This window comes from Jingyaoa shaoxingensis, assembly GCF_014385005.1.
In the GTDB taxonomy this organism is placed as follows: domain Bacteria; phylum Bacillota; class Clostridia; order Lachnospirales; family Lachnospiraceae; genus Marvinbryantia; species Marvinbryantia shaoxingensis.
In genome coordinates this window covers 56,251-113,921 of the sequence record NZ_JACRSZ010000011.1, presented here as the reverse complement: position 1 = coordinate 113,921, position 57,671 = coordinate 56,251, and the positions used below count along the sequence as shown (strand labels likewise).

Here is a 57,671-nt window from a genome sequence, read left to right as displayed (position 1 = left end):
GGCAATGACGACTGATAAAACAAAATTAAAAGAATTAAAATGGTAATACAGAGAGAACCGGAAATTTGTTGATAAGTTTCCGGTTCTTATTTTGATTGCGAGAAAATGTTCTGCAATTTATCAGGTATAGACCTGCGGAATTCTGAAGTTTTTGTGAAAATGTCCGCATTGGTTGAAATTCCCGTATGTTTTAGGTATAATAAACGAAGCTGGAGAGTAAAGTGAACAAAGACTCTGAAGAACAGGGGTTTTAAGTTAAGGAGTATAAGAATGACAAAAAAGAAGTTTTCAGTCCTGATGCTGGCAGGCTTTGTGAGCGCAGGGTGTACTTTAGGTATGCCTGTTTTTGCCGAGCAGATGGAAGGGGAAATGGAATATGGTATCGGAGAACCGAGGTATCCGGACAGTACAGTGCAGGCGGATCAGAATGCAATTTATGAAGATACGACGCAGGTGGATCAGAACATGGTTTATGGAGGCACTGAACAGGAGCCACAGACAGGAACTGATACCTGGGTACCGGATTACACAGAGAGCTATGACAGCAGTACGGAATATGCAGCAGGAACAGAATATAGTGAGCCAATAGAATATTATGACAATACTGAGATAAACAGTGAGGATACAGAGATCAGCTCAGAAACGGAGAGTGAGACAGAGAGAAGATATTACAAGGATGATCCTTATATAGAGATTCGCAAGACTGACAAAGTAAAATTTGCAGAAGACTTCGATATTCTGACGAAGGAAGATGCGGAAGAAGACTTTGCTCTTCTGGATTTTGATGAACTTCCACGAGCTGTCAGCCTGGAAGTGCCGTCAGTACTTCAGTTACCGGAGTTGCCTACAGGATGTGAGTCTGTAGCGCTGACCATGGCATTGGAGTATGAAGGATTCATGTTGTACAAGACGACTATTGCCAGAGAATTCCTGATTTATAATCAGGAGACAGATAACATGGCAATCGGATATATAGGGGATCCGTTCAGTGAAGACGGCGCAGGTTGTTTCGCTCCGGCAATCGCGGCTACGGCAGATAATTTCTTTGAAGATCAGGAAGCTGATTATGTGGCTTATGATATATCTGGAACAGAGATGGAAGAACTGCTCAGCTACGTGCAGGCGGACACACCGGTGGTTCTCTGGACGACTATGTATATGGCAGAACCGGAATTTACGGAAGATACCGCAGAGTATGAAGGGAAAACCTACCGTTGGTATTATCAGGAACACTGTGTGGTACTGTCAGGATATGATCTGGACAATAATACGGTACAGATCAATGATCCGCTGGAAGGCATTGTAACCAGGGACTATGATGAATTTAAGAACATCTATGATAAAATAGGAAAATACGCAGTAGTAGTAAAGAAAACTGCAGAAGAAAAATAGTATGAGGCGCCAGGATGAATATATTATTTTATTTGAAGCCAAAGAATGAGATCGTGTATTTGTATGACGATTTTACTCTTCGCCAGGTTCTGGAGAAGATGGAAAAACACAGATACAGTGCAGTTCCGGTGATCAATCGGAACGGAAATTATGTGGGAACATTGACAGAAGGTGATCTGCTGTGGCATTTAAAAGCTACCGGATTTCAGGAACTGAAGGAGATGGAAGATATTCCCATGACCAAGATCAGACGTTACTGGCATAATGAACCGGTAAATATTGACTGTAAGATCGAGGATCTGATTACCACGTCCATGAACCAGAATTTTGTACCGGTAATCGATGATAAGAAGATTTTTATTGGGATTGTAACCCGAAGAGATATTATTCAGTATTGTTACGATCAGGTGCAAAAAGAGAATTTAACGCGTTAAAGCGATTAAAGTTGACAAACAAAAATATAGTTGGTAGAATATAGAAAGTTTCAATCTGCGAAGATTCTGAGCAGATAGGAAGTTTACACAAAAGGGGTGAAAGAATGAATCAGAGAGTGTTATCCATGCTGGTAGACAATACATCCGGTGTACTGAGCCGTGTTGCAGGGCTTTTCAGTCGCCGCGGTTATAATATTGACAGCCTGACAGTAGGTGTGACTGCAGACCCGAGATATTCCAGAATGACTGTAGTAGTAAATGGAGATGAACAGATTCTGGATCAGATTGAGAAGCAGGTACGTAAGTTAGTAGATGTGGCGGATGTAAAGACTCTGAAGCCAGGAGACAGTGTGAACAGAGAGCTGATCATGGTGAAGTTGCGTGCAGATGCGAAGGACCGTCAGGGTATTAATGCGATCTGCGATATTTTCCGTGCCAAGGTTGTGGATGTGGCGAAGTCATCCATGATTATTGAACTGACAGGAGATCAGGGCAAGTTAACTGCATTTCTTGAACTGATCAGTGACTATGAGATTCTGGAACTGGCCAGAACCGGTATGACAGGACTGTCACGTGGTGCAGATGATGTCAGATATTTATAATTTAAAAGATTGCTAGAGGCGAAAGGTCTTTAACATATTTATGGTACGTGGATCGTATCGGAGAGCATATTTTCTATGGAGGAGAAACATAATGGAAGAAGCAAAGATTTATTATCAGGAAGACTGTAACCTTTCCATGCTGGAAGGAAAGACAATTGCAGTAATCGGTTACGGCAGCCAGGGACATGCACATGCATTAAATGCAAAGGAATCCGGATGCCATGTTATTATCGGTCTTTATGAAGGCAGCAAGTCCTGGGCAAAAGCAGAGGCACAGGGATTTGAAGTTTATACAGCAGCAGAAGCTGCAAAGAAAGCTGATATCATCATGATCCTGATCAACGATGAGAAGCAGGCAGCTCTTTACAAAAAAGATATCGAACCGAACCTGGAAGAGGGCAACATGCTGATGTTCGCTCACGGTTTCAATATTCACTTCGGATGTATCGTACCACCTGCAAATGTAGATGTTACCATGATCGCACCTAAGGGACCTGGACACACAGTAAGAAGCGAATATCAGGCGGGCAAGGGTGTTCCTTGTTTGGTAGCTGTTCATCAGAATGCTACAGGCAAAGCTCTGGAGATCGCACTGGCTTATGCACTGGCAATCGGTGGAGCAAGAGCAGGTGTTCTGGAGACAACATTCAGAACAGAGACTGAGACAGACCTTTTCGGTGAACAGGCCGTTCTCTGCGGTGGTGTATGTGCACTGATGCAGGCTGGTTTTGAGACTCTGGTAGAAGCTGGATATGACCCAAGAAATGCATACTTTGAATGTATCCATGAGATGAAGCTGATCGTAGACCTGATTTACCAGTCCGGATTCGCAGGAATGAGATATTCCATTTCCAATACTGCCGAATATGGTGATTACATCACAGGACCTAAGATCATCACAGAAGATACGAAGAAAGCAATGAAGAAGATCCTGTCTGATATTCAGGATGGTACTTTTGCAAAAGACTTCCTGTTAGATATGTCCAGCGCAGGTTCACAGGTACATTTCAAGGCTATGAGAAAGCTGGCTTCTGAACATCCATCAGAAAAAGTTGGTGCAGAGATCCGCAAACTGTATAGCTGGAATGGCGAAGACAAACTGATTAACAACTAATCAGATATGATGAAGAGAGTGTAGGAATGAGAATCCGGGACAGCATATACAGGTTGTTCCGGATTTTGTGCTGATAGAGACAGATCAGCGCAGAGAGTCTGATATATCAGATGTGAAATGACTCCCACCTCTGCAGGTGGCGAGCAACAAATCAGTATCAGTGGTGGGAGTCAATCCCCCCATCTGATATAGCCTCCGGCAGGATTGCAGAGATGCGCAGAAGAAGTATGTCATGCATTGCATGACGCGCATCTCGCAGCAAGAATGCCGAGGCATTCTTGAATAGAGGAGGAAAGAATCATGGGAATGACGATGACACAGAAGATTCTGGCAGCAGCGGCCGGGCTTCCATCTGTGGAAGCAGGACAGCTGATTGAAGCAGATCTGGATCTGGTGCTGGGAAATGATATCACATCACCGGTAGCGATCCATGAGATGGATAAGTTTACAAAGGAAGGCGTATTTAACAAAGATAAAATTGCATTGGTAATGGATCATTTTATTCCAAATAAAGACATTAAGTCAGCAGAGCATTGCAAATGTGTACGCCAGTTTGCAGCAAAACATGATATTACCAATTATTTTGATGTAGGACAGATGGGTATCGAACATGCACTGCTTCCAGAAAGCGGTCTGACCGTTGCAGGTGATGTAATTATCGGTGCAGACTCACATACATGTACTTATGGTGCCCTGGGAGCTTTTTCCACCGGTGTGGGAAGTACCGATATGGCAGCAGGTATGGCAACTGGAAAAGCATGGTTCAAAGTGCCGTCAGCGATTAAGTTCAATCTGATTGGCAAGCCGTCCAAATGGGTAAGCGGAAAAGATGTGATTCTTCACATTATCGGTATGATTGGAGTAGACGGTGCACTGTACCGTTCTATGGAATTTACTGGAGAAGGTATCAAAAATCTTTCTATGGATGATCGTTTCACTATTGCGAACATGGCAATTGAAGCCGGTGGCAAGAATGGAATCTTCCCTGTAGATGATCTGGCAATTGCTTATATGAAAGAACATTCCAAACGTCCGTACAAGATCTTTGAAGCAGATGAAGATGCAGTATATGATGAAGAATATACTATTGATTTAAGTGAATTGAAGCCTACGATTGCATTCCCGCATCTGCCGGAAAATACAAAAACAATGGATGAGATTACAGAGGATGTAGTCATTGACCAGTCTGTGATCGGTTCCTGTACCAATGGTCGTATCGAAGACCTGAGATGTGCTGCAGAGATCTTAAAAGGCCGTAAGGTGAAAAAAGGAGTGCGTTGTATCGTGATTCCGGCTACCCAGAAGATTTATCTTCAGGCAATGGAAGAGGGGCTGTTGAAGATCTTTATAGAAGCAGGAGCAGTAGTGAGCACACCGACCTGTGGACCATGTCTTGGCGGATATATGGGTATTCTGGCAGAAGGTGAACGTTGTATCTCCACTACTAACCGTAACTTTGTAGGACGTATGGGTCATGTAAAATCAGAAGTATATCTGGCAAGTCCGGCTGTTGCAGCAGCAAGTGCAGTGACAGGTAAGATTTCCACACCGGATGAACTGGGATTATAAGGAGGAGAAAGATGAAAGCACACGGAAAAGTATTCAAATACGGAGACAATGTAGATACTGATGTTATCATTCCGGCAAGATATCTGAATTCCTCAGATCCGGCAGAACTGGCAACCCATTGTATGGAAGATATTGATAAAGAATTTGTCAATAAGGTACACAAGGGAGACATTATTGTAGCAGATAAGAACTTTGGATGCGGTTCTTCCAGAGAACATGCACCGATCGCCATCAAGGCAGCAGGTGTAAGCTGTGTCATTGCAGAGACATTTGCCAGAATTTTCTATCGTAATTCTATCAACATCGGACTGCCGATTATCGAATGTCCTGCAGCGTCAAAAGGAATTGAAGATGGAGATGAAGTAGAGGTAGATTTTGACAGTGGTATGATCTACAACCGTACAAAAGGTACTGAATTCAAGGGACAGGCATTTCCGGAGTTCATGCAGAAGATCATTCAGGCAGAAGGTCTGATCAATTATATCAACAATAAATAGAACAAAAAGAAGAGGGTATACGGTTCATACCGTACGCCCTCTTAACTTTTGATCATATTCAGTAATCGGAGTGTTCTTTTACAGAAAACAGATTACTGTTTTTTCTTTTTGCGAAGTACCAGGATAACGATAATTACAATTGCGGCGCCTGCCAGGATAATAACAAATGGCAGAATCTGTGTCTGGTCACCAGTCTGAGGATTAATCCGGACAGCATCATTCGATCCGTCCGTGGAAGCACCTCCGATGGAGAAGGTAACACTCTTACTGTCAGCAATATCGGTACTCTGCCAGCTTCCGTCTCCGTATACCTGTTTCTGGAAAGTAACTGTAACGGTGTAAGTACCGGTCTTGGAGATGGAGAATGCACCACTGTAATTATCGAGCCATGTACCTGTTGTATTCTGAATAGACCAGGTAGAAGGAATGTAGCGGATATCATTATCAATCGGTGATGTGTTCTCGCTGGCAGCGCCATAGGCACTGAAAGTTAGTCGTGAATTAATATCATAAGTAGCACCTTCAGATAAGTTCTGGATTGCATTGTCTGTCGGATTGCCGACGATATTCAGATCACGTGTTTCACTGTAGTCACAATTATCACGGTGACAGTAACGCTCCTGATAACCGTGTGAAGTATAAGTAGATTCTTCAACAGTTTCCCAGTCATCTCTCAGATCATGTCCCAATGCAGCGCCTTCTGTTGCATTGCAGCGTGTACAGGTCTTTGGTGTTGTGCAGGTGGCTGGCTTCCAGTCATGTCCCAGTGCAGTTCCTTCTAATTCAGCACCGCAGACACTACAGGTGGCGTTCTTGGTACAGGTCTCATTATTGGCAGATACATGATCTGCATAATCACCGATAGTGGCACCACAGTTCTGACAGGTGGCAAGATGTTCACAGGTGGCGGCATCATAGTTGTGAGCCGCTTTTGTCAGAGCCAGATCCAGAGAATAAGTATCGGTTCCATCCGTGAAAGTGATACGCTTCGTAGCACCGTCAGTAAAGTCAGCCTGAGTCAGATCATAGCTCGTATCGTCAGAAAGAACAAATTGAACAGCGAGGTTGTCCAGTTCGGCGTTGCATGGAAGTTGGATGGAGGTAAGAGAAGTTACCTCACCGGCTGTAAAACTGACAGTACTGTTGTCATCAGAAGGATACTGGTAAATGACAGTATCATCATCCGCATTAAGGAAAATAAGTGATCCGGTCAGTGTCTGTTCAGCAGGTTCTTCTGGAGCAGCAGTACCTGAATCCTCTGAATTATCATCTTCAGCTGCGGCATCATCGGAAGTATCGGTATTGCCATCCTGAGCTGTGGCATTATTGGAAGTATCGATATTGCTATCCTGTGAGTCAGCATCATTGGAATCAGCTGCTGTACCATCCTGTGTTGTGATGCCGATGGCAGCGTCACCATTATTATCTTCAGCTACAGTATCATTGGAAGTATCTGATTGATCTTCCTGAGTATCAGTGGTATCTGAACCGTCTATAACGACTGGCTGGGAATCGGAATTCTCTGGCAGAAGAGTAACCGTTCCGTCTTCAGAATTCTTGTATTCTTCCTGATTGTCTGCATCAATAAGTGAATCATTCAGATTGTCAAAGATATTCACATCTTCTGCATCTGAAACAGAACCGTCCAAAGTAGCGTCGGCGGAATCTTCAGCATCAGAATCAGAACCATCCAAAGCGACATCACCGGAGCCTTCAGCATCAGAATCAGAACCATCCAGAGCGACATCACCGGAGCTTTCAGCATCAGAATCAGAACCGTCCAGAGCGACATCACCGGAATCTTCATCGTCTGAATCAGAGTTATCCAGAGCGACGTTAACAGAATCCTGGGCATCTGAGACAAGATCGCTTAGATCGACATCATCGTTGCTTTCCACATTGCCATCTGAGACATCGGCTTCAGATTCTGTCTCGGCTTCACTTTCGCTTTCTGTTTCTTCAGGTACAGCGGCAATCTGTACATCAATGGTAAGATCCTTGACTCCGTCTGCAAGAAGAAGATCATCCAGATCTTCATATTCCATGACGTAAGCTTCATAATCCGGAACAAACGTATACGTACCTTCTGAGGAAGCTTCCGTATATTCTTCATCTGTATCTGAATTTAACTTCCAGATGATGTTCTCCAGGGTCATGGAAGAGATTGCATCACTTCCATCTGATTCCCAATAGCCTTCTACAGTCAGATTCTCAGGAAGTCCAAGGTCTTCCAGAGCTGTTCCCGGTTCAGAAGTCAGATCACCGTATTTTTCTTTTGTCTGGTCATTGGTGAAGTGACCTTCGCTGTCTTTGTCAAAATTGACAAATTTTGTGATATAGAATACAGAAGAACTTTCTTCTGCTTCTGCTTCATCCAATGTCTCTTCGTCGACATATTCGTCATCGGAAAAATCCTCCTCTGCCCATGCAGGAGCAGAAGGGAACATGCTCATAATTAAGGAAAAAGACAGGATTCCTGAAGCACATTTTGCAAGCAGTTGATTATGTTTATGCATAATACCCTCCCCTTTCAAATTAAAATATTACATATATGTTAACACAAATGTAAAAGAAAATCTATAAAAAAAGCCTGAAATGAAAAAATTAAGAAAGTATTAATGGTTGACATTTTTACAGAAAAGTGTTATTTTAAACCTACGTCAAACAGAAAAAGCTATGAAGAGGAATAGTACTATTGTTCTTAGATACAGAAAGCTGCCGGGTGATGCGAGACAGCCGAGAGAATAACAGGAACTCACCTCAGAGCGGCTGCCTGAAAGCCACAGTTCAGCAAAGAAAAGTACAGACAGATGGTGAGTAGACGCAGACGGAGTCCTGACCGTTATCCGGGTAAGATATAAGATCCAGACAGATCCGTATCGATTGAGAGTATGAAGTTATTTCATAAATTAGAGTGGTACCGCGTAGGACAACAAGCAGTCTTTCGTCTCTAGTGACCGTAAGCAGTCACGGGATGAAGGATTTTTTTTATTTCACGGCAGATGTGAAATTCGCAGTAAAAGATGTAAAACAGTGAAAATGGAGGAAAAACACATGAAGGACTTTAAGAAGTATACCAGACAGTATTTTATGCCACCAGTGGAATGTATGGACTGGACAAAGAAGGAGTACATTGATAAGGCTCCGATCTGGTGCAGTGTAGACTTACGTGACGGCAACCAGGCACTGATCGTTCCGATGAATCTGCAGCAGAAGATCGATTTCTTTAAATTGCTGGTAAAGATTGGATTTAAGGAGATCGAAGTTGGTTTCCCTGCAGCATCAGAGACAGAATATCATTTTCTTCGTGCACTGATTGAACAGGATCTGATCCCGGACGATGTAACCATTCAGGTACTGACCCAGGCAAGAGAACATATTATTAAGAAGACATTTGAAGCGCTGGAAGGTGCGAAAAAAGCAGTGGTGCATGTATATAATTCCACATCTCTTTCCCAGAGAGAGCAGGTATTTAAGAAGTCCAAAGAAGAGATCCTTAAGATTGCAGTGGATGGGGCAGCATTACTGAAGAAGCTGGCAGATGAGACTGAAGGTAATTTCTCTTTTGAATACAGTCCTGAGAGCTTTACAGGAACAGAACCGGAATATGCACTGGAAGTAGTCAATGCGGTACTGGATGTATGGCAGCCTACATCGGATAACAAGGTAATCATCAACCTTCCAAGTACGGTACAGCATTCCATGCCACATGTGTATGCGAGCCAGATCGAATACATGAGCAAAAACATGAAGTACCGTGAGAATGTAGTACTTTCCCTTCATCCACACAATGACAGAGGCTCAGGCGTCAGTGACGCAGAGATGGGTATTCTGGCAGGTGCAGACAGAATCGAAGGTACACTGTTTGGAAATGGTGAACGTACCGGTAATGTGGATATTGTAACACTGGCAATGAATATGTATGCACAGGGAGTAGATCCGGAACTGGATTTCACTAATATGCTTGAGATCTGCGAACAGTATGAAAAATACACCGGTATGAAGATTGATATGAGAAGCCCATACAGTGGAGCACTGGTATTTGCCGCATTCTCAGGATCACATCAGGATGCGATTGCCAAGGGTATGAAATACAGAGAAACACATGACTGTGAGCACTGGACAGTACCATATCTGCCAATTGATCCTGCAGATATCGGAAGACATTACGAGGCAGACGTGATCCGTATCAACAGCCAGTCCGGAAAAGGCGGCGTAGGATACATTCTGGAACAGTACTATGGATTAAACCTGCCAGCTAAGATGCGTGAGGCAATGGGATATGCAGCTAAGGCAGCATCTGATGAGAAGGAAAAAGAACTGCTTCCGGATGAGATCTTCGAACTGTTTAAGGTCAAATACGAAGATATTACCACACCGTTCAATATTACAGAGGCACACTTCAAACAGCATAACGGTATCATCGCAGAAGTGATGGTAGAACATGATGGAGAGAAGAAGACAGCAGTTGCTTCCGGTAACGGACGTCTGGATGCAATCAGTAATGCACTGAAGAAACAGTTCCGTCTGGAATACCGTCTGGAGACTTATCAGGAACATGCATTGGAACAGAGCTCCAGTTCAAGAGCGATTGCCTATGTAGGTATCAGAGATGAACAGGATAAGCGTTTCTGGGGGGCAGGTGTAGACCAGGATATTATCAAAGCTTCCTATAATGCACTTGTCACAGCAATCAATAATATGCTGAATCATGTAGAATAATATAAAATAAATGTTACGAAAAAAGGCGTTATCCACACAAAAAAGCGGGATAACGCCTTTTTTGTCACAAAAATGTGAAAAAATATGAAAAATATCAACATAAATATTACAAAAATGTGAATAACTTGTTGACAAAGAAACAGAAATGAAATAAAATATCAAAAGATGGGAGTAACTATCAGAGAAAGGGAGGAAGAACAGCATATGGAAGTAGAAAATATACTTCTGGCGGCTATGTGTCGTATGATTCATCGAACCAGACGTGTATATCGGAAGCACGTTGCTGTTGTCCGCGTGGTATTTCTGGCAGCAATCGTATTTCTGTGCGCTTTGGGGGTTAGCGGGGGAAGCAGAATACTGATTTCGGCAGGGATGGGTAAGACATCCGGGTTGCAGACAGGAATAATAGAAGTTCAGGCCGCAGAGGTGGAAGAAACCGAAGCGACAGAGCAGCTTCAGGCAGGACTGATGGGAGTCGTAAATGGTGCAATTACCATGGACGCATATTCCCAGGCAGCGAGTGAGATAGACACTGCGAGTGCGAATGAAAACATACTGGTGGGTGCCGCAAGAGCGAGCCGTACAGAAAGGAGACGTACCAGTCTTGGTAAAAGTGCACAGTCGGCACAGAATGTGTTTTCTTATGCCAGAGAAGTGGTAAAAAGTCATCAGATGCCGGAGAGTGAGTATTACACGCTGCTGCAGATTGTAGAGGCAGAAGCAACAGGAGAAGACTTGGAAGGAAAAATGCTGATTGCCAATGTTATTATGAACAGAGTGAGGGATACGAGATTCCCAGACACAATAGAAGGCGTTGTATGGCAGCAGATTGATGGCTCTGCACAGTTTCAGCCGACCATTGACGGAAGAATCAATACCGTGGAGATTACACAGTCTACCATTGAAGCAGTGGACAGAGTACTGGCCGGGGAAGATGAATCCCAGGGAGCACTGTACTTTATGGCAAGGAGCGGCTCGGATGCATCCAGTATAGGATGGTTTGAGGAGAATCTGACACCACTGATGGTACATGGTGGACATGAATATTATACTTTATCAGATGATAAGCAGGTATCTTAACAGAAGGGCAGCGTAAGCTGTCCTTCTTGCTGCTATATCAGGTGTGAAATGACTCCCACATCTGTAGATGGCGAGCAATAAATCAGTATCAGTGGTGGGAGTCAATCCCCCATCTGATATAGCCTTCGGCAGGATTGCAGGGTTGCGTGACAAAAAAAGGTGTGCTATACTTGGTAAAAATGTCTGAAACAAGACTTTATCTGGAAGGATACCGGACAGATACGAATAAGAAAAGGAACGGTGGGAAAATGGAAGTATTATATAGAAGCACAAGAAGCACGGAAGGGACAGTGACCGCATCACAGGCAATTTTAAAAGGTCTGGCAGAAGATGGAGGTTTATTTGTACCACAGCAGATTCCGGCACTGGATGTGACAATGGATCAGCTCGCAGGCATGAGTTATCAGGAGACAGCCTATGAAGTAATGAAGCTTTTCTTTGCGGATTTTACAGAAGAAGAACTGAAGAACTGTATTGCAAGAGCCTATGATGATAAGTTTGATACAAAAGAAATTGCTCCTCTGAAGAAGGAAGATGGCGTCTTTTATCTGGAACTGTTTCATGGTGCAACCATCGCATTTAAAGATATGGCACTTTCGATTCTGCCGCACCTTCTTACCACATCAGCAAAAAAGAATCACGTGGAAAATGAGATTGTGATTCTGACTGCTACATCAGGGGATACCGGCAAGGCAGCTCTGGCGGGATTTGCAGATGTTCCGGGAACCAGAATTATTGTATTTTATCCAAAGAATGGTGTCAGTCCGATTCAGGAAAAACAGATGGTGACACAGAAGGGAAAGAATACTTATGTAGTAGGCATCAAGGGCAACTTTGATGACGCACAGACCGGCGTAAAGAAGATGTTTGGAGATAAGGAACTTGCAGCAGAGATGAATCAGGCAGGTTTCCAGTTTTCATCTGCCAATTCTATCAATATCGGTCGTCTGGTTCCGCAGGTAGTTTATTATGTATATGCATATGCAAAGCTTCGTGCAGCAGGGGAACTGGCTGAGAATGAACCGATGAATGTAGTGGTTCCTACCGGTAACTTTGGAAATATTCTGGCAGCATATTATGCAAAGAACATGGGTGTGCCGATTGCCAAACTGATCTGTGCATCCAATGACAATAAAGTATTGTATGATTTCTTCCAGACTGGGGAATATAACAGGAACAGAGATTTTATTCTTACAACCTCACCGTCTATGGATATTCTGATTTCCAGCAACCTGGAGCGTCTGATTTATAAGATCGCAGGGGAAGATGCAGATAAGAACAAGACTCTGATGCAGTCACTGACTACAGAAGGAAAATATGAGATCACACCGGAGATGAAGGAAAAATTAAAAGATTTCGCAGGTGGATTTGCCACAGAAGAAGAAGTAGCAAAAGAGATTGCCAGAATGTATGAGACATGCGGCTATGTGATGGATACTCATACGGCGGTCGCTTCCAGCGTATATCATAAGTATAGTGAAGAGAGCGGTGATCATACCAAGACTGTGATTGCTTCCACAGCAAGTCCTTATAAGTTTACAAGAAGCGTGATGGACGCACTGCACAAAGACAGCGGCAGCATGACAGACTTTGAACTGGTAGATGAACTGTCACGTATTTCCGGAGTGAAGGTACCGGCAGCGATTGAAGAGATCCGTACGGCACCGGTTCTGCATGATACCGTAGTAGAGACTGCGGATATGAAGAAAGCAGTAAAGAAGATTCTTGGGATCAATTAGGAGGGAGAGAACATGGATTCAATGTTTTCACTGATGGATCTGATTATCCTGGGATCAGGTGCATACATTATATACTGTTATTACCTTTTGAAGTTCAAAGGTGAGATCAAAGAAGGCTTACTGCTTCCGAAGGGCACGAATGTAAAAAAGTGTACAGACAAAGCAGCATATATCAAAGAAGTAGAGAATAAAATACTGCTGTATGGAATTGCAGTGCTGATATGCGGTGGATTTGGTGTTCTGGAGACCCAGACAGGATTGCTGGGCAAATGGTATCTTGTAGTTATTGCTGTTTTCCTTGCGGTAACGGTCTGGTTTGCAATGGTTGTGAAAAAGTCCGGAGAAAAATACTGGCCACAGACAACGAAAAAGCTGAAAAAATAATCTGTAAAAAGATTTACTGACTGCACAGTGAATAGTAACGGAAAGAATGATATACCAGATGATCAATGGTTTCGGGACTTGACTTTTGAGCCTCGGAATGCGATAATAATAAAAGATGAATCGTAAAGAGAAGTTGATCATTTGCCTGGGATGTTCGACAACTTCTACTGTTTTGAACCTACATTACTTTAAACGGGATTCTTATATTGCCAATTGGATGTCAGGCCCCCATTTGTCAGGGGAAGGCAGAAGAGCGGTTGCGGTTACCCACCTAGCTTCGCTAGGAGTCAAAAGGTAGGAACCGGCATTTTGGGTATTAAAAAAGGACCTCAGGGTCCTTTTTTCATTTACGCGAGCAACGAAATATATAATGAAATAAGAAGGAGATTGGGGAAGATGGGAATGAAAGTAAGTGATTTTGGCAGACTGTCAGACGGCAGAGAAGCAAAGCTGGTGACCATTGCCAACAAGAACGGCATGTCAATCGAAGTGACTAATTATGGTGCAACGCTGGTAGGTGCAGTAGTGCCGGATAAGAATGGCAGACATGATGATGTGGTTCTTGGTTATGCAGATGTAACTGATTATGCGAAGAATGGTGGATTTCTTGGAGCCTGCATAGGACGGAGCGGCAATCGTATCGGTGGAGCAGCTTTTGAGATCAACGGTGTGACTTATCATCTGGATCAGAATGAGAATAAGAATAATCTGCATAGTGGAAATAACGGATACGATTCTCAGATATGGGATATGAAGACGGATGAAGCAGCATCTTCTGTGACATTTTCCAGACTGAGTCCGGATATGGAACAGGGATATCCTGGTAATTTTGAAGTGTCTGTTACCTATACACTGACAGATGACAATGAAATTAAGATTCATTATGAGGGCAAGTCAGACAAAGATACCATTGCCAATATGACCAATCATTCCTATTTTAATCTGGAAGGACATGATAACGGAAGTATTCTGGATCATACATTACAGCTGGATGCAGATGGTTTCACAGAGATTGATGCAGAAGCGATTCCTACCGGTGTAATCGGATCCGTAGAGGGAACACCGTTTGATTTCCGCACAGCAAAGCGCATCGGACAGGATATTGAGAAAGATAATGAACAACTGAAGATGGGTGGCGGTTATGACCATAACTTTGCATTAAAACCGGACGGAACTGTGAAGAAGATCGCAGAAGTGAAAGCTCCGGTCAGTGGAAGAAAGATGGAAGTATTTACAGACTGTGTGGGCGTACAGTTCTACACAGGTAATTTCATTGAGAACTCCTGGATAGGCAAGGACGGAAAAGCATACCAGAAACGTGGCGGTCTGTGCCTGGAGACCCAGTTCTTCCCAGATGCAATCCATCATGAGAATTTTGTATCTCCGATACTGAAGGCAGGAGATATCTATTCTACTACAACCATCTATAAGTTCAGTGCAGAATAAGCGGCAATCATAAAACTGAAAAAGAAACATAGGATAAAAGAAACGGGTACAGAAAGTATGCCGTTTCTTTTTTTCTGGGAGAAAATGGGGAATATGAAGAAAATCATCATACTGTGTGGACTGCTGCTATTGACATTTTTCTGGGGAATACTGGAACTGAAGTATGGGAGCCATACAGAGAATCGGAAGAAGCTTATTACTGTGTTACAGCAGGAAAATATGGATCAGACGGGAACAGGGATACAGGAGGACACAGAAACACAGAAGGAAAATGTGGTACAGACAGCGCTGGGATCGGAGCGGGAAATCCGTGTACTTTTAAAAAGTGACGGATATGCATCGGAGTACCATACGGATATCTGCCTTACCAGTGACGGAGATTATAAGATCCGAAATGGGGAAAACAGCAGTCTGTGCAGAGCAGGAGAGGAGATTCGAATTACATCCCAGAGTGATCTCTTTGCAAAAGAGGATGTGCTGCAAGTTTCTTCTGATGGAGGCATGTTTTATTTTCCGGAACTGGGGAGGGCGGAAGAAGATATCGGATATGAGGGCAGTTTGGAGATACGAAAGACAGATCAGGGGCTGCTTTTGGTGAATGTGCTGTCGCTGGAAGATTATCTCTGCGGAGTATTGCCAAGTGAGATGTCGGCATCTTTTCCAACGGAAGCATTGAAAGCGCAGGCCATCTGTGCACGGACCTATGCTATACAGCAGCAGGAAAGTGGGCGGGCAAAAGCGTACGGGGCGGATCTGGATGACAGTACGTCCTATCAGGTCTATAACAATCGCTGCCACGGAGAGGAAACCGATCAGGCAGTAAAAGAGACAGCAGGGCTGGTGATGATGCAGGATGGAGTGCTGGCAGATGCCCGTTATTATTCCACATCCTGTGGCCTGGATCTTCATATGGATCTGTCAGAAGATAGCGTATTTGCGGCTTTTCTGCAGGAAGACAAGAAGCGTTCTGTGGAGGCAGAAGAACCCATGTATCGTTGGAAAACCAGCATCCGGCTGTCAGATTTGCAGGCAAAAACAGAATGGAAAAGAATTGAGAGCCTGGAGATTACAGAAAGAGATGACAGAGGTGCGGCAGTCTGTCTGGAAGTGGCAGGACAAAAAAGCACAGGGAGAAAAAGTGTGTGTGAAAAAATAGAAGGAGAATATCAGATCCGCCAGTTTCTGGCACTGGCGGATCCTGTGATTACCCTGCAGGATGAAAGCACCCGGGAAGGGTGGCAACTTTTGCCAAGTGCATTTATCCTTCTGAATCCGGTGACGGAAGAGGAGGGTCTTACCGGATATGAGATATTAGGAGGCGGATATGGACACGGAGAAGGTTTAAGTCAGAACGGGGCGAAACATATGGCTGAGCAGGGCGAAAACTATGAAGAGATTCTGAAGAACTATTATGGAGCAATCGAGATTGTCAGATATAGCTCATGAATCCCTTTCCTACGATTTCACTACTCTTTGTGATAGCTGTAAAGGCGGTCGGTTCCGTGCGGTGTATAAAGCGTTGGAGAAGAATAGCCTGCTTTACATCAACAACAGCAAGAATCACGGTACGGTTCTGATGAGAGTAGGCACCGACCGCCTGGTAAACGGTGGCACTGTGCTTCAGATCCTGCGTGATAAAATCACAGATTGGCTGCGGATTGCTGGATATAATGGTAAAAAATTTGTTCAGCTTCATGCGTTCAATGGCCTTGTCAATCAACAGAGTTTTTGCCATCAGTCCCAGAATGGAACACAGACCGGTGATGGTATCAAAAACCAGAAAAGAGATAATCACAACGATCAGATCTGTAAACAGTAAAGCAGTAGAAATATTCATAGTAGAATATTTTTTGATAATCATGGCAATGATATCCGTACCTCCGCCGGAAGCGTTTTCAAAAAACAGAAGAGCAGCTGCGATGGCCGGGAGGATAATAGCGAAGCAAAGCTCCAGCATAATCTCATCAGTCAGCGGATGAGACATTGGAAATGCTTTTTCAAAAATATTCAGTAAAATAGAAGAAAGCACTGTTACATAGGCTGTTTTGATGCCAAAATTGCGGCCGAGTACAGCAAAACCAATCAGCAGCAGAAGCAGATTGATAAACAGGTTGATCTGTGCCGCGGTAAATGGAAGAAAACGGCAGATAACAACGGCCATACCGGATACCCCGCCGAAAGAAAAATTGTTGGGGAACTTAAATATATAGATTCCAATGTCCATAATGAAAACTGCCACAGTGATAATGACATATTCTTTGAAAATCTGTGATACAGGTAAAGTTGCCTGATCTTTTGTATTCATGTACATACTCCTTTATAAATAATAAATATCGTTTCTTGTTCCCGGTAACTGTAAAGCTGATGAACAGCTGCGAAAACTGATAACTATACTATAATATTAGCATAACAGATCTGTACAATCAATAAAGTAAAGTGACACACAGACATGCATGTGCCATTGCGAAACAGGGAAAAACATGATAAGATAAAACGAATCTGTTCAGTACCTTTACAGTGGGGCTAAACAGTTACGATAAAACGATGAAAAACTTTACCGATCTGGAAGAGGAAAGAATGATGAAATTTCAGAGCATCAAAGAAATCGTGATGCGTTTTATGAAAAAAATGAAAAAAGACCGGGTCAGTGCAGCAGCGGCAGAATCGGCGTTTTTTGTAATTATGGGTTTTGTACCTTTTTTTATGCTTCTTCTGACGCTGCTTCAGTATACGGAACTGTCTCCGGAGATGCTGATGTCGATATTGATGGAGGTGCTTCCGGCAAGCTTTTATGATCTGATTGCAGAGATTGTAAAGGATCTGTTTACCCAGTCTACGGCGTTGCTCTCCGGAACTGTGATTGCAGCAGTCTGGGCCACCAGCCGAAGTGTACTGGCTATTACCAATGGACTGAATTCTGTGAGAAATGTAGGAGAGAACCGTAATTACATCTATATGAGAATGCGCTCCGGGATCTATATTGTATTTCTGGTAATTGCGATTTTTATGGCCATGGTCGTGCTGTTGTTTGGTAACTGGATTCAGGATCGTCTGCTGCAGTATATTCCGGTGCTGGGAGAGTTGACGGGACTGATTATTAGTTTTAGGGCAGTGGCATCCCTTGGAATCCTGTCACTGATCTTCATATCTTTGTATACAGCCCTGCCAAACTGTAAGATGTCAGTGATCAGGCAGATACCTGGTGCTGTTTTCACGGCAGCGGCATGGTCGATACTGTCTTATGGATTTTCCATCTATTTCAGTTATTTTGCAAAAAGTAACAGGGTCAGTGTATACGGAAGTCTGACTACGGTGGCCATGATGATGCTGTGGCTGTATTTCTGTATGTGGCTGCTGTTTTTAGGCGCAGAAGTGAACTGTTACCTGGAATATCCGGATTCTTTTATCACGGAACAGGTTTGATGTTACTGTTTAATCTGTGTCCAACAACGATTTGATACTTGACAAAAAAGAAGAAACAGGTATAGAATAGTCAAAGATATTGAGTAAATCAAAAGGCTATGAAAGTGTTCAGTAGAACCTTATTTTCCGACAGAGAGAGGCAGTCATCGGCTGGAAGCTGGCTCAGGTTCAGATAAGGATTTGAATTTCACACCGGAGCTGCATTCCTGAAGTGATTGATTAGGGAATGACGTATCTTGCACGTTACGCATGCCGAGTGCCTGTCAGATGACAGGAATCAGGGTGGTACCACGGATCATACAGCTTCGTCCCTATTTTGGGGATGGAGCTTTTTTTATCGTATGGGAGTCCCCCGTATGAATTTTAAAAAGAAGGAGAAAAAAGATGAAAGATAAACTGCAGGCGATCAGAGAAGAAGCCATGAAACAGATTGAACAGTCTGATGCTCTGGAAAAATTAAATGACGTAAGAGTAGCATTCCTTGGTAAAAAGGGAGAACTGACTGCTGTATTAAAGAGTATGAAGGATGTTGCTCCAGAGGATCGTCCGAAGGTAGGACAAATGGTAAATGAGACCAGAGTAGCCATTGAAGAAGTTTTGGATGAGACAAAGAAGAAGCTGGAAGCAAAGGCAAGAGAAGCACAGTTAAAGGCAGAAGTCATTGACGTTACACTTCCTGCAAAGAAGAACAATGTAGGTCACAGACATCCGAATACCATCGCGCTGGAAGAAGTAGAGCGTATCTTCATTGGTATGGGGTATGAAGTCATCGAAGGACCGGAAGTAGAATATGATGAATACAACTTTGAGAAATTAAATATTCCTGCAAACCATCCGGCAAAGGACGAACAGGATACTTTCTATATTAATAAAGACATTGTACTGAGAACCCAGACTTCTCCGGTACAGGCACGTACCATGGAAAAAGGCAAGCTGCCGATTCGTATGATTTCTCCGGGACGTGTATTCCGTTCTGACGAAGTGGATGCAACCCATTCACCATCCTTCCACCAGATTGAAGGCCTGGTAGTAGATAAGAACATTACATTTGCCGATCTGAAGGGAACACTGGAAGAGTTTGCAAAAGAACTGTTCGGACCGGAGACAAAGACCAAGTTCCGTCCGCATCATTTCCCATTCACAGAGCCAAGTGCGGAAGTGGATGTAAGCTGCTTCAAGTGTGGCGGAAAGGGATGCCGTTTCTGTAAGGGATCAGGATGGATTGAGATTCTGGGCTGCGGTATGGTACATCCTCACGTACTGGAGATGTGTGGTATTGACCCAAATGAATACACAGGATTTGCCTTTGGTGTAGGTCTGGAACGTATTGCACTGTTGAAGTACGAAATCGACGACATGAGATTGCTGTACGAAAATGACATTCGTTTCCTGAAACAGTTCTAGGAAAATACTGATTGGTAAATAGCGAAAGGGGATTATTATGAATACTTCATTATCTTGGATCAAAGCGTATGTTCCGGAACTGGACTGCACAGCACAGGAATATACCGATGCCATGACATTAACAGGTACAAAAGTAGAAGGATTTGAAAAACTGGATAAGAATCTGGACAAGATCGTGATTGGTCAGATCGAGAAAATCGAAAAACATCCGGATGCAGATAAGCTGATCATCTGCCAGGTAAATATCGGAACAGAGACCATTCAAATTGTAACAGGTGCTCCGAATGTAAAAGAAGGAGATAAGGTTCCGGTTGTTCTGGACGGCGGAAGCGTTGCCGGAGGCCATGACGGAAAGATGGCAGAAGAAGGCATTAAGATCAAAAAAGGAAAACTTCGCGGAATCGAATCTAACGGTATGATGTGTTCCATCGAAGAACTGGGATCTTCCAGAGATATGTATCCGGAAGCACCGGAATACGGTATCTACATCTTCCCGGAAGATGCAGTTGTTGGAGAAAGCGCAGTAAAAGCACTGGGACTGGATGACGTGGTGTTTGAATATGAGATCACATCCAACCGTGTAGACTGCTACAGCGTAGTTGGTATTGCAAGAGAAGCGGCAGCGACCTTCCGCAAGCCATTCTGCCCGCCGGTTGTAACTGCAACAGGAAACAGCGAAGATGTACATGATTATGTAAAAGTAACGGTACAGGATACCGATCTCTGCCCTCGTTATACTGCAAGAGTGGTAAAGAATATCAAGATCGCACCTTCACCGGTATGGCTGCAGAGAAGACTGGCTTCCTGTGGTATCCGTCCGATTAACAACATTGTAGATATTACCAACTATGTCATGGAAGAATACGGACAGCCAATGCATGCTTATGACTATGATACCATTGCAGGTCATGAGATTGTGGTAAGAAGAGCGGAAAAAGATGAAAAATTCGTTACACTGGATGGTCAGGAACGTACTATGGATGAAAACGTCCTGATGATCTGCGACGGTGAAAAAGCCATCGGTATTGCAGGTATCATGGGTGGAGAGAACTCCATGATTACAGACGACGTAAAGACCATGATGTTTGAAGCTGCCTGCTTCGACGGAACCAATATCCGCCTTTCTTCTAAGAGAGTGGGGCTTCGTACCGATGCGTCCGGTAAGTTTGAAAAGGGACTGGATCCAAACAATGCACAGGCAGCTATCGACCGTGCCTGCCAGCTGATCGAAGAGTTCGGTGCAGGTGAAGTCGTAGGCGGTATGGTAGATGTATACAGTAAGAAGAAAGAACCTGTCCGTGTGGTTTTTGAACCGGAAAAGATCAACGCTCTTCTGGGAACCGATATTTCCAGAGAAGATATGCTGAAATATTTTGATAAGATTGAGCTGGCATACGATGAAGCAACAAATGAGATCGTAGCACCAACCTTCCGCCATGATATATTCCGTACTGCTGACCTAGCAGAGGAAGTGGCAAGATTCTATGGATATGACAATATTCCTACCACACTTCCGAAGGGAGAAGCGACCACAGGAAAGCTGCCATTCTATCTGAGAATTGAACAGACCGCAAGAGATATCGCAGAATTCTGTGGTTTTTCACAGGGATATTCCTATTCCTTTGAAAGCCCGAAGGTATTTGACAAGCTGCTGATTCCACAGGGTGACCAGCTTCGTCAGGCAATCAGCATCTCCAATCCACTGGGAGAAGACTTCAGTATTATGAGAACCGTTTCCCTGAATGGTATGCTGAATTCTCTGGCATTTAACTATAATCACAGAAATAAGAATGTAAGACTTTACGAACTGGGTAACGTATATCTGCCAAAGGCACTTCCTCTGACAGAACTGCCGGATGAGAGAATGCAGTTCACTCTGGGTATGTACGGAGAAGGAGATTTCTTCACCATGAAGGGTGTGGTAGAAGAATTCTTCGAAAAAGTCGGACTTCGTAAAACTGCAAAATACGATCCAAATGCAGGCAAGCCATATCTGCATCCAGGACGTCAGGCAAACATCATTTATGAAGGAATGGTAGTTGGTTATATTGGTGAGGTACATCCGGCTGTTGCAGATAATTACGGTATTGGTGAAAGAGCTTATGTTGCTGTTCTGGATATGAAGAATATCGTATCTTTCGCAACTTATGACCGTAAATATGAAGGAATCGTAAGATTCCCGGCAGTAACCCGTGACCTGAGTATGGTAGTTCCAAAACATATTCTGGCAGGACAGATTGAAGAAATGATCGCTCAGCGTGGCGGTAAACATCTGGAAAGCTATCACCTGTTTGATCTTTATGAAGGTGCACAGATCGAAAAAGGTTACAAGTCCATGGCATATTCCATCACCTTCCGTGCAAAGGATAAGACACTGGAAGAAAGTGATGTGGCTTCTGCAATGAAGAAGATTTTAAATGGTCTGGAATCCATGGGTATTGTGTTGAGACAGTAAGGTAATACATCACTCAAAAATTGTGCACAAATGTGCGTACGCATAATTTTATAAACTAAAATCCGCCGGTATTTGATAAAAAGTACCGGCGGTACTTGCGTTTTTGCAGGAAATTCTATATGATAGCAGATGGAATACAAAGGTATGAGCATAAAGTGATAGGCAGGCAGGAATGGATTGCGTAAAATGCAGTCTGTCATGCAGAAATAAGAGGTATGGAACATGAAATTATACATTCTCCGTCATGGAGAAACCGATTGGAATAAAAACAAACTGTTACAGGGGAAGAGTGACGTCCCATTAAATGAAAAGGGAAGAGAACTGGCAAAGGCTTCCGCAAAGGGGATGAAGGATATTCCTTTTGATCTGGTCTTTACCAGTCCACTTGAACGGGCGAGAGAGACTGCCAAACTCGTTCTGGGTGACCGAAGTTTGCCATTTATCATAGACCACAGAATAGAAGAGATAGGATTCGGTGAAATGGAAGGAAAGCCTTGGAGAAAGTCAGAAGATTTTCCGGGAGATGAGAATATTTATCGTTTTTTCAATCATCCGGATCAGTATCTTCCGCCAAAAGGTGCCGAGAGCCTGACAGACCTTGCAAAGCGATGTGTAGACTTTATGCAGGATATCTGCAGCCGTCCGGAGTTGGAAGACAAGACCATTCTGATTGCTACCCATGGAGCAGCCACCAGAGGGCTGTTAAACAGTCTGAGAAACTGGAAGATGGAAGATTTCTGGGGCGGAAGAGTAGCACCGAACTGTGGCGTTGCCATTGTGGAAAGCCATGGCGGACAGGCAAAACTTCTGGCAGAGAATGTAACATATTATAATTAAATATCCTGTGCGTGGAGCGCACAGCAGAAAAGAGGTATTGTATTGAAAACATCAGATTTTTATTTTGATTTACCACAGGAACTGATTGCCCAGGATCCACTGGAAGACCGTTCTTCTTCCAGGCTTCTGGTGCTGGATCGTGAGACGGGCAAGACAGAGCATCACATTTTCAAGGATGTGATTGATTATCTGAATCCAGGTGACTGTCTGGTGATTAATAACACGAAGGTCATTCCGGCTCGTCTGTTTGGAAGCAAAGAAGGAACAGAAGCAAAGATTGAGATTTTATTATTAAAGCGAAAAGAAAATGATGTATGGGAAACACTGGTAAAACCTGGTAAGAAAGCAAAACCGGGTACCAGAATCTCCTTTGGGGACGGACTTCTGACAGGAGAAGTCATTGATGTGGTAGAAGAGGGCAATCGACTGATTAAGTTTACCTATGACGGAATCTTTGAAGAGATTCTGGATCAGTTGGGACAGATGCCACTGCCGCCATACATTACCCACCAGTTAAAAGATAAGAACCGTTATCAGACTGTGTATGCTAAGCATGACGGATCTGCAGCAGCACCGACAGCCGGACTGCATTTTACTCCGGAACTTCTGGAAGCCATCAAAGCAAAAGGCGTGAACATTGCCCATGTAACCCTGCATGTAGGTCTGGGAACCTTCCGTCCGGTAAAGGTAGAAGACGTGACCAACCATCATATGCATTCTGAGTTCTATATCGTGGAAGAAGATCAGGCAAAACTGATCAATGAGACAAAGCAGAGAGGTGGAAAGATCGTATCTGTGGGAACCACAAGCTGCCGTACACTGGAATCAGCAACGGATGAACAGGGAGTTCTCCACGCAGGAAGCGGCTGGACAGACATTTTCATCTATCCGGGTTACAAGTTCAAGATGATTGATCGCCTGATCACCAACTTTCATTTGCCAGAATCCACATTGCTGATGCTGGTATCTGCGCTGGCCGGAAAAGATAAAATTATGGCAGCATATGAGGAAGCGGTGAAAGAAAGGTACAGGTTCTTTTCATTTGGAGATGCGATGATCATTTTGTAGACCAAATTCTTACAAATGTAACTGACCGTCATAAATGTCGGTCACAAAAAAATTACCCGACAGGCGTATGCCTGCCGGGCGTTTTTATATACTGGAATATTCAAATGTTGCAGCAAGACCATTTCGGAAGACAATGGACTTGACTTTTCCGTTGTAGATCACAATGTTATCAATAACACTGACAACGAAAGTCTTTAGTACAGATGGATCTACAGACTGGGCGAGATTCTTATAATTGATATATAGCCGGTTGGAAAGTTTTTGCCCGATGATGAACTGAGAAGCTTTGGTGAGAAATTCACTGTCAGTCAGTGCCATTTGCACCTCTTCCGACTGGGCTATGCCAAGTTTGTCATTGACATCGGAGAGCAGGGTTTCCAGATCTGTTCGTTTTCGGATATATTCATTCTCGGAGATAGGACGGTCGCTCATGATGTAAGTGTTGAGCAGACGATCCAGCGCACGTTCCAGACGCTTTTTCTCTTTACGGAGACGCACAAGCTCTGGATCTACCTTGGCGGTCTTGGACTTACTGACAGCCACATCTTTTCCGTAAATCGCACCGCTGATATTTCCAGAGGAAAGAAGGTTGAAGAAACTATTCAAACCATCACTATCAATGGATATGACATTATGGAAAGCGTCGCCGAAGAGCAGCCGGTCTTGTAGCTGCGCCGGAGTCTGTATATCTTTAAATCCTTTCTGAGCATTCAGCATGTTCAAAATATAGTTGAATACGAACTCACCGACCACCGGGTCTGATGTAGATTTTCCTGTACATTTATTCGAAGATCTGCGGCGGGTAGGGCAAGGGTAATTAGAATATTGCCAGCCGTCCGCCTTTTTATTAGATACAGAGTTATTCAATGGTTTTCCACAGTTTCCACAGAACAGCAGACCACCAAAGATATGAATACGTTCCCGGGACGAAGCAGGAGCCATATCTTTTCGGTACCGCTTATTTGCTTTTAGAATGGCTTGCACTCTGGCGAACTGTTCTCTTGAAATGATTGCCGGGTGGTGATCCTTTACTATGATCCATTCACTTTCCGGCTTAGGTTTTGAACGATCGCCCTCACGAAGAGCATTATACCGATAATCTCCTACGTAAAAAATATTCCTGAGAACCAGATGAACGGTCACAGGTGACCATTCATGTCCATAACGAGAGATTGCGTTCCTGTCATTCAAAATTTTTGCCTCACGGACTATGCTGCGCTCCTGTTCATAAAGATCGAATATTTCCTGCACCAATACAGCCTCGCCTTTGTCGATCTCAAAAATCTGCTTTTCCTTTTTTTCACCTTCTGTTCGGTATGTGTATCCGAAAGGGACACATCCGCCGTTCCATCGACCACTTTGAGCCATAGCAATCATGGTGTGAGTAACACGTTCTGAGGTCATATTCCTTTCAAGTTCTGCAAACACAAGGATAATTTTGAGCATGGCTTCACCCATAGCTGTGCTGGTGTCAAACTGTTCGTTTTTACTTACAAACGTAACACCCAATTCTTTTAACTCTTTATACATCATGGAAAAGTCAAGCAGATTTCGGGAGATACGATCAATTTTCCAAACGAGAAGGTGAGAAAATTTGCCAGCTCTGATTTGCGACATCATATCTTGAAATTTGGGTCTGTCCATATTCTTACCGGAATACCCGGCATCTTCAAAAATAACGATATTCTCAGGCAATGCATTCAGCATCATTTGAGCGTAGGTCGTAAGCTGGGTGCGTTGCACGTTAAGAGACTCGCCGTTTTCCGCCTGCATAGTTGTGGAAACACGAATGTATATCGCTACTCTTGTCAATTTTGAAAATTCCATCAATGCTCCTTTCGTAAAATGAAAGCCGCCTGAGATCAAGCGGCCATCACTTCCAATATTGTTTTATCCAATCTTTTTCGGCGGCATTGCCGTGGCTTCAAAGTAAGAAGCCCATCGTATGAGATATACCCAAGCCTTTGAACGGCAAGCGGTATGGAAGAGGATTTCAACACATAATATTTCCACTTACTTCCTGAAGAACCAGAACGCCACTCTGAGCTTCCTTTTACACAGAAGATATAAATACTGTGTATATAGCTACTGTGGGCTGCTTGCAGCGGCAGCACAGTATGAGCAGGGCATGTGGGATCATAGGATTCAGCAAGTGAAGCTACGCTGATCCCGAAAGAATATCTGCCTATCTGTTTGCTTTCAAAATAAGCCATGTCAACGCCTCCTCTTGGAATAATCACTCAGCCGGACAACTTACTTTCATTTATCTTGGCTGCCATTTCACGCTCATACGCCACCTTGATGGAATCATAGATAAAATCCTGATTGGCTGGCGGGAGCTGCTGGTACATTGCCAGCATTTCACTCTCTCTGGTACGTGTTGTCGGGAACGAGGTTTCTCCTGTCAGCAAAAATTCTGGCGTTACTCCTAGAAACTGAGCAATCTGCATAATGTATTTTGCGGGCGGATCGCTGTTTCGCTGCTTCCATGCGGTTGTCTGTGCGGTTCCGATCTTGAGCAGCTTGCAAAGATCAGCCGGTCTTTTTCCTTGTTCTTCCATAATGGAGAACATTCTTTCACATATCGTCATAATATCTACTCCAATAACTTAAAAATGTATAAAAAGAGCTTTACAAACTTACAAACGTATGCTATCATCATAATAACTTACAAATGTATGCTAACAAGCACACGAACGTAAGCAGAAACACAGGTTCCGGGACGAACCTTAGAACTATTTTACAATCTTAACTTACAAATGTAAAGATTGAAATTCCAGAATAAAGGAGGGACAAACGTGGGAGAAAACAAGGAGTTTTCTGACTGGGTAAAAAGAGCGAAAGTTGCAACTACAGAAAAAGGCGTAACGATTGTAGAGATTGCTGAAGAACTTGGGACAGCGACCAATTATCTGTATGGCATTATGAGCGGCAGAGTTTTCTCACAGCCCATGATCCAGCGAGTAAGCGACTACCTTGGAATAGAGGGCGTTGCCAAACGTGATAAGAAAGAGCTGTCCGTGTGGTGCAAAAATGCGAAGATTGCAATGCTGTCACAGGGGATTTCTACAAATCAGCTTGCGGATAGCACTGGCATGAGAAGAGAGTATGTATCTTCAATTCTCAACGGACGTGTGGTTTCACAGCCTGCTATCCAGAAGATCAGCGATTTTTTGAATATTGCATGTAACGCTCTTTGATTTGTAACTATTGTAACATGAAACTATGGAGGACAGCATGGGTAACGGCTATAGGAAAGACGGTAAGAATGTATATTTTGAAGCCAGAAAAAAGGCTGCAATGTATAACGATACCCTAAGTAGCAGGGAAGGGGCTGCAAGGCTGCTTGGAATATCTGCTGCAACATTGACGGACTATGAGCGTGGGATCACGAAAGTAGTGCCGGTAGAAAATGTAGTGCAGATGGCAGAGCTGTATAGATGCCCCGAACTGGAAAATGGGTATTGTAAGCATGAATGTCCGATAGGCAGAAATAGACCAATAGCCACAGAGGTTCCAAGATTGGAGGGAACTGCGCTGCGGCTGATTAAGGAACTGAATGCCGATAAGCTTCAGGAACTAAAGGAATCTGTGGTTGATATTGCGGCAGACGGAAAGATCAGTGCAGACGAAAGGGACGGACTGCGAGAGGTTGTCCAGCAATTAAAAAATATACAGTACGCAATCAGTGAAGTGGTGTTGCTGACAGAAAAGGAACTCGGAGGGAAGGTGTAAGCATGAATGCGGAGGCAATGTTGGAAGTTCTGAAAAGGGATTTTGGGATAAATAACAGAGAAGAATTTGAGACAGCGTGCAAGAATTTCACAGGGCTGGACATTGGCATTTTTATTACACCGGTAGGGGAGGTAACGGAAAATGATGGTAAATGCAGAGAAAGTTATTTACAGACTGTTAATTGGTAGCGTAATCACAGCGGCAACATGGACTTTAATGACAGGAGATTTTGACACTGTGTTTGGCGTACTTACATGGTTTGCGATCACACTTTTTGTACAGGAAGATATTTATGATTTTGTAAGAAAGAAAAGACGGCAGGCCAGAAAAAAGAATTTTAAGATCCGTAAAGCGGCAGAAACAGATTCGAGAGAAAGGATGGGAGCTTAATTATGTGCAGCGTATGCAGAAGAAATCCCTGTGCAGCAGGTTGCCCCAATGCAGAGGAACCAAAACCGATACATATTTGCAAGGAATGTGGCTATGGCATTTATGAGGGCGACCATTATTACGACGGACCAGACGGATATTACTGTGAAGAATGTCTGGAAGATATGTCGGTTAAAGAACTGGTTGAGTTGCTGGGCGATGAACTGAAAACAGCATAAATACAAGATATGGAGGAATATGGGAATGAACGAATTACAGGTAAACGTAACACAGAAACCGGGTGCGGTGCAGTGGAACTTTGAAGAGCTGGTAAATGCTTTGCAGGCTCAAATGCAGCAGTATGAGGCCATGGTATATACAGAAGATACCGTAAAAGACGCAAAAGCAGATGTGGCGGCACTGAGAAAGCTGCGCAGCGAAGTTGAGAGCCGAAGAAAAGAGATCAGAAACAAATGTCTGGAGCCATACGGCGTAATTGAAGAACAGGCCAAAATCCTTACAGGCATGATTGACAAGCCGATAGCCAAGATTTCAGAACAGGTAGAGGAATACACTGAGAAACGGAAACAGGAAAAGAAAGAAGAGATTTTGGCTTTTATGCGCGATACCTTTGCAGATCTGCCAGACAATGTTTCTGCGAAGCTGCGCTTCAAGGTATATGATCCGAAATGGGAAAATGTGACAGCTACGAAGAAAGCATATAAAGACGCTATCACCAGCGCTTATCAGGCTACAAAATCTGATCTTGCGATTTTGGAAGGCGTTGATCCGGATTACAAGGAAGCTGCAATGCAGGCATATATCAAAGATTTGAGCTTGCAGGATGCTATGGCAAAGGCACAGGAACTTCAGAAGCAGAAAGAAATTGTTCTGGAAAATGAGCGCAGACGCAAGGCGGAACAGGAACGGCTTGAGCAGGAGAGAATTGCCAGAGAAAAAGCGCAGGCAGAAGTTGCGGCGCGGCAGAAGGAGGAACAGGAAGCGCAGGCACAGGCTGTCCCAGCATTCCCACCGAAGCAGGAATCTGCAAAAGCACCGGAAATGCCGTTTGGAGAACCGAGTGTGGGTGCTTTTGAAGCGGAAAAGGAAATTGCTGTGCGAGTTATGGTACCTGAAAGCCGAATGGAAGAGTTTGAACAGGCAATGCAGGATCTGTTTATGAGATATGAGGTGATTTGATGGCTGACACAGAGGTAAAAGCAGGAAAAATCTATGCGGCAATATCAAATGTGATGGCTGCGATCAATGCAGTAGGCAAGAACCAGAAGAATCAGAAACAGGGATTTATGTACCGTGGTGTTGATGATGTGATGAATGCCTTGTACCCGGCACTGTCCGAATACCATGTGTTTATAGTACCGCAGATCATTGAGCAGAAAAGAGAAGAACGGCGCACGAACTCAGGAAATGTGCTTTTGTATTCTATTTGTCAGATACGCTTCCGGTTCTATACGGACGATGGAAGTTATGTGGATGCCGTTACAATCGGTGAGGGCATGGACAGCGGAGATAAAGCTACCAACAAAGCTATGGCTGTGGCGTTTAAATATGCTTGCTTCCAAGTATTCTGCATACCTACGGTAGAAATGAATGATCCAGACGGCGATACGCCAGATCCTATTGAACCGTCACAGGAAGCGCAGCAGAAGGAAATTGACGCGGCAAATAACTCCCCGATTGATAAGACAAAGATTTCAGTGATCCGTAATACGATTGCCAGCAAGGGGCTGAAAGAAAGCAGCATTCTGGAACACTACGGAGTCAAGAGCTTTGAGGCAATGTCCTTTGGAATGTGGAATAATGCTATGCAGCTTTTGGGTAAGTATCCAGACAAAGCATAGCGGACGGAGGTCAGAGATGGTAAGAACGTCAGACGATAAAAAGGCATTTTACTTATACAATGATTACATAGACCATGTGAAACTGATGTCTGACGAGGACGCAGGGAAACTGTTCAAGGCGATCTTGGAATATGAGAACGACTTGGAAGTACAGGAACTTTCAGGGGTTGCAGCTATGGCATTTTCCTTTATCAAAAATCAACTGGACAGGGATTCCAGTAAATATGAGGAAATATGCAAAAAGAACCGGGCAAACGGCATGAAAGGTGGCAGACCCCGAAAGAATGCAGAGGAACAGCCAAACCGAACGGTTGTGGAAGAAAACCCAGAAAACCGGACGGTTTTAGAACAGGGAACAGAAGAAATACAGGACAAGAAGCCTGCGAAGAAAGCAAATTCATATCCTAAGAATTTTGAAGAGTTTTGGGCTGTATATCCACGGAAAGATGAAAAAGGTGTTGCCTATGCGAAGTATGCAGCAAGGATCAAGGACGGCTACAGCCCGGAGGAATTGCTGCAAGCGGCAACAGCTTATGCAGATCAGTGCAAACGGTTGAAAACAGAGAAACAGTTCACAAAGCAGGCAAAGACATTTTTATCCGACAAGGCACCGTTTGCAGATTTTTTAAAGAGCGACATTAAGCAGGAACCCGAAAACGATGGCTATGGAGAAGTGGACTTCTCAAAACTGGTGGAGGTATAGCATGGATGTCACAAGTTATCTTCCGATTGAACAAAGTAAAAATGCAGAAAACGTAAAAGATGGAGATTATCAGAAAGATGGACTTTGGTACTGTGGCGTTTGCCACAGACCGAAGCAGCACCGGATAGAGCTGGGATCGTTTAAACGGACAGTGTGGTGTATATGCCAGTGTGACGCTGACCGGTTACAGGAAAGAAAGGAAAAGGATGATTACGAGGAACGAATGCGATACGTGCAGCGGTTGAAAATGGCAAGCTGTATGCCCCGGGATTGCATGGAAGCGAGCTTTTCTGAGTACAGAGTCCGCAAGGAAAATGAGAAAGCGTTCAATATTGCAAAACGGTATGTGGAACGCTTTGGGACTATGAAACAGGAAGCACAGGGTCTTTTGCTGTATGGCCCACTGGGAACCGGGAAGTCCTATACAGCGGCGTGTATTGCAAATGCACTCATGGAACAGAGTGTGCCGGTAATAATGACATCCTTTGTAGAGATCCTGAAGGATATTCAGGGCAGGGGAAGCAAAGAAGCTGAATATATGGACGCACTGAATGCAGCTACCCTGTTGATTATTGATGATCTGGGCGCAGAGCGTGATTCAGCGTATGCAGTAGAAAAGGTATATAGCGTAATTGATCGGCGGGTGCGCTCCGGGAAACCAATGATTCTGACAACCAATTTAAAGGTGCAGGATATGGTTGGGTGTGCGGATCTGAGCTTACGCAGAATATACGACCGGATTTTTGAAAAGTGCTATCCGGTGGAAATGCTTGGAACGTCCTTCCGTTTGGAGGAAGCGGCAAGGCGACAGGCACAGATGAAAATGTTATTTGCTTAAAGGAGGAAAAGCATGGGAACGAACAAAGTAGGAGAAAACATCAAGAAGCTTCGGACGGAAAGCGGTCTTTCACAGAAAGAAGTTGCGCAGGCGATTGGCAGAAGCGAGAGCCAGATTGGTGCTTACGAGAATGGATCAGTGGATATGCCACTGAGCGTATTGTTCAAAATTGCAGCTTGCCTGAAATGTGCCCCCGAGGAACTGATTACTGGTAAACAGGAAAAGCCGGAAAAGAAGTGGGACGCGGAGTTGAAGATATTCCATCAGCAGGACAGATTGACAATGATTCAGATTCTTGCAAAGAACGGATATGAGGTGGGGCAGAACAAACGCTACCCGAGTCCAGACAGCAAGACACTGAGCTATTATGTACACGCAACATTGCTGGAAGATAACGCCGATACGTCCAGAAATGATAAGTAGGAGACGATATGCGGTATATAAGAAAGCCGGAAACGGTGGATGTATTTCAGTTTGGGGCAGATGCAGAAGTATCAGCCCCGAGCTGGTTTATGAAAGAACTGGAGAAAGAACAGATTTTCATTAACCGGGTAATCACAGACGGAGCGACCAAAGTTTACGGATGCACGATCACGACGGCTTATGGAAAACAGAGAGCGAAAAATGGTGATTATATTGTGCGTGCTGCGAATGGCAGCATTTTTCCGGTTAAGAAGAACATATTCAGAACACAGTATGAAAGGGTGAAAACATGAAAGTAGCATTTATTGTGGATGGAGAGCCAAAGGCAAAGCAGAGGCCAAGAGTTGTACAGACAGACCATGGATCCGTAGCATACACACCGAGGCAGACAAAAAATTATGAGGATTGGGTAAAGTGCTGCTATATCAATCAGGTAGGAAGAATAAAATTGCAGGCACCGATCAGAGCTACCATAACTGGCGTATTCCCTATACCGAAAAGCACACCGAAATATAAAAGGGTGAAAATGCTGGCAGGCGAGATTCTGCATACAAAGAAAATAGACTGCGATAATCTGGCAAAAGCTATTCTGGATTCACTGAATAAAATTGCTTATGATGATGATTCGGGAATTTCAATGCTGGTCGTTGATAAGATATATGGTGAAATGCCAAGAGTAGAAATCACACTGGAAGAAATCGGACAATAAGGAGGGCAAATGCGTGGGAAAGAAAGGATTGACTGACGAGGATGTTGCAATGATCGCAAGCGTAGCTGCGGAGAAAGCGATTGAGGCGTACAGAAAAAAGGAAGATTCGGAGCGAAAAAAGCGGGAACGTACTGAAAGCAAACCGGCAAAGACAAAGAAGCTGCTGACCGCATACCGCAGGATGAAAACGGATATTGCGGACACAGAGGAGCTGACAGAGGCAGAAAAGAGAGAGTTCCGCTGGCGGTTCATCGAAGATCTTATGGGAACGGCTGTGAGTAATTGCGACCGGACCGAAAAGGACATTGAGAAATATGAGACAAAGCGGAAACAGAATTTATTCTATGTGCAGATTATTGATCGCGCCATGAAACTGTATAAACAGGAGTGCGAAAGTTCGCCTTACGAGGAAGATGTTCGTCGGTACAGAGAGGTACATGCCATGTACATTGCTGATGAACCAAAGACCGTGCAGCAGATTTCTGAATTAGAAAATGTCAGCGACAAGACTGTGTACAATGATTTCAGAATTGCATGTGCCGCCATCTCTGTGTATTTGCTTGGAGCCTGAGTTTTACAGGCTTTATGGACATTTTACCACGCATTACAATTCGGACGCTCCCTATGGCTGTGAGGGCTTGTGGGAGCATTTCAAAATGTTTAGGTTTACCTTAGAAACGTACTGCGGTAATATGGTAGTGCGAGTTCCCATGGTTTCGACCATAGCAGGGGCAAGTATTTCTGTTCTTGTATCCTCCAATCACAAGGACACCAGAAAAAGCAGGTGGCTGGACTTACCGCCAGTCACCAATGCCCTGAGGAAAAATGCAGACCGCCGAAAAGGCGGTTTTTTTATACCCAAATTTAGGGGAAAGGAGAATACTATGAACGATAAGAATGCAGTAATGATGGAAAAGTCCGAGCTTATGAAGCTGGTAGACATCACACCATATGCGAACAATCCGCGAAAAAATGATCGTGCAATCGAGCCGGTGATGAACAGTATCAGAGAGTTTGGATTTAACCAGCCGATCGTTGTTGACAAAGATCATGTGATTATCGTAGGACATACCCGGTATCTGGCAGCGCTGGAACTTGGGCTTGAAAAAGTTCCGGTATATGTTGCAGCGCACCTTTCCGAAGAACAGGCAAGAGCTTACCGCTTGGCAGACAACAAGACAAATGAGTTTTCTGAATGGGACGCAGGCCTGTTGGAGCTGGAATTGGATGCAGTAGAAGATCTGGATATGTCTGATTATGGTTTTGAAGATGATGATGTAGAACTGGACATTCCAAAAGACAGTAAGGATGACAGCGAAAGTCTTGAAACTCAGGAGTACATGAAATTTGCCGGTCACAATGTACCTATGAGTGATTACGAGGTGGAGCTGCTGGAGAAGAAGTTGAATGAATATACCGATGAAACCGGTACTGCTTATGGCTTCGTGCGGCACATTCTGGAAGAATAATGCGGTTTATTGAAAATTATCCAATAGACCAGATCACACCGGCAGATTACAACCCACGTAAAATCAAAGAGAACGCTTTTGAGAAGCTACAGGAAAGTCTTTTGAAGTTTGGCGTATGCAAAGCTGTCATTGCAAACCTTGACGGCACCATCGTTGCAGGGCACCAGAGAACAAAGGCCATGAAAGCGGTTGGCATAAATCACTGCCCGATATTCATTCTGGAAAAGAACGTATCTTTACAGGATGAAATCAAATTCAACTTGATGCACAACAGCGTGGAAACGGAAACGGCAAAGATGCGTATTGACAATGCAGCGGATATTCCGTTTGGATTTACACTGGTGAAAAACGAGCATCTGGAAACAGTGCATAAGGGCAAAGGTTCCATTATCAAAGAAATCAGCCGTCTGATCTCAAAATACGGAGATTACGGAAACATTATTGTGGACGAGGACGGCAATGTGATCCACAATGCAGATTATGCGTATTGCTGCAAGTTGCTGGGAAATGATGTTGTGGTTTATAAAATGCACAATGAGCATGTGCGAGAGTTTCTGATGTATCTTGGCATTGATTATGGCGAATACAATTACGAGACCTTGGGAATTAAGCCTTATGTGCAGACGCATTGCCAAATGAGCCGCAACGGATCCAGTATCAAAAGCACGCTCTATGAGAATTTTGTAATTCCAAGCCTCACGAAATCAGATAGGCTTGTGGATTTTGGCGCAGGCAAATGTTTCTACAGCAAGAACCTGCGGCAGAAAGGCTACGACACACATTGGTACGAGCCGTTCTACAAAACGGAAGGAACTGAAAAGCTGAATGTAAGCGAAGTCGTCCGCATGATTAAAGCACTTAACAGGGATATAAAGGAAAAGGGGCTTTACAATGTGGTCGTGCTGGATTCAGTAATCAATTCCATAACGAGCAATGATTATGAAGACTGGGTGTTGACATGCTGCAACGCTCTGATGTCCCAAGACGGAACATTCTTCACCGGTACACGAAACCTGCAGGTCGTACAGGACAGAGGAAATCTGGAAACAAGTTCGGATTCTGTAAGATATATTGAATTTCTGGATAAAGATAATTTCAGCGCCACTTTCCGCAAAGGAACATGGACGATGCAGAAATTCCATGATAAAGAATCACTGACACGCACACTGAAAAGATATTTTGAAGATGTGCAGGTTGTTGATAAAGGAGCAACACAGATCTGGGCTGTATGCAGAAAACCGAAAGACCTCGGAAAAGAAAGATACGAGAAAGCGCTCGATATTGAATTCAATCTGGAATATCCCGGAGGATACAGACACAATCAACATGAGCGCTTGGTTGAGACTATTTTAAGTTATCATTGAACCAGTTAGCAAACTGCCAGTTCCGGCAAGTGCTGTAAGATTTATAAATCATCTTCGGGTGATGATTAAAACGAGGGTCGATAGGTAACTCAATGGCATCCTCTATTGTGATGGATATGCCATTGCTTTGATAAGTGAGTACATTTCCTTCACATGGTCGAAATGCGAGATGAAAGTTTTTCGACCAGTTATACGGATAGGCTACACCACACAGGTAGTAGACACTGTTCGAGAGGGGGATGTCTGCAGCTTCGGTGATACGGTTGTTGATTCGAGTATCATATTCACCGATAAGACATTTGGCACAATGCTGTGATAGATCGACATCCGTTACAGTTTTCAACCATAGATATTTGAATGTCGATGTGACCGTCATGTTTTTAATACGCATGATACATGGCCTCCTTTCACTGTATATTCTAACATATCCGAGGGGATACATAAAGCAAAATACAGACCGAAAACAAAGGTAGGAAAGTGAGGTGAGAATGTGGGAAATGAGGGCAATCTAAAGCCTGTCCGAACCGAGGAAGAAGCAAGAGAGAAGGGGAGGAGGGGCGGAATCAAATCTGGGGAGTCACGCAGGCGCAAGAGAGACATGAAAAAGGCAGCTCAGCTGCTCATGGGGCTGGATATAAAAAGCCCCAAATTGCAGGAGCAGGTGAAAGGCTATGGGCTGGAAGATGAAGACGTGAATAACCAGATGGCAGTCCTTGTTTCCATGTTCGTGCAGGCCACAAAGGGAAACGTCCGGGCAGCAGAGTTCATTCGGGATACGATGGGTGAGAATCCAGAAACTCTGTACAAGATGGAAGAGCTGAAGCAGCGCAAGCGTGAATTTGAATATCAGAAACAGAAAGACCGGGAACAGGCAGGAGGAACTGAGAATGATGCACTGAAAGCATGGGCGGAAAAGGTCAAATCTATGAGAGAAGGTGGCGACAGTGGATGATAAGTGGCTGACCGACTTCATAGAAGAATCCATACCGCTGTGGCTGAATGATCCAGTGCTGTTCTTCCGGGAAGTTCTTGAATTTGAGCCGGACGACTGGCAGGTGGAAGCGGCTCATAATATTCGGACTCACAACCGGGTGGCAATCAAGTCTGGACAGGGTGTTGGGAAGACAGCATTTGAGGCTGGCATCTTCCTGTGGTTTCTGACCTGCTATTACAATGCCAGAGTGGTAGCGACTGCGCCTACTCAGCAGCAGCTTCACGACGTTCTGTGGAGCGAGGTTGCAAAGTGGATGAATAATTCTCCACTACTTCCGGCATTACTGAAATGGACAAAGACCTATGTGTATGTCAAAGGCTATGAGAAACGCTGGTTCGCCGTAGCGAGGACAGCAAACAAACCAGAGAACATGCAGGGCTTCCATGAGGATAACATGCTGTTCATCGTGGACGAGGCTTCCGGTGTTGCAGATCCAATTATGGAAGCCATAATGGGTACACTGTCCGGTGACAATAATAAGCTGCTGATGTGCGGCAACCCAACAAAAACAACAGGCACGTTCTATGATGCTTTTACCGTAGACCGTGCCATTTTTGCGTTACAGACCGTATCCTCCCGGGACAGCAAGCGAACCAACAAAGACAACATTGCTTCACTTGACCGGAAGTATGGCAAGGATAGTAATGTGGTTCGAGTCCGAGTGGACGGTAAATTTCCAGAGCAGGAAGATGATGTATTCATTCCAGCTTCATGGATTGAAGACTCCATTTCTACTGAGATGGAAAAGGAAACGGCACTTGCTTTTGGAGTATATGTTTCTGAAAGCGGCGAGAAAATCCGAGATGTGCGCGGCGTGCTGACGATAGATATTGGGTGCGACGTTGCCCGATTCGGAGATGATAGAACCTGTATCACATTCAAGGTCAATGAGGTGGTACAGATCTACAAGAAGTACAACGGCAAAAATACTGTCTGGACAACCGGAACCATCTGCCAGCTTTACAACGAGTTGAAAAAGATATTCTGCTTTTCAGGAGTTATCCCTGTAAAGGTAGACGATGGCGGAGTTGGTGGAGGCGTTACGGATCAGCTCAAAGCTGCGAAGAAAGCAAACCCGGAAGTATATGGGGATATGGACGTTGTGCCTGTGAATTTCGGGCAAAGGATCAAGCATAAAAGATTCTATGACAGCACCACATATATGATGGGAGTTGTCCGGGATATGATACAGCCGTTTGACGAAGAGGGAAAGCCCCGGAAGTCGCAGCTGATTCTTCCAAATGACAACGATATGGTGGGACAGCTATCCTGCCGTAAATATGATTTCGTGGAAACCCGGCAAAAGGTGGAATCGAAAGCGGAAATGAAAAAGAGGGGATTAAGCTCCCCGGACGAAGCTGACAGCGTACTGCTTGCAGTATTGCCGGTCAAATCAAAGAAGAGAGGTGAGAAGAAATGAGTGATTCAGCAAAAACAGCAAAGCCACGTCCAGTCCATGCGAGAGTTATCAAGGAAATGCAGCCAGTACAGAAGCCGGTGCAGAAAGCAGAGACTTCCACGCAGATTGAAATTCAGGAAGCCTTTAATGGCAGCGAGTGGATTCAGCAGCCTATGGATCTGCATGTGCTGGAACGTTATGTGTCTGAAAGCTCTATCCTGCCTCAGTGTATTCATTCATACCGCAATAATATTCCGGGATTTGGTATTGGAGTCCGCTACATTGAAGATGTTGAGGAAACACCGGATATGGTAGATGAATTCAACAAAGCGGAAGAAATCATAGAGCTGCTTACCATTGAGCAGGACACAAAGGAAATCTTCGAGGACATTATCGAAGCGCGGGAAACCTACGGCATAGCTTACGTTGAAGTTATCCGCAATCTTGCAAATGAAGTGGTACAGATAGAGTTTATCCGTAACACTCCAAGCATAATGAAGACCGAACCACTGGAACCATATGTGCCATTTACCTATTACCATCATGGAACCAGCCTTGTAAGACAGCGGAAGTTCCGTAAATACCGACAGGACATTGGCGGGAAAACGGTGTATTACAAAGAATTTGGAGATCCAAGAATCATGGACCGGCGCAATGGCAAGTATCTGGAAACTGGTGAAGCTCTGGATCGTAAATGGCAGGCCAATGAAATACTTGAGTTTGCCATTGGAACCAAGCCATACGGTGAGGTCCGGTGGATAGGACAGCTTTTAGGAGTAGACGGCAGCCGGAGAGCGGAGAGCCTGAATAATAATTATTTTATCAACGGACGGCACACGCCGCTGCTGATTATGATTAAGGGCGGCACTCTGACAGAAGACAGCTACACAAAGCTTCAAGAGTATATGAACGGAATTAAGGGCGAGCAGGGGCAGCACGCCTTTATTGTTTTGGAAGCGGAAAATGCAGAGCAGCGCACCGATTTTGACACCAGCGACAAGCCGGAAATTGAGATCAAGGACATTGCCAGTATTCTCCAAAAAGACGAGCTGTTTCAGGAATACTTGGAAAATAACCGGAAGAGAGTGCAGTCAGCGTTCTTACTGCCAGATCTGTATGTGGGCTACACCACAGACTTCAATCGTGCTACAGCGCAGACGGCGAAAGAGGTCACTGAAGAGCAGGTCTTCCAGCCAGAGCGAATATCTCTGGCATGGGTGATAAACAATAAGCTGCTGAATGGCTACCAGTTCAAACATGTGGAGGCATACTTCCTTGCACCGAATATCACGAACCCAGATGATCTGTACAAGATTCTTACAGTAAGCAACAATGCAGGCGGACTGACTCCGAATAAGGCAAAAGATGTTGTTTATCGTATGCTGGGCGAAACCTCAGAGGATTACGAAGAGGAATGGGGCGACATTCCATTGAAGATATACGCTGAGCGGAACTCTTCCGTTGCTGATGTGAACGGTATCGCGGCGCAGCTTACGCAGCAAATTCAGAAAGCTCAGAGCAATAATACACCGGATGAAGTGGTTTCCGTAATGAAATCCGTCCAGAAGCTGTTGAAAGAGATCAAAGAGCAGGAGGGCAAGCAATGAAAATCAGTATCAAAACCAGCGATAAGAAAAACAAATATATGACTCACATCGTTGCAAATGGCATTGACCTTGGAATGTATGCCAGTGGCTATCAGCTCAAGCAGGAACCCGGGGAGATACCGGTGCTCAGTGTGGACATTCCTGTGACGGATATGGATATTGATCTGCCGGAAGGCTGTGTGATCGTAAGACAGGAGGGCAAGGAGCATGAAACTGAATGTGGATCCCCTGCTGGAAGCGATTGAACGGTACATTGTAAAAGCGGACGATGATCTGGAAGAACGGCTCAACGAAGAGGGGTATGTAGAGGCTGGCGTAGCGGTAGCTCATATAGGAACCATTGAGGACGGCGTGACGGCGGCAGTGGAGAACAACGTGGACGAAGTGTTGGCGAGATTGCAGAACGCATCTGGTGTAGACGATTTCGTTGAAACTGTATGGCCCGAAATCAGCAACTCAGATGAAATGGAAAAAGCTCTGCATGATTTGTTTTATCAGCAATTCGACGAACTGCTTCACAGATTTACAAAACAGTGGATCATATCAGCAGACCCGGAACTTGGAGAAGTGATTGACGATGGAATCACAAAACCAGCGGAGGCGTTTATCAAAGGGTGGAGCCAACAGCTTGCCAATCTCATGCACCTGAACACGAAAGATGGAATTGAAAAGATCCTGCTGGACGCACAGGAACAAAAGCAGACCATTGATGAAGTGGCACAGGCTATAGCTGACAGCGGAATCCGTGAATGTGGTTACCGAAGCCGCAGGGTTGCGGTAACGGAAGTTCTTCGTGTTGAGGAGTATGCACATCAGGAAGCCCGGATACAAAACCCGTCCTGCTACAAAAAAGAGTGGGTACATACCGGTGCGGCGCATCCGAGAGAAAACCATGTAGCCATAAGTGGGCAGCAGGTTTTCAAAAGAGAACCGTTCACACTTATCGGAAAGAACGGCGGCACTTATTATCCTATGTGTCCGAGAGATACGTCGCTTCCAGCGGAAGAAAGCATAAACTGCCATTGCATCACAAAGGACATTGTGGATCAGGAAATTCTTGGAATGTCGTTAGACGAACGTGTTTCCTTGCGAGAGAAATATATGAGCGAGGTTAATGCGGAGTATGATGCCTTTGAACAGAAATTCAATGAGGAACATGGAATCGAGGAAATGAGGGACGACCCGAGTATTACTTGGAATATGTACAATGCCTACTATGAGGCTTGGAGAAATGGAGAAATTTGAATGAAAAAAAGCGACACACAGCATGGGACAAGAGCACCGTGCTGTTTTTTATGCCCCATATTGAAAATCTAAAGAAAGGAGCAAAGCAGAAATGCGGAACAAAGTAGCGAAAGCGTATGCCATGACCGATGTCAAGCCGATATTCGTATCATTGGTTGACAAAGCTGCGAATCAGCGGCAGTTCCTGCTGACGAAATCGCAGGATGGCAGCGCAATCTTTCAGACCTATGGAAGAATCCTGAAAGCCGACAGTGAAGCACATTATGTGACTGGTATCGTATATGAGCCGATGGAAGAGGATACACAGGGCAATTATATGACAGCGGAAGAGATTGAAAAAGCGCAGCGTTGGTTTGCCAAAAATGCGAACAGCATTGATCTTCAGCACAACTTCGAGAAGATGGAAAGCGCGGCTGTGGTTGAGAACTGGATTGCAAAATGCGACTGCCAGATCAACGGACAGGATGTGAAAGAGGGATCATGGCTTATGACTGTTGAGGTATCCGACCCCGGCATCTATGAAGCTATCGAAAAGGGAGAAATTACCGGATTCAGCATGGGCGGAACAGGCGTTTACAGCAATGTGGATGATGATATTTCCTGCGACGAGCCGGTTACAAAAACCGGGCTGAACATCTTCCAGAAGATGGCAAAAGCATTTACAGCACCGAAAGCAGTACAGAAGGGTGCAGTCATGGAGAACTATAAAAGAACCAGTATCCATGATAACTTCTGGAATGCCTATTATGCACTGTCTGATTATCTGCTGGATGCCTACAATCCGGAAACCGGACGCTGGGAAATCCAGACAGACGAGGATGTGATTCGCAGCGCATTGGACGATTTCAACCAGATCGTCACACAGCTTCTCACCGGCAATGAACCGGTAGTGAAAGCCTTGAATGCAGCTTCCGTCGAAAAGGCAGCAGGTGCAGGAAAAGAAAACCTGAATGTTCTGAAAAGTATCTACCAGAATCTCGGAACATTCATTGAGAAATCAGAAGAACAGGAGGGAATGGAAGTGGAGATTACCAAAGCCGAATTAGAGACTATCGTAGCTGGCGCAGTTCAGAAAGCTATGGGAGCGAGCCAGAACGCTGCAAATCCGCCTCAGAACGCAGAGGGTGCAGCAATTACCACCAATGACGTTCAGAAAGCTGCTGGCGGCTGTGAGGGCGCAGAGGAACCCATTACAGCGGAAACTATTGAGAAAATGGTAAATGCAGCAATTCAGAAAGCAGTAAATCCGCCGGAAGAACCTATGACAATGGCAAAAGCGCAGGAGTTTGTAGAAGCTGCTGTAGCAAAGGCACTTGATCCGATTATCAAGAGCGCTGGTCTTCCGAGTAATTTAAACAATGCTGACAGCTCCGTTCAGAAAAGTGCGCCGGAGAGCCACTTTATGGACGGAGTTTTCTTTTAATCAAAAATAAGGAGGAATAGATTATGCCGACAAATAGAGAACTTCTTATGAGAGCTGCCGGTACTGCAATCAGCACCGGTTCACTGGCCGGCGGCGGACTCTTACAGCCGTATCAGGCAAGACAGTTCATCCAGCAGACTTTTGAGGCAACAAACCTTGCACCGCTGGTAAGACATGAGATGCGTGCGGAACGCAGAGGTGAGATTGATAAAATCGGTATTGCCCCGAGACTTCTGAGAGAAAAGAAAGAGAACACTGACGACGGCTACAGAGCTTCCGTAGCAACAAGCCAGATCAGCTTCTCTACCACACCGGTTAGACTTCCTTGGGAAGTTACGGAAGAAACGCTCCGTCAGAACATCGAGGGAGAAAACATGAATAAGGTTATCACAGACCTTATGACCGCACAGCTTGGTGTTGATATGGAAGATCTGTACCTGAATGGTAATGAAGATGTGTCCAAAGCGGCAGAGTTCAGCGAATCAAAAACATATGCTGCTGGCGATACCGTTACGCATAACAAGAAACTTTATATCTTCGACAAGGCACATTCTGCTGGTACATGGGCTGGGACAGACACTACAGAGATCGGAGAGGCAGCAGATGTTGATTTCTTAAAGGTTAATGACGGATGGATCAAACAGATCAAAGAGGGCGGCCATATACTTGATAAATCTTCTGAGGCTGAAATGAGCTTGGATATGTTTTATCAGATGGTTGCGTCCATCCCGAATAAGTACAACAACGGAAAACTCCGCTGGCTTATGTCACCGAGAAGAGCGCAGCAGTGGGAACTGTTCCTGCTGAATCTGGTCGCACATCATGGCGGCGCAGTGCCGGATAACATGTACACAGCACCGGTAAAAATCCCGACTGTTGAATGCCCGAGCATGAGCGACGATGTGATTCTTCTTACTGATCCGAAGAACCTGATCGTAGTAAACAGCTATACCGTAAAGATCCGCAGTACCAACACTGATAAGGAATCTATCATGATGGACAAGCGTTTCTATGTGGCACATCTGGATTACGACCCGATCATCGAGGAAAAGGATGCGACAGGCATCTTACTTCTGAAGCGGTAAGCAGGAGGGAACTGCTATGGTAAAAATCGGATTGATTCATGGCATGTCCTATAGAGACAGCCGAATATTTGCAACAAAGGAAAAGCCGGAAGTTTTAGTAGATGATATGGACGTTGCCAAACACTACGAAAACACCGGCTTTTTTAAAATCCTTGGTGAAGCCGGAACCGACACTGCGGCACTGAGCGCAGCATTGCAAAATGAATTTCCAGCAGATCTGTTTACTCCGCCGGAAGACGAGGGACCGGAACCTGTAGTGGAAGCTGGAACCGACACTGCGGAAGATGATGTCCTGACGAAGGAATTAAATTCCAAAACCGTTGCGGAGCTGAAAGAATATGCCTGTGCCAGAGGTATTGATACCGCTGGGTTAAGCAAGAAAGCTGACCTTGTGCAGCATATTTCTTCCGAGCAGAAGAAAGCTGATGAAGCAAGAGCGCTGCTTCGGGGTGAGTAATGGCTGCCCGCCCTTGGGTTACTCCTGAGGAAGTTATTCAGTACACAAGCCATGAGGACGTATTAAAAAGACCGGTTGAAAAGCTGGTCTTTGATATATCCCGGGCAGAGTTAAAGGTAATTGCCAAAACGAATAATTCTTTCGGAGAGGAATACCCGGAAATACCAGAACCGGTAAAGATGGCAGTGATCCTGCTGGCAGAGGCATATGCCAAAAATTCGATTGAAGCTACAAAGAAACAGATAAGGAGTGAGACTTTCGATGATTATTCCTATTCTGTGGAATCTGGAACGGTGGATATTGAGGGATTGGATATAGATGATCTGCTGGCAGAATATGTCCTTGCGAAAGGGCGCGGAAAGACAGTAATGCGAATGAGAGCTTTATGAGAGGAGGGGTTCTGTGTTTGAAGAATTTATGAATCACAAGTGCAATATTTACCATCTGAAAGATGGCACTGTGGACGTTGGATACGGAATCAAAGATGGAACCGTCAAAAAGACTGGAAGCACCGCAGTAATTAAAGAGCAGCCGTGCCACTTCCACACAAAGGTCGGAGATACGGTTCGCATAGTTCAAAACAAACCTTTTAGCTCTGCTGACGGAGAAATTAAGTTATCCCTGCCAGCAGGCGTAGACATTCGCAAAAATGATACGGTGGAGGACTGTGGCAACGGATTGAAATACCGGGCTGGAATCCCTCGCACGGTGCATGGAAACCACCACATTATCGTGGAACTGTACCGGGAAGGAGGAATTAAGGCGGCATTATGATTGATGTTAGCGAGCTGGAAACATTTGCCAGAAAGTGCGAAGCAATGCAGGCAGATTTGAAACCGTATGCAGGAAAAACACTGGAAGAGATTGGCGAAGAATTTCTTGATATTGTGCAGGCACAGATACAGAGTGCTCACAATGTTGATAAGGGTACGCTGCTGGGATCATTTGCGAAAGGCGGAGCCGGTAATATTTTCCAGTTGGATATGGGAGCATTGACACTGACAATAGGAACCGATGTCTATTATGCAAAATGGGTGAATAAAGGTCATGGACAGCAACCTGGCCGGTTCATTCCGGGCGTATGGGAAGGTTCACATTTCAGGTATATTCCCGGTGCAAAGACCGGAATGGTACTGAAAGCATCAGCGGTTCGAGGCTCCCATTTCTTTGATAAATCTGTAGAAGTGCTTGAGCGTATGTTCCCGGAAATGGCACAGTCAGCATTCGAGCAGTTCTTCAGCCGATATTTTTCATAAGAGGTGAGCAATGGAATCAGAAATTATATTAGAGCTTGAACAGAGCATCGCTTCTGTAATCCGGTATATCCAGAACAAAGCGGATAATAACGCTGCACTGTATTTTGATGATCTGCCGGAAGCCTTTGCTGTTCCATCTTTATATTTTCCAGTTCCAAGGACAGACACCAAAAAGGTTACGTTTGATACTTACCTTACGACCCTGTATCTGGACACATGGTTCATGGAATCCACAGACTGGCGAGCATATGCCGACGCTGCTACAGTGCGAGACAGTCTGATGATGGACGAGTGCAAAGTAAACCTGATGAATAAGGATGGAACATTGGACGGAAAGTATATCCGTCTTGCGAATCCGATTACTTCATCAGTAGATACAGGAATAGTGAAAATGACCTGCGCCATAAAACATTACTATTCTTTGAATCGGGAAACCGGCGGCACAGTAAATAAAATCAATATATCCGGGCTTTTTGGAACAGATGCAACGTATCAGGCATGGTACAAGGCTACTGAGGAGCTTCGGAAAGAACAGGAGGTACAACACAAATGCCTACAAGACGTACTGAACCGGCTGTAGCTGATACCGTGGAGGAAACAAAACAGGAAGCAGTACAGCAGGAAACTAAATACAGAATGGACAAGCTGCGTACCAAGTGTATGCAGCTTTTTCATATCACAACCAGCACCTTTGATGGTGCTATGTATGGTTGCACAGCAACCGAAATGACCATTAGTGAAGCGCAGGCCAGAATCAACAAATGGCTTGGAAAGGAGTGATAAAGCATGGCAGGAGGTACTTTTAAATTATCTTCACCGAAAGTAAGACCGGGAGCATATGTCGTTACCAAAAACGGAAAACAGCCGACAGCTTCCAATGCGCCGTCTGGTATCGCAATTATTCCGCTGATCGGATATGACTGGGGACCGAGAGGAGAGATGATCCATCTTACCAATGAATCCCCGGACGCTGCAAAGGTGAAATTCGGACGTTCCATTTACGACGACAATGAATGTATGGTTATGCTTCAGCTCATGTTCCTGAATGCTACTGAGGTATATACATATATCGCAGGCGGCGGAGAAAAGGCAAAAGGAACTATCACCTTAAAGAGCGGTACCGGCAATGTTACCGCAAAGTATCCGGGAACCCTTGGAAATAAAATAAAGGTTGTTTCCGTGGCAAACCCGGAGGGTGGATTTGATGTTTCCGTAGTTCTTGATGGATCAGAGGTTGAACTTATCGAAGGAGCGACGAAGGTTACTGATTTGAAATCTGATTATGTGGATTTTGCAGGAGAAGGAGAACTGGCAGCGTTTGCATCTGCATCTCTGACCGGCGGTACTAACGAAGATTCCAAAGTGAATGCTTCGGTAGCAACTTTCCTTGATATGGCAGAGAAAATCAAGTTCAACTGCATGGCACTTCCGACCAGCGAAGCCTCTTTGATTACCGCCGCTGTGACAAAGATTAAATATATTCGTAATTCTATAGGCTGGAAATGTGGTCTCGTAGTCGCAAATTCTGCCGCAGATTATGAGAATATTTACAATCTTACCAATGCTGCTGAATATGCAGGGGAGGAACTGACTATTCCGCAGTCAGTAGCATGGTTGGCAGGAGCGATTGCCGCAGCAGGCTACACATCTTCACTCACCTATAAAATTTTCACCGGAGCAACTGGCGTTGTCGGAGCAAAGACAAATGAAGAGGCGATTCAGGCAATTAAGAAAGGCGAAATCTTCTTTACTGTCAGCGAATCAGGAGATGTAATCGTTGAGTATGATGTGAACTCTAAAGTTACATTTACTCAGGACGATCCGGCGGATATTATGAAAGGCCGCCCTTGCAGAGTGTACGACAGCTTTGCAAATGATCTGCTTCTTACATTCGTACCGGGCAGATTCAACAACGATCCTACAGGATGGACTGTAATGGAAGGCCTGGGACGAGCAATCTTAAAGGCTTACCAGAACGACGGAGCAATCCAGAATGTAGACGAGGAAAATGATTTTCTCGTAGACAGGGGAGCTTCCACAGGAGACAGCGTATATATCTCCTGCGGTATTCAGCCGGTGGATTCTGCTGAGAAATATTACTTCACAGTAATTGCCCGGTAAAGAAAGGAGATTATTATGGCAGGACGTGTAAATAAAAGTCCTCTCTGTGCAAGAGAGGGAAAGATTTATATTGACGGTGCTCTTGTGGCTGATTCCTGCAAGTTTCAGTTATACGTTACCCCAAAAGTGTGGGAGGGTAAGACACTGAGCGAAAAAGGAACGAACCGTCGCTGGATCGGGTATGACATCACAGGTACTCTGGAACAGTGGAAAACAACAAATCTGTGGAAGAAAAAGGTACTTGATTATATCAAGACCGGCAAGACACCGGAGTTTAAAATTCAGGGAATCTGCGAGGATAAGAATTCAGACTATTACGACAAAAACAAAGGTGATTCCGTTACTGCGATTGGCTGTGTAATTACAGGCAAGATCGCTCTTATGGATCTGGACACTGATGGAGATGTCGTAAAAGATTCTATCGAATTTGGTGCAAAAGATCTTGCGTAATATAAGGGCATGAAGCAAAGGGAGGGCAGTGGCTCTCCCTTAAATTTTTGGAAAATCAATCATATGGAGGACAACAGATATGGATATGAATTTAAAAGCATTTATGAAAGCAGAGTTAAGAGAGAGAGGAACTGTGGAGTTTCCGGGCGTGCCTACATTCACTGACGAAAAAGGGAATCCGGTACCTTTCATCATTAAACAGCTCTCCATGAAAGAGATCAAAGAGATCCGAAACCTGTATAAAACCACAGAAGTTTTCAGAGACAAAAAGAATGGCAGCAGACCGGTTATTGAAAATGGACAGGTTGTTGTTCGCAAGGATTATGACGCTGAGAGAGCAGGCCTGCATATCATGGTTGATGCATTTGTTCAGCCGAAACTTGATGATCCTGAACTTATGGAGTTTTATAAGGTGAATGACCGTCTGGATATGCCGGAAACTCTTTTTGCAGATAGAGATGATTTTCGCTATGCGAATAAGTGCGTTATGGAAGCGTGCGGTCTTGCGGCGAAACAGGACGAGGAAGAGACTGTTAAAAACTTAAAAAACTAATGTCTGGTGCGGTACAGACACCAGACGGCACAGACTGGCAGTATGCTCATATTCTCTGGCAAAAGAGAGGGTTACGCATGGAAGAATTTGCCGAAATGCCAAGAAATGTGCAACTGGCCTATATCGCATCAGAAAGGCTTGCAAACGATTATCCTATTGAATCCTCCGACAGATTGGCAAAGGTCTACATAAAGACCACATAGTGGAGGTATGGCATGAGTGATGTTTCTGTTAGGCTTACATTGCAAGATGATGTGAGTTCAAAACTTTCCCGTGTTTCCTCTGCGGCACGAACATCTGCAACACAATTACAGCAGGTGGGGCAACAGATTGACCGGGCATTCAGCAGCAATTCACCTGAGCAATTTGCCAGCAGTCTTGGAAATGCAATGGATAGGGCGGCAAGCAGCATGGATTCTCTCGGAGATTCCGTTGGACAGGCAATGGAAGAACTGGAGCAAAGCTCCGCTGTTGATTTTTCCGAGGGATTTGAAAGTGCTGCTGATGGTGCCGATGAGCTTACAAGGGCGGCGGAGGATGCAGGGGAGAGTATTGGCAGCCTATCAGAATCCACCGAAAACCTTGGAGATAGCGTAGATGGTTTGGGCGACGGAGACGGTCTTGGGAATTTAGGAGAGAGTGCAGACGAAGCCGGAGCCAGTATGGGAGAAGCGGAAGGAAAGGCGAACAGCCTCGCAGATTCCCTAAAGAAATTATTTGCAGTCGTTTCAATGGCTGCCGTATTAAGCCAGGTCGGAAAGTATGCTTCGGACGCTATAGACATCGGCAAAGATTATACTGCCATGATGTCAGAGGTACAGGCGTTGTCTGGAGCTACCGGTAGCGATCTGGCTCTTTTACAAAATACTGCCAGAGAGTACGGCGCAACAACGGTTTTCAGCGCAACAGAGGCAGCCGAAGCCCTCAAATACATGAGCCTTGCTGGTTGGGATGCGCAGCAATCATCTTCCGCATTGGGAGGCGTGCTGAACCTTGCCGCTGCAAGTGGAATGGAACTGGGACAGGCTTCGGACATGGTCACCGATTACTTATCTGCTTTTGGAATGCAGGCTCAGGATTCGGTGTATTTCGCCGATATGCTTGCATATGCACAGGCAAACAGCAACACTTCCGCAGCGCAGCTTGGAGAAGCCTACCGAAACAGTGCGGCAAACTTAAATGCAGCCGGACAGGACGCAGAAACGGTAACTTCCATGTTGGAAGCAATGGCAAACCAAGGTTATAAGGGTTCGGAAGCTGGCACCGCACTTACCGCAGTTATGCGTGACATCACGAATAACATGGAAGATGGTGCAATCAAGATTGGTGAAACATCAGTGGCGGTATCTGACGCACAAGGTAATTTCCGAGATCTTACGGATATTCTTCTTGATGTGGAAAAGGCCACAAATGGAATGGGAGAAGCTGACAGAGCTGCGGCACTGGGAGCCACATTTACTGCCGATTCTACAAAGGGCTTGAACTTAATGCTGAATGAAGGCGTTGAGAACATTGCCAGATACGAAGAGGCGTTGCGTGGATCTACAGGCGCAGCAGAGGATATGGCTGACACCATGAACGACAATCTGAACGGCGACATGGCGAATATGAACAGCGCATTTGAAGAAATGGAGCTACAGACATTTGAAGCTATGGAAGAGCCAATGAGAGAGGGCGTTCAGTATCTAACCAATACCATTATCCCGATTCTTACGGAATGGGTACCGACTGCATTTGAGTCCTTTGCTTCCGGTGCGAATAAGCTCGGAAATGCACTGAAACCTTTATTTGAAACCATATTAAAAAATCCGCAGGCAATCACCGGGGCACTCACAAGCCTTGGGGCTGGCTTTCTTGCAATGAAAACGGTATCTACCGGAATGAATATTGCAAAGGCCGTTACTGACGCAGGCAGTCTGACAGGTGCACTGGGAAAATTTGCTGGATCACTTTTCAGCAATCCTTGGGCGGCGGGCGCAGCGGCAGCGGTTGCGGCGGTTACTGCTGTAGGAGTGGCACTCCACGAATACAGCGAAATGAATATTGACAGCAACTTACAGGCTCATTTTGGCACTGTAGAGCTGGACGATTCTCAGATCAAAGATTTTGCTTCCCGCATAATCAATGCGGAGTGGCTTGTAAATATCAATGCCGCACTGGGACATTTTGATAATGCGGAAGAACTGGTACAGCAGGCAGAGGATGCCTTGAAGCAGAACGATACGCTTGAGTGGAGAGCGAGGGTTGGTATTTCACTGACCGAAGACGAGCAATCCACATATATGTCCAATATCGAGACCTTTACGACCAACATTGAACAGGCTCTTTCGGAACAGACGCTTGCAGCGGAAATGACCGTCAAAGAGTTTGACATCAAAATGGCGGATGGTTCCAGCCTTGGATCTCAGATTGAGAAATGGGCGGAACAGGATCTCGGGGATATGCAGTATCTGTCAGCAGGTCTTACAAATCTGGTTCAGAATGCTTTGCAAGACGGAATCATTGATGTTGACGAGCAGGCTGCCATTGATGAATTGCAGACCAAGATCAACAATATTATGCAAGGCTGGCAGGAAGCGGAAGCACAAGCCGAAATGGACGTGCTGACGCAGAAATACGGTAGGCTATCGGGCAAGGATCTGACGGACGACACCTTTACCAAAGTTGTGGAGGAAGTCGGAAAGCAGAGAGAAACTGCAACGGCAGCACTGGAAGAATCTGAAAAGAAACTGTACACCACGCTTAATGCGCTGAACAGGCCAGATGCAAACGGCGTGCAGAGAATTTCTGATTCAGAGCTGGCAAATTACAAAGAGCAGGCAGGATATGCAGCAAGAAATAATGAAGCTGCTATGCTCGGAAACAGTGTTCAGTTTGAAACAAACACACTGTCGGACGCTTATGGAGAAAAGCTTCAGGAGAACTATTCCGCTATCCAGACGAATACGGATAACTTTCTGAAAAACGCGAACACATATCTGCAAAATCAGGACTATGGGGCGCTGGCAGACTCGCTGGCATGGGGATTTAATGCTTCCATGCAGTCCGCAAGCCTGTATGAAGAAATCATGGGTAGCGATCAGGCAGCAATGCAGGACATCTATAAAGCCATGAAACCGGACGTTGACAGCATGACAGGGCTGATTGATGAATACCGGGAAATGGGACAAGCTATACCTCAAGATGTTATGCAGGCGTTCAACGACGCTATGATGGTCGGTGCTGCGGCCGGAGATGCGGACGCTGCATGGCAGGTGTTCGCAAGTCAGATGGTAGCTGATCCAGCGAATGCAGCATTGGTACAGGCAATTCAAGAAGGAACGGTAAACGTACCAGATGAATTGCGGACGGCAATCGAGAGGGCTACTGCGGAAACCACCACTGATCCGGTGACAATCGAAGGTATGCAGGCGGACGTCGAGGATATAGAAGTCAACGAGGATCATGTCCAAGAACTGATCGACACTGCATTTGAAGGTCTCACCTATGTGGGAACCACAACTCTTGATGGCGGGGAAATTGCATTGCAGTACACCGTCAATGAGGGTGAAACGCTTTCTGGAATCATGGAGCAATATGGTGTAGTCTGGTCAAAAGTAAAAGACCAGATTGAAGCTGCCAATCCAGATATAGACGACCTGAATTTGATTTATCCAAATCAGGTTATCAATATCCCAGAGGCAATCGTTGAAGCAGCGAGTGTGGACGCAAGCCAAGTTGGTGAAGCAGCTAAAGAAGCTGCGGAAAATGAAACCGGGCAGACCATTGAGGAAGAGCAGTCAGTAAAAACCACTCTGAAAAATGAGGGTGTGGAATCTTCCGAAGTGGGGCAAGCGGCAGAAGCAGCGGCAAAGAATGAGACAGGAGAAGTTCTGGAACGCGAGCAACCTGTGAAAACCAACATGACAAATGCTGGCGTTGATGATTCGCAGGTTGCACAGGCAGCACAAGAACAGGAAACACAGGCGGAACCAAAAGAAACACAGGTTCCAACCACTATCAAATTCGAGGTCGCAAGTCTTGATGATAGCGCTCTTGCGTCTGCTATTTCTGAAAAATTGCAGCAGGGCGAGGCGGTGCCAGTTACCGTCCCGGCAAATGTTACGATTCAGGCAGGAACGATTGATGATGGAGCATTATCCTCTGAGATTGGTTCCAAACTGGGAGAACAGAACCCTGTTCCGGTGACAGTACCGGCAGACATTACAATGACCGCCGGATCTATCAACAGCTCCCCGGCAGTAGAGGCGGCACAGACAGATATAACATCTGCATTTGCGACAGCGCTTCCAGCAGACGGAACAGTTGATGTTACCCTCGCAAAAGGGGCGGACAATATTGCTGCACTGTATGCGGAAGTTGGCGGACTTGTGCGGAGCGCATGGGCTTCACCTTATTCTGCGTCTGGAGTAGTAAATGTAACACTGACAGCAAATTATTCTCTTGCGAACCCAACAAAGACAATCAGCTTTGGCGGCGGGGCAACTGGATCTGCAACGGTATCTGCTTCGCTTCATGCTCTTGGCGGTATCTTTGATGAACCGCATTTGGGTATTGTGGCAGAAGCCGGGCCAGAATCCATTATCCCTCTGGACGGTTCAGACCGTTCCTTATCACTGTTTGAGCAGACTGGCGAAATGCTTGGCGTTCTGAATAGTGGCGAGGGAAAGAGTGTGGAAGCACCAGTGCAAACAGCAAATGCACCTCAGAGCGTGTCACAGCCTGTAGGAAGCCCTCAAACCAGCGAAAGGATAATTAGGTTAGAGATAGGCGGACAGGGCAGTATAAACGTTTCTGGAAGTGGAGTTTCAAAAGAGAAGATTGTAGACGCTATGATGGAAAACCTGCGAGACGTATTTATGAATATCGTGCAGCAGGAAATTATTGAGGAAGGAGAAGGGGCGTATGAGTTTTAAAGCTTCCAAGTATACGATCTGGATGAATTACGACAACGATAAGAAGCAGTATCAAGTCCCGATGAATCCGGAATCAATACAGATCAAAATAGATGGCAAGGCGGTCACTTCTGACATTGACCGTCTTGGCACTCTGCTTCACAAGGGGAAGAGAGGACCGATGCAAATAAGCTGGTCTTCTTACTTTCCGGCAACCTATGGCAGCTATTGCACTTGCCAGAAAAAGAATTTCAAATCGCCACAGACAATGCACAAATGGATTCTGGCACTTATGAATGCAGCAAATCCACTGCATTTAGTCTTTTCTGGGGCATTCAGCTTGAACATATATGCTGTGATAACCAGCTATACCGCTACGGAAGAGGGCGGCGATGTTGGAACAATCAGCTACTCCATCACGCTGAAAGAGTATCGGTCAGTAACCATAAAGAAATACACGAAGCCGAACACCAAGAAAAAAGCCCCGGCAAAACAGACAAAAACAAAGAAAAGGGTAAATAACACCCAGAAGAAAAAGACTTACAAAATCAAACGGGGCGACTGCCTGTGGAATATTGCGAAAAAGTATTATGGAGACGGCAAAAAATGCACCAAAATCTATAATGCCAATAAGAGTGTGCTGAACAAAGCTGCAAAGAAACATGGGTACTCTAACTGCCGGAATGGAAATCTGATTTTTCCCGGCACGACGATCACAATACCGTAGGAGGCGTTATGGCAGATTATAAGTTGAAATTTATGATAGGCAGAGGGCGAACCTTTTACGATTATAGCGAGTTGGTTTCTTCCGTTACGGTATCCGGCAGGAAAGGCGCTGCACCAAGGAGCATTTCTGTTGTTCTGTTTGATTCGGAAGGGTATGCAATGAAAAGAGCTTTCGTAGACTGCGGAAGTGGCCAGACTTGCGTGCTGTATCTGGACGGCAAAGAGATTTTTCGAGGGCTGCTTATGACGGAAACAAAGAGCAGTGCCCGGAAACTCACCTTGAAGGCATGGGACAACTGCATATACCTCAGCAACAGCAAAGATTCTTTCAGCTACAAAAAGAAAACGGCAACTCAGATCTTTAAAGATTGCTGCAAGCGTGCTGGCTTGACGGTTGGTAGTGCAGTAGATACCGGAAAGAAAATATCAGAGCTTGTAAAATCCAATTCCACATACTGGGACGTGATTCAAGAGGCTCTGAGTGAAACGTACAAATCAACCGGCAGACGGTATTATGTCAGATCTGAAAAAGGGAAAATATATCTCTGGCAGAGAAAAGATGTGAATACCATGCCGGAACTGAGCGTTGCGACCAATACGGAAAGCTATGAGCAGACACGCTCCATTTATGACACCAGAACTCGGATAAAGCTGATTACATCCAAGAATAAAACCAAGAAATCGTATACCAATAAGGAATTGGAGAAGAAAATTGGTAAGTTTGCAGATGTTCAGTCAGTGGACAATGATGCAAGTGCAACGGAGCTGAACCAGAAAATTGCGACCTTCAAAGAAGAGAAGAGCGTAGTGGCACAGTCCTTAACATGGACTGGCACAGGGGATATTTCAGTAATTTCGGGCGGCTGTGTTCATGTGAAAATCAGTGCGTTAGGGCTGACGAAAGTAATGTATGTTGATGAAGATACCCATACATTCGAGAATGGAAAGCACCAAATGAAACTGAAATTGAATTATGTACCCGACTACAAATCCAGCAATGGTTCTTCAGGCAGCGGAAATAGCAGCACATGGAATAAAAAGTATCGGGTGACGGCGAGAAGCGGATTGTTTATCAGAAAAGAGCCAAATGGCACAAAACTTACAGCGATTCCATATGGAAAAACTGCGGAGGGGGATGGAAAATCCAAGAATGGCTGGCTCCATGTGAGGTATAAAGGCACTACAGGATATTCTTATTCTGGTTATCTGAAAGAAATCTGACAGGAGGCGTTATGGCAGCTACATCAATTAAGCAATTGATCCAGCAGATGGTGCAGCCGTATGTTCCGAAAATGGTAATCGGTGCAGTGACGAGCGTTGATCCCTTGCAGGTGACGTTGCAAAATGACATAAATATAAGCTTGTCGGCTATTTCCTTAACGGTACCCGACAGGCTGGAACCTTTAAATGCGGGCGAGCATTTCTATATGTTCGCCTTTAATAATGGAAAATCATACTACATGATGGATAGGGTGTGAGAATATGGACGAAGAATTAGATGAAATTGTCAGCGTTCCTTTTGACGAGGACGATATAGACGAATCAAATCAGGTATATCGCACCTATAAGATGGATTTTGAAAGAAAACGAATCGGGGGAATGATAGACGGGAAAGAAGCTGTGGTGCAGGCTATCTGGAAAATTCTGTCAACAACCCGGTTCGCTCATTTAATCTATGATGACCAGTATGGGTGTGATTTTTTCAACAAGATAAATGACAGTGGACTTACAGATGATTTTCTGGAATCTGATATGCCGGTAATGCTGGAGGAAGCATTGCTTTATGATGAACGGATTACTGGCGTTTCGGATTTTTCCTATGAGATCATATCTCACGACAGTGTTCATGTGTCATTTGTCGCAAGCACAATTTATGGAGATATTGAGATAGAGGGGGCGATAGCGGATGGCGATTAAAAATATTGGAGAGCTTGGGCTTGATGAAATTACAGAAGATTATCTGATGGCAGAGTGCGAAGATATGGGCGCGGAGCTTGGTGTAGACACACATCAAGGCAGCGTCTATATGGATGCCTGCTCGGGCCATATCATCCGAACGGCAAAATTTTTCAACGATCTTGCCACTGTAAACGAAATTCTTTCTATCCTTACTTGCACCGGCGACGTTCTGACTGAAAAAATGATGGAGCGTGGCATGGAAAGAAATCCACCGGCAGATACGGCAGCAACCTATTATGTGGAATATGTAGGAGCGGAACCACAGGTCGGCGATCTTATGAGCTGCGACGATCATTTCTTTACCACACAGAAGCTAAACGACAGATGGGTGATTGTGTCAGAGGAAACCGGAACGGATATGAACACACTGGTTCCGGGACTTCCGGTTATTCCAGACCAAGATGTGGATAATCTTATCAGTGCAACTCTGAAAGAACTTGCGGTGCCGGCAGTGGATATGGAAGAGGATGATTCTGCGAGATCCAGATACATAGATAAGCTGTCCGGGCCAGCGGAAAACGGAAATAAGGTGCAGATACGGTCGTGGTGTGAAGAAATTCAGGGCGTGGGGCGTACAAGAACCGTTCCACTGTGGAATGGAGATTGTACAGTTCTCGGAATTATCATTTCCACAGAGGGAACGGAGCCGGCAGAAAGCGTGGTTAAGCTGGTGCAGGATACCATTGATCCCGGCGCACAGGGCTTCGGAGAAGGGAAAGCGACATTCGGATGTTTCTTCACTGCGGTTGCAGCAAAGAAACAGGAAATCAGTATAAAACTGGATGTGACAAAAAAAGCAGAAAGCACCTACAACGGAATTCAGACGGAAGTATCAAACGCCGTGAAAGCATATCTGAAGGAACTGGCATTAAACTCAACTTCGGATGAAATTGTAATCAGATACAATAATGTGAGCGCCTTGATCTCCAACATTTCCGATATTGTTGATTTTGACAATTTGCTTGTGAATGGTGGAAAAGGAAATATCACCTGCGATATATACCACGTTCCGGTAATCGGGGAGGTGGAGGTCAATGGAAATCTTTAATAACCAGCAACGGAGCGGATATGAAGAAATCGTGAGCTATGGCCCGAAATGGTGGACTGAGTTCAGAGAGATGGATGCGAATTACCGATTCGCAGGGTGGACACTGGATTTGATGGCATACTGGCTGGAAAGAGTTGTGAATAATCAGTTTCCGGCAAATGCGGACGAAAGAACAATTACGACGGTATTTGAACCGGCGCTTAGAATAGAACCTGAGCCAGATGAAACGTTGGAAGAACGGAGAAAAACGGTGGCTGCATACTGGTCTGGGACAGGAAAACTGTCAAAGACGGTTATCCAGTCGATCATCAAAGCCTATACCGGCTGTGAGAGTGAGTTGTGGTGGAATGGTGTTAAGCTGCAAATCCGAATTTTCTGCGACGAGGACGGACAGTTTTCACAACGGAAGATCCATAACATTATCAGTCGGAGATACCCGGAGCACCTGTCGTTTACAATCCGGGATATGATCTGTACATTCGTTTTGAAAGAGCAGATTGTTTACAATAGGATAAGGCATAGGGCACAGATTACATGGTGGGACGGAACACTGAACGGTTCCAATGCTCTTGATGGGGCGGCAGAACTTTCAGCGGAACTTCCGCCATTTTTTACGTTCAAATATCCGATTGTGGTGGAGGCTGGAAATGAAATTGCATTTCCAAAGATGAAGTGCCGGGTGAGAATCCAGCATGAAATGCAGGCAGAAATATTCCCGGTTCATCGTGTTCTACTTAACTGGTGGGAAGGTTACGGAACTCTGGATGGAATGACGGATCTGGACGGCAGCCTATTATTGGATCACACAATGCCAC

At 44.9% G+C, this 57,671-nt stretch carries 62 protein-coding genes, 1 other RNA gene and 2 other annotated features (2 of these 65 only partly in view); of the genes, 57 read left to right on the top strand and 6 right to left on the bottom strand.

Annotation, left to right across the window (positions count from 1 at the left end; all coding sequences use genetic code 11):
• The 7 genes from H8716_RS11625 to leuD all read left to right on the top strand — a co-directional run.
• Nucleotides 1-15, top strand: the end of a protein-coding gene (locus H8716_RS11625; protein WP_249309011.1) for a coiled-coil domain-containing protein. The gene continues 2,973 nt to the left of window position 1, outside the view; only the last 15 of its 2,988 coding nucleotides appear in the window; the start codon falls outside the window, past its left edge; the stop codon is at nt 13-15.
• Between the two features lie 255 nt (nt 16-270).
• On the top strand, nt 271-1,392 hold the full coding sequence (locus tag H8716_RS11620; RefSeq protein ID WP_249309010.1) for a C39 family peptidase: 1,122 nt from the start codon (nt 271-273) through the stop codon (nt 1,390-1,392).
• Nucleotides 1,393-1,406: 14 nt separating this feature from the next.
• On the top strand, nt 1,407-1,826 hold the full coding sequence (locus tag H8716_RS11615; protein ID WP_249309009.1) for a CBS domain-containing protein: 420 nt from the start codon (nt 1,407-1,409) through the stop codon (nt 1,824-1,826).
• 104 nt (nt 1,827-1,930) lie between these two features.
• On the top strand, nt 1,931-2,428 hold the full coding sequence (gene ilvN, locus H8716_RS11610; protein ID WP_249309008.1) for an acetolactate synthase small subunit: 498 nt from the start codon (nt 1,931-1,933) through the stop codon (nt 2,426-2,428).
• A 91-nt stretch (nt 2,429-2,519) separates the two neighbouring features.
• A complete protein-coding gene (ilvC, locus tag H8716_RS11605) occupies nt 2,520-3,542 on the top strand; it encodes a ketol-acid reductoisomerase (RefSeq protein WP_249309007.1) in 1,023 nt (340 codons plus the stop codon).
• 300 nt (nt 3,543-3,842) lie between these two features.
• Nucleotides 3,843-5,111, top strand: coding sequence for a 3-isopropylmalate dehydratase large subunit (gene leuC, locus H8716_RS11600; RefSeq protein ID WP_249309006.1), 1,269 nt, complete (start codon nt 3,843-3,845; stop codon nt 5,109-5,111).
• Between the two features lie 11 nt (nt 5,112-5,122).
• A complete protein-coding gene (gene leuD / locus H8716_RS11595) occupies nt 5,123-5,608 on the top strand; it encodes a 3-isopropylmalate dehydratase small subunit (RefSeq protein ID WP_249309005.1) in 486 nt (161 codons plus the stop codon).
• 92 nt (nt 5,609-5,700) lie between these two features.
• Here leuD and H8716_RS11590 read toward each other — a convergent pair whose 3' ends face one another.
• On the bottom strand, nt 5,701-8,124 hold the full coding sequence (locus tag H8716_RS11590; protein ID WP_249309004.1) for an LPXTG cell wall anchor domain-containing protein: 2,424 nt from the start codon (nt 8,122-8,124) through the stop codon (nt 5,701-5,703).
• A 151-nt stretch (nt 8,125-8,275) separates the two neighbouring features.
• Nucleotides 8,276-8,563: a binding site (T-box leader), on the top strand.
• Between the two features lie 99 nt (nt 8,564-8,662).
• Between H8716_RS11590 and H8716_RS11585 the strand changes: the two genes are divergently transcribed.
• The 7 genes from H8716_RS11585 to H8716_RS11555 all read left to right on the top strand — a co-directional run bounded on the left by H8716_RS11585 (nt 8,663) and on the right by H8716_RS11555 (nt 16,425).
• A complete protein-coding gene (locus H8716_RS11585; RefSeq protein WP_249309003.1) occupies nt 8,663-10,330 on the top strand; it encodes a 2-isopropylmalate synthase in 1,668 nt (555 codons plus the stop codon).
• Between the two features lie 204 nt (nt 10,331-10,534).
• Nucleotides 10,535-11,410, top strand: a complete 876-nt coding sequence (locus H8716_RS11580; protein ID WP_249309002.1) for a cell wall hydrolase — start codon at nt 10,535-10,537, stop codon at nt 11,408-11,410.
• A 248-nt stretch (nt 11,411-11,658) separates the two neighbouring features.
• Entirely contained in the window at nt 11,659-13,149 is a 1,491-nt protein-coding gene (gene thrC / locus H8716_RS11575) for a threonine synthase (RefSeq protein WP_249309021.1), read from the top strand.
• 12 nt (nt 13,150-13,161) lie between these two features.
• The gene (locus tag H8716_RS11570; protein ID WP_249309001.1) at nt 13,162-13,533 is read left to right on the top strand and encodes a hypothetical protein; all 372 of its coding nucleotides are present in this window, start codon (nt 13,162-13,164) and stop codon (nt 13,531-13,533) included.
• A 139-nt stretch (nt 13,534-13,672) separates the two neighbouring features.
• Nucleotides 13,673-13,853, top strand: a non-coding RNA gene (gene ssrS, locus H8716_RS11565) — 6S RNA.
• 76 nt (nt 13,854-13,929) lie between these two features.
• A complete protein-coding gene (locus tag H8716_RS11560; RefSeq protein WP_249309000.1) occupies nt 13,930-14,979 on the top strand; it encodes an aldose epimerase family protein in 1,050 nt (349 codons plus the stop codon).
• A gap of 93 nt (nt 14,980-15,072) precedes the next feature.
• Nucleotides 15,073-16,425 (top strand): SpoIID/LytB domain-containing protein, encoded by a 1,353-nt coding sequence (locus tag H8716_RS11555; RefSeq protein WP_249308999.1) that lies wholly within the window; start codon nt 15,073-15,075, stop codon nt 16,423-16,425.
• Here H8716_RS11555 and H8716_RS11550 read toward each other — a convergent pair.
• Complete coding sequence (locus H8716_RS11550) at nt 16,409-17,284, bottom strand: YitT family protein (RefSeq protein ID WP_249308998.1); 876 nt, start codon at nt 17,282-17,284, stop codon at nt 16,409-16,411. The genes H8716_RS11555 and H8716_RS11550 overlap by 17 nt on opposite strands.
• Before the next feature lie 272 nt (nt 17,285-17,556).
• Between H8716_RS11550 and H8716_RS11545 the strand changes: the two genes are divergently transcribed.
• The 5 genes from H8716_RS11545 (at nt 17,557) to queA (ending at nt 24,166) form a co-directional block, all read left to right on the top strand.
• Entirely contained in the window at nt 17,557-18,402 is an 846-nt protein-coding gene (locus tag H8716_RS11545) for a YihY/virulence factor BrkB family protein (RefSeq protein ID WP_249308996.1), read from the top strand.
• 89 nt (nt 18,403-18,491) lie between these two features.
• Nucleotides 18,492-18,718 (top strand) — a binding site (T-box leader).
• A gap of 68 nt (nt 18,719-18,786) precedes the next feature.
• Entirely contained in the window at nt 18,787-19,806 is a 1,020-nt protein-coding gene (pheS, locus tag H8716_RS11540; RefSeq protein WP_249308994.1) for a phenylalanine--tRNA ligase subunit alpha, read from the top strand.
• A gap of 37 nt (nt 19,807-19,843) precedes the next feature.
• Nucleotides 19,844-22,261, top strand: coding sequence for a phenylalanine--tRNA ligase subunit beta (pheT, locus tag H8716_RS11535; RefSeq protein WP_249308993.1), 2,418 nt, complete (start codon nt 19,844-19,846; stop codon nt 22,259-22,261).
• A 222-nt stretch (nt 22,262-22,483) separates the two neighbouring features.
• Complete coding sequence (locus tag H8716_RS11530) at nt 22,484-23,098, top strand: histidine phosphatase family protein (protein WP_249308992.1); 615 nt, start codon at nt 22,484-22,486, stop codon at nt 23,096-23,098.
• Between the two features lie 42 nt (nt 23,099-23,140).
• Entirely contained in the window at nt 23,141-24,166 is a 1,026-nt protein-coding gene (gene queA / locus H8716_RS11525) for a tRNA preQ1(34) S-adenosylmethionine ribosyltransferase-isomerase QueA (protein ID WP_249308990.1), read from the top strand.
• Nucleotides 24,167-24,250: 84 nt separating this feature from the next.
• Here queA and H8716_RS11520 read toward each other — a convergent pair whose 3' ends face one another.
• The 3 genes from H8716_RS11520 to H8716_RS11510 are packed head-to-tail and all read right to left on the bottom strand — an operon-like array spanning nt 24,251 to nt 26,757.
• Nucleotides 24,251-25,993, bottom strand: coding sequence for a recombinase family protein (locus H8716_RS11520; RefSeq protein WP_249308987.1), 1,743 nt, complete (start codon nt 25,991-25,993; stop codon nt 24,251-24,253).
• Between the two features lie 35 nt (nt 25,994-26,028).
• Nucleotides 26,029-26,379: a hypothetical protein gene (locus H8716_RS11515; RefSeq protein ID WP_249308985.1), complete on the bottom strand. Its 351-nt coding sequence runs from the start codon at nt 26,377-26,379 to the stop codon at nt 26,029-26,031.
• 27 nt (nt 26,380-26,406) lie between these two features.
• Nucleotides 26,407-26,757, bottom strand: a complete 351-nt coding sequence (locus H8716_RS11510; protein ID WP_195978093.1) for a helix-turn-helix domain-containing protein — start codon at nt 26,755-26,757, stop codon at nt 26,407-26,409.
• A gap of 207 nt (nt 26,758-26,964) precedes the next feature.
• On the opposite strand from H8716_RS11510, the gene H8716_RS17735 reads away from it, so the two are divergent.
• The 14 genes from H8716_RS17735 (at nt 26,965) to H8716_RS11440 (ending at nt 35,638) form a co-directional block, all read left to right on the top strand.
• Nucleotides 26,965-27,366: a helix-turn-helix transcriptional regulator gene (locus H8716_RS17735; RefSeq protein ID WP_249308983.1), complete on the top strand. Its 402-nt coding sequence runs from the start codon at nt 26,965-26,967 to the stop codon at nt 27,364-27,366.
• A 37-nt stretch (nt 27,367-27,403) separates the two neighbouring features.
• The gene (locus H8716_RS11500) at nt 27,404-27,901 is read left to right on the top strand and encodes a helix-turn-helix domain-containing protein (protein ID WP_249308982.1); all 498 of its coding nucleotides are present in this window, start codon (nt 27,404-27,406) and stop codon (nt 27,899-27,901) included.
• 141 nt (nt 27,902-28,042) lie between these two features.
• Nucleotides 28,043-28,291, top strand: coding sequence for a hypothetical protein (locus tag H8716_RS11495; protein ID WP_249308981.1), 249 nt, complete (start codon nt 28,043-28,045; stop codon nt 28,289-28,291).
• A 2-nt stretch (nt 28,292-28,293) separates the two neighbouring features.
• Complete coding sequence (locus tag H8716_RS11490; RefSeq protein WP_195978096.1) at nt 28,294-28,509, top strand: hypothetical protein; 216 nt, start codon at nt 28,294-28,296, stop codon at nt 28,507-28,509.
• Nucleotides 28,510-28,534: 25 nt separating this feature from the next.
• Nucleotides 28,535-29,470, top strand: coding sequence for a DUF1351 domain-containing protein (locus H8716_RS11485; RefSeq protein ID WP_249308980.1), 936 nt, complete (start codon nt 28,535-28,537; stop codon nt 29,468-29,470).
• Nucleotides 29,470-30,132 (top strand): ERF family protein, encoded by a 663-nt coding sequence (locus H8716_RS11480; RefSeq protein ID WP_249308979.1) that lies wholly within the window; start codon nt 29,470-29,472, stop codon nt 30,130-30,132. The genes H8716_RS11485 and H8716_RS11480 overlap by 1 nt, the downstream gene beginning before the upstream one ends.
• Before the next feature lie 16 nt (nt 30,133-30,148).
• On the top strand, nt 30,149-30,835 hold the full coding sequence (locus tag H8716_RS11475; RefSeq protein WP_249308978.1) for a DUF6291 domain-containing protein: 687 nt from the start codon (nt 30,149-30,151) through the stop codon (nt 30,833-30,835).
• A gap of 1 nt (nt 30,836) precedes the next feature.
• Nucleotides 30,837-31,673 carry an ATP-binding protein gene (locus H8716_RS11470; protein WP_249308976.1) on the top strand — a complete coding sequence of 279 codons (837 nt, stop codon included), beginning with the start codon at nt 30,837-30,839 and terminating at the stop codon, nt 31,671-31,673.
• Nucleotides 31,674-31,685: 12 nt separating this feature from the next.
• On the top strand, nt 31,686-32,096 hold the full coding sequence (locus tag H8716_RS11465; RefSeq protein ID WP_249308975.1) for a helix-turn-helix domain-containing protein: 411 nt from the start codon (nt 31,686-31,688) through the stop codon (nt 32,094-32,096).
• 8 nt (nt 32,097-32,104) lie between these two features.
• Nucleotides 32,105-32,389 (top strand): hypothetical protein, encoded by a 285-nt coding sequence (locus H8716_RS11460; protein ID WP_195978102.1) that lies wholly within the window; start codon nt 32,105-32,107, stop codon nt 32,387-32,389.
• The gene (locus H8716_RS11455; protein ID WP_249308973.1) at nt 32,386-32,805 is read left to right on the top strand and encodes a RusA family crossover junction endodeoxyribonuclease; all 420 of its coding nucleotides are present in this window, start codon (nt 32,386-32,388) and stop codon (nt 32,803-32,805) included. The genes H8716_RS11460 and H8716_RS11455 overlap by 4 nt, the downstream gene beginning before the upstream one ends.
• 13 nt (nt 32,806-32,818) lie before the next feature.
• Nucleotides 32,819-33,376, top strand: a complete 558-nt coding sequence (locus H8716_RS11450) for a MerR family transcriptional regulator (RefSeq protein ID WP_249308972.1) — start codon at nt 32,819-32,821, stop codon at nt 33,374-33,376.
• Between the two features lie 313 nt (nt 33,377-33,689).
• Entirely contained in the window at nt 33,690-34,274 is a 585-nt protein-coding gene (locus H8716_RS11445; RefSeq protein ID WP_249308971.1) for a ParB N-terminal domain-containing protein, read from the top strand.
• Nucleotides 34,274-35,638: a ParB N-terminal domain-containing protein gene (locus H8716_RS11440; protein WP_249308970.1), complete on the top strand. Its 1,365-nt coding sequence runs from the start codon at nt 34,274-34,276 to the stop codon at nt 35,636-35,638. The genes H8716_RS11445 and H8716_RS11440 overlap by 1 nt, the downstream gene beginning before the upstream one ends.
• On the opposite strand, the gene H8716_RS11435 is transcribed toward H8716_RS11440, so the two are convergent.
• Nucleotides 35,619-36,029: a hypothetical protein gene (locus tag H8716_RS11435; RefSeq protein ID WP_195978106.1), complete on the bottom strand. Its 411-nt coding sequence runs from the start codon at nt 36,027-36,029 to the stop codon at nt 35,619-35,621. The two genes, H8716_RS11440 and H8716_RS11435, sit on opposite strands and share 20 nt — an antisense overlap.
• A gap of 207 nt (nt 36,030-36,236) precedes the next feature.
• Between H8716_RS11435 and H8716_RS11430 the strand changes: the two genes are divergently transcribed.
• The 24 genes from H8716_RS11430 to H8716_RS11320 all read left to right on the top strand — a co-directional run.
• Nucleotides 36,237-36,590 carry a hypothetical protein gene (locus H8716_RS11430; protein WP_195978107.1) on the top strand — a complete coding sequence of 118 codons (354 nt, stop codon included), beginning with the start codon at nt 36,237-36,239 and terminating at the stop codon, nt 36,588-36,590.
• On the top strand, nt 36,583-38,052 hold the full coding sequence (locus tag H8716_RS11425; protein ID WP_249308969.1) for a DEAD/DEAH box helicase family protein: 1,470 nt from the start codon (nt 36,583-36,585) through the stop codon (nt 38,050-38,052). The genes H8716_RS11430 and H8716_RS11425 overlap by 8 nt, the downstream gene beginning before the upstream one ends.
• Nucleotides 38,049-39,638, top strand: coding sequence for a phage portal protein (locus tag H8716_RS11420; RefSeq protein WP_249308968.1), 1,590 nt, complete (start codon nt 38,049-38,051; stop codon nt 39,636-39,638). The genes H8716_RS11425 and H8716_RS11420 overlap by 4 nt, the downstream gene beginning before the upstream one ends.
• Nucleotides 39,635-39,883 (top strand): hypothetical protein, encoded by a 249-nt coding sequence (locus tag H8716_RS11415; RefSeq protein WP_249308967.1) that lies wholly within the window; start codon nt 39,635-39,637, stop codon nt 39,881-39,883. The genes H8716_RS11420 and H8716_RS11415 overlap by 4 nt, the downstream gene beginning before the upstream one ends.
• Nucleotides 39,846-40,883 carry a phage minor head protein gene (locus H8716_RS11410; RefSeq protein ID WP_249308966.1) on the top strand — a complete coding sequence of 346 codons (1,038 nt, stop codon included), beginning with the start codon at nt 39,846-39,848 and terminating at the stop codon, nt 40,881-40,883. Before H8716_RS11415 ends, H8716_RS11410 begins: the two co-directional genes overlap by 38 nt.
• 91 nt (nt 40,884-40,974) lie before the next feature.
• Nucleotides 40,975-42,306 (top strand): XkdF-like putative serine protease domain-containing protein, encoded by a 1,332-nt coding sequence (locus H8716_RS11405; RefSeq protein ID WP_249308965.1) that lies wholly within the window; start codon nt 40,975-40,977, stop codon nt 42,304-42,306.
• A 23-nt stretch (nt 42,307-42,329) separates the two neighbouring features.
• Nucleotides 42,330-43,391 (top strand): hypothetical protein, encoded by a 1,062-nt coding sequence (locus tag H8716_RS11400; protein ID WP_249308964.1) that lies wholly within the window; start codon nt 42,330-42,332, stop codon nt 43,389-43,391.
• A 16-nt stretch (nt 43,392-43,407) separates the two neighbouring features.
• On the top strand, nt 43,408-43,848 hold the full coding sequence (locus H8716_RS11395; protein WP_249308963.1) for a Rho termination factor N-terminal domain-containing protein: 441 nt from the start codon (nt 43,408-43,410) through the stop codon (nt 43,846-43,848).
• Nucleotides 43,848-44,237, top strand: coding sequence for a protein YqbG (yqbG, locus tag H8716_RS11390; RefSeq protein ID WP_249308962.1), 390 nt, complete (start codon nt 43,848-43,850; stop codon nt 44,235-44,237). The genes H8716_RS11395 and yqbG overlap by 1 nt, the downstream gene beginning before the upstream one ends.
• A 13-nt stretch (nt 44,238-44,250) precedes the next feature.
• The gene (locus H8716_RS11385) at nt 44,251-44,622 is read left to right on the top strand and encodes a DUF3599 family protein (RefSeq protein ID WP_249308960.1); all 372 of its coding nucleotides are present in this window, start codon (nt 44,251-44,253) and stop codon (nt 44,620-44,622) included.
• On the top strand, nt 44,619-45,104 hold the full coding sequence (locus H8716_RS11380; protein WP_249308959.1) for an HK97 gp10 family phage protein: 486 nt from the start codon (nt 44,619-44,621) through the stop codon (nt 45,102-45,104). The genes H8716_RS11385 and H8716_RS11380 overlap by 4 nt, the downstream gene beginning before the upstream one ends.
• 10 nt (nt 45,105-45,114) lie before the next feature.
• Nucleotides 45,115-45,684: a hypothetical protein gene (locus tag H8716_RS11375; RefSeq protein WP_249308957.1), complete on the top strand. Its 570-nt coding sequence runs from the start codon at nt 45,115-45,117 to the stop codon at nt 45,682-45,684.
• Nucleotides 45,654-45,884, top strand: a complete 231-nt coding sequence (locus H8716_RS11370) for a hypothetical protein (protein ID WP_249308956.1) — start codon at nt 45,654-45,656, stop codon at nt 45,882-45,884. The genes H8716_RS11375 and H8716_RS11370 overlap by 31 nt, the downstream gene beginning before the upstream one ends.
• 6 nt (nt 45,885-45,890) lie before the next feature.
• Nucleotides 45,891-47,225, top strand: coding sequence for a phage tail sheath subtilisin-like domain-containing protein (locus H8716_RS11365; protein WP_249308955.1), 1,335 nt, complete (start codon nt 45,891-45,893; stop codon nt 47,223-47,225).
• Between the two features lie 15 nt (nt 47,226-47,240).
• On the top strand, nt 47,241-47,675 hold the full coding sequence (locus H8716_RS11360; RefSeq protein ID WP_249308953.1) for a phage tail tube protein: 435 nt from the start codon (nt 47,241-47,243) through the stop codon (nt 47,673-47,675).
• A 79-nt stretch (nt 47,676-47,754) separates the two neighbouring features.
• Entirely contained in the window at nt 47,755-48,228 is a 474-nt protein-coding gene (locus H8716_RS11355; protein ID WP_249308951.1) for a phage tail assembly chaperone, read from the top strand.
• Between the two features lie 77 nt (nt 48,229-48,305).
• Nucleotides 48,306-48,431, top strand: coding sequence for a hypothetical protein (locus H8716_RS17620; RefSeq protein ID WP_279326483.1), 126 nt, complete (start codon nt 48,306-48,308; stop codon nt 48,429-48,431).
• A gap of 12 nt (nt 48,432-48,443) precedes the next feature.
• The gene (locus H8716_RS11350; protein WP_249308950.1) at nt 48,444-53,144 is read left to right on the top strand and encodes a phage tail tape measure protein; all 4,701 of its coding nucleotides are present in this window, start codon (nt 48,444-48,446) and stop codon (nt 53,142-53,144) included.
• On the top strand, nt 53,134-53,850 hold the full coding sequence (locus H8716_RS11345; RefSeq protein WP_249308949.1) for a LysM peptidoglycan-binding domain-containing protein: 717 nt from the start codon (nt 53,134-53,136) through the stop codon (nt 53,848-53,850). Before H8716_RS11350 ends, H8716_RS11345 begins: the two co-directional genes overlap by 11 nt.
• Nucleotides 53,851-53,858: 8 nt before the next feature.
• Nucleotides 53,859-55,070 (top strand): SH3 domain-containing protein, encoded by a 1,212-nt coding sequence (locus H8716_RS11340; RefSeq protein ID WP_249308948.1) that lies wholly within the window; start codon nt 53,859-53,861, stop codon nt 55,068-55,070.
• Nucleotides 55,071-55,081: 11 nt separating this feature from the next.
• Nucleotides 55,082-55,327, top strand: a complete 246-nt coding sequence (locus tag H8716_RS11335) for a hypothetical protein (protein WP_249308947.1) — start codon at nt 55,082-55,084, stop codon at nt 55,325-55,327.
• A 4-nt stretch (nt 55,328-55,331) separates the two neighbouring features.
• Nucleotides 55,332-55,766, top strand: a complete 435-nt coding sequence (locus tag H8716_RS11330; protein ID WP_195978126.1) for a DUF2634 domain-containing protein — start codon at nt 55,332-55,334, stop codon at nt 55,764-55,766.
• Nucleotides 55,756-56,856, top strand: coding sequence for a baseplate J/gp47 family protein (locus H8716_RS11325; protein ID WP_249308946.1), 1,101 nt, complete (start codon nt 55,756-55,758; stop codon nt 56,854-56,856). The genes H8716_RS11330 and H8716_RS11325 overlap by 11 nt, the downstream gene beginning before the upstream one ends.
• A protein-coding gene (locus H8716_RS11320) for a YmfQ family protein (protein WP_249308945.1) crosses the window boundary here: on the top strand, nt 56,843-57,671 show its 5' portion. It continues 149 nt past the right edge of the window; only the first 829 of its 978 coding nucleotides appear in the window; the start codon lies at nt 56,843-56,845; its stop codon lies off the right edge, out of view. The genes H8716_RS11325 and H8716_RS11320 overlap by 14 nt, the downstream gene beginning before the upstream one ends.

Coding starts and splice junctions, on each gene's coding strand:
- H8716_RS11470 (WP_249308976.1), top strand. CDS start 30,837: ATGGATGTCACAAGTTATCTTCCGATTGAACAAAGTAAAAATGCAGAA.
- H8716_RS11480 (WP_249308979.1), top strand. CDS start 29,470: ATGGCTGACACAGAGGTAAAAGCAGGAAAAATCTATGCGGCAATATCA.
- H8716_RS11500 (WP_249308982.1), top strand. CDS start 27,404: ATGGGTAACGGCTATAGGAAAGACGGTAAGAATGTATATTTTGAAGCC.
- H8716_RS11335 (WP_249308947.1), top strand. CDS start 55,082: ATGGCAGCTACATCAATTAAGCAATTGATCCAGCAGATGGTGCAGCCG.
- H8716_RS11325 (WP_249308946.1), top strand. CDS start 55,756: ATGGCGATTAAAAATATTGGAGAGCTTGGGCTTGATGAAATTACAGAA.
- ilvN (WP_249309008.1), top strand. CDS start 1,931: ATGAATCAGAGAGTGTTATCCATGCTGGTAGACAATACATCCGGTGTA.
- H8716_RS17620 (WP_279326483.1), top strand. CDS start 48,306: ATGGAAGAATTTGCCGAAATGCCAAGAAATGTGCAACTGGCCTATATC.
- leuD (WP_249309005.1), top strand. CDS start 5,123: ATGAAAGCACACGGAAAAGTATTCAAATACGGAGACAATGTAGATACT.
- H8716_RS11520 (WP_249308987.1), bottom strand. CDS start 25,993: ATGGAATTTTCAAAATTGACAAGAGTAGCGATATACATTCGTGTTTCC.
- H8716_RS11515 (WP_249308985.1), bottom strand. CDS start 26,379: ATGGCTTATTTTGAAAGCAAACAGATAGGCAGATATTCTTTCGGGATC.
- H8716_RS11615 (WP_249309009.1), top strand. CDS start 1,407: ATGAATATATTATTTTATTTGAAGCCAAAGAATGAGATCGTGTATTTG.
- thrC (WP_249309021.1), top strand. CDS start 11,659: ATGGAAGTATTATATAGAAGCACAAGAAGCACGGAAGGGACAGTGACC.
- H8716_RS11355 (WP_249308951.1), top strand. CDS start 47,755: ATGGATATGAATTTAAAAGCATTTATGAAAGCAGAGTTAAGAGAGAGA.
- H8716_RS11350 (WP_249308950.1), top strand. CDS start 48,444: ATGAGTGATGTTTCTGTTAGGCTTACATTGCAAGATGATGTGAGTTCA.
- H8716_RS11475 (WP_249308978.1), top strand. CDS start 30,149: ATGGTAAGAACGTCAGACGATAAAAAGGCATTTTACTTATACAATGAT.
- pheS (WP_249308994.1), top strand. CDS start 18,787: ATGAAAGATAAACTGCAGGCGATCAGAGAAGAAGCCATGAAACAGATT.
- H8716_RS11380 (WP_249308959.1), top strand. CDS start 44,619: ATGATTGATGTTAGCGAGCTGGAAACATTTGCCAGAAAGTGCGAAGCA.
- H8716_RS11445 (WP_249308971.1), top strand. CDS start 33,690: ATGAACGATAAGAATGCAGTAATGATGGAAAAGTCCGAGCTTATGAAG.
- H8716_RS11570 (WP_249309001.1), top strand. CDS start 13,162: ATGGATTCAATGTTTTCACTGATGGATCTGATTATCCTGGGATCAGGT.
- H8716_RS11365 (WP_249308955.1), top strand. CDS start 45,891: ATGGCAGGAGGTACTTTTAAATTATCTTCACCGAAAGTAAGACCGGGA.
- H8716_RS11580 (WP_249309002.1), top strand. CDS start 10,535: ATGGAAGTAGAAAATATACTTCTGGCGGCTATGTGTCGTATGATTCAT.
- H8716_RS11490 (WP_195978096.1), top strand. CDS start 28,294: ATGTGCAGCGTATGCAGAAGAAATCCCTGTGCAGCAGGTTGCCCCAAT.
- H8716_RS11370 (WP_249308956.1), top strand. CDS start 45,654: ATGCCTACAAGACGTACTGAACCGGCTGTAGCTGATACCGTGGAGGAA.
- H8716_RS11550 (WP_249308998.1), bottom strand. CDS start 17,284: ATGAATACAAAAGATCAGGCAACTTTACCTGTATCACAGATTTTCAAA.
- H8716_RS11510 (WP_195978093.1), bottom strand. CDS start 26,757: ATGACGATATGTGAAAGAATGTTCTCCATTATGGAAGAACAAGGAAAA.
- H8716_RS11545 (WP_249308996.1), top strand. CDS start 17,557: ATGATGAAATTTCAGAGCATCAAAGAAATCGTGATGCGTTTTATGAAA.
- H8716_RS11420 (WP_249308968.1), top strand. CDS start 38,049: ATGAGTGATTCAGCAAAAACAGCAAAGCCACGTCCAGTCCATGCGAGA.
- H8716_RS11455 (WP_249308973.1), top strand. CDS start 32,386: ATGAAAGTAGCATTTATTGTGGATGGAGAGCCAAAGGCAAAGCAGAGG.
- H8716_RS11375 (WP_249308957.1), top strand. CDS start 45,115: ATGGAATCAGAAATTATATTAGAGCTTGAACAGAGCATCGCTTCTGTA.
- H8716_RS11585 (WP_249309003.1), top strand. CDS start 8,663: ATGAAGGACTTTAAGAAGTATACCAGACAGTATTTTATGCCACCAGTG.
- H8716_RS11620 (WP_249309010.1), top strand. CDS start 271: ATGACAAAAAAGAAGTTTTCAGTCCTGATGCTGGCAGGCTTTGTGAGC.
- leuC (WP_249309006.1), top strand. CDS start 3,843: ATGGGAATGACGATGACACAGAAGATTCTGGCAGCAGCGGCCGGGCTT.
- H8716_RS11460 (WP_195978102.1), top strand. CDS start 32,105: ATGCGGTATATAAGAAAGCCGGAAACGGTGGATGTATTTCAGTTTGGG.
- H8716_RS11405 (WP_249308965.1), top strand. CDS start 40,975: ATGCGGAACAAAGTAGCGAAAGCGTATGCCATGACCGATGTCAAGCCG.
- H8716_RS11465 (WP_249308975.1), top strand. CDS start 31,686: ATGGGAACGAACAAAGTAGGAGAAAACATCAAGAAGCTTCGGACGGAA.
- H8716_RS11555 (WP_249308999.1), top strand. CDS start 15,073: ATGAAGAAAATCATCATACTGTGTGGACTGCTGCTATTGACATTTTTC.
- H8716_RS11400 (WP_249308964.1), top strand. CDS start 42,330: ATGCCGACAAATAGAGAACTTCTTATGAGAGCTGCCGGTACTGCAATC.
- H8716_RS11560 (WP_249309000.1), top strand. CDS start 13,930: ATGGGAATGAAAGTAAGTGATTTTGGCAGACTGTCAGACGGCAGAGAA.
- H8716_RS11340 (WP_249308948.1), top strand. CDS start 53,859: ATGGCAGATTATAAGTTGAAATTTATGATAGGCAGAGGGCGAACCTTT.
- H8716_RS11345 (WP_249308949.1), top strand. CDS start 53,134: ATGAGTTTTAAAGCTTCCAAGTATACGATCTGGATGAATTACGACAAC.
- H8716_RS11430 (WP_195978107.1), top strand. CDS start 36,237: ATGAAAAAGGCAGCTCAGCTGCTCATGGGGCTGGATATAAAAAGCCCC.
- H8716_RS11395 (WP_249308963.1), top strand. CDS start 43,408: ATGGTAAAAATCGGATTGATTCATGGCATGTCCTATAGAGACAGCCGA.
- H8716_RS11590 (WP_249309004.1), bottom strand. CDS start 8,124: ATGCATAAACATAATCAACTGCTTGCAAAATGTGCTTCAGGAATCCTG.
- H8716_RS11435 (WP_195978106.1), bottom strand. CDS start 36,029: ATGCGTATTAAAAACATGACGGTCACATCGACATTCAAATATCTATGG.
- yqbG (WP_249308962.1), top strand. CDS start 43,848: ATGGCTGCCCGCCCTTGGGTTACTCCTGAGGAAGTTATTCAGTACACA.
- pheT (WP_249308993.1), top strand. CDS start 19,844: ATGAATACTTCATTATCTTGGATCAAAGCGTATGTTCCGGAACTGGAC.
- H8716_RS11330 (WP_195978126.1), top strand. CDS start 55,332: ATGGACGAAGAATTAGATGAAATTGTCAGCGTTCCTTTTGACGAGGAC.
- H8716_RS11485 (WP_249308980.1), top strand. CDS start 28,535: ATGAACGAATTACAGGTAAACGTAACACAGAAACCGGGTGCGGTGCAG.
- H8716_RS11530 (WP_249308992.1), top strand. CDS start 22,484: ATGAAATTATACATTCTCCGTCATGGAGAAACCGATTGGAATAAAAAC.
- H8716_RS11415 (WP_249308967.1), top strand. CDS start 39,635: ATGAAAATCAGTATCAAAACCAGCGATAAGAAAAACAAATATATGACT.
- H8716_RS11360 (WP_249308953.1), top strand. CDS start 47,241: ATGGCAGGACGTGTAAATAAAAGTCCTCTCTGTGCAAGAGAGGGAAAG.
- ilvC (WP_249309007.1), top strand. CDS start 2,520: ATGGAAGAAGCAAAGATTTATTATCAGGAAGACTGTAACCTTTCCATG.
- H8716_RS11410 (WP_249308966.1), top strand. CDS start 39,846: ATGAAACTGAATGTGGATCCCCTGCTGGAAGCGATTGAACGGTACATT.
- H8716_RS11495 (WP_249308981.1), top strand. CDS start 28,043: ATGATGGTAAATGCAGAGAAAGTTATTTACAGACTGTTAATTGGTAGC.
- H8716_RS11440 (WP_249308970.1), top strand. CDS start 34,274: ATGCGGTTTATTGAAAATTATCCAATAGACCAGATCACACCGGCAGAT.